40 protein-coding genes and 3 pseudogenes (1 of these 43 cut by a window edge) are annotated in these 41,049 nt (G+C 41.3%); 22 read left to right on the forward strand and 21 right to left on the reverse strand.

Translation table 11 applies throughout. From position 1 onward, the window contains the following. A protein-coding gene (locus V7K45_RS18060; protein ID WP_335005727.1) for a CBS domain-containing protein crosses the window boundary here: on the forward strand, positions 1-822 show its 3' portion. 1,887 nt of this gene lie to the left of the window's left edge; only the last 822 of its 2,709 coding nucleotides appear in the window; its start codon lies beyond the left edge, outside the window; the stop codon is at positions 820-822. A 12-nt stretch (positions 823-834) separates the two neighbouring features. On the opposite strand, the gene V7K45_RS18065 is transcribed toward V7K45_RS18060, so the two are convergent. Next, positions 835-1,578: a Uma2 family endonuclease gene (locus V7K45_RS18065; RefSeq protein WP_335005729.1), complete on the reverse strand. Its 744-nt coding sequence runs from the start codon at positions 1,576-1,578 to the stop codon at positions 835-837. A 31-nt stretch (positions 1,579-1,609) separates the two neighbouring features. Continuing rightward, on the reverse strand, positions 1,610-1,756 hold the full coding sequence (locus tag V7K45_RS18070; protein WP_335005731.1) for a hypothetical protein: 147 nt from the start codon (positions 1,754-1,756) through the stop codon (positions 1,610-1,612). 255 nt (positions 1,757-2,011) lie between these two features. Here V7K45_RS18070 and abc-f point away from each other — a divergent pair, with 255 nt between their 5' ends. The 5 genes from abc-f to V7K45_RS18095 all read left to right on the forward strand — a co-directional run bounded on the left by abc-f (position 2,012) and on the right by V7K45_RS18095 (position 7,572). Next, positions 2,012-3,625 carry a ribosomal protection-like ABC-F family protein gene (abc-f, locus tag V7K45_RS18075; RefSeq protein WP_335005734.1) on the forward strand — a complete coding sequence of 538 codons (1,614 nt, stop codon included), beginning with the start codon at positions 2,012-2,014 and terminating at the stop codon, positions 3,623-3,625. Between the two features lie 96 nt (positions 3,626-3,721). Beyond that, the gene (locus V7K45_RS18080; protein WP_335005736.1) at positions 3,722-4,045 is read left to right on the forward strand and encodes a DUF6825 family protein; all 324 of its coding nucleotides are present in this window, start codon (positions 3,722-3,724) and stop codon (positions 4,043-4,045) included. Positions 4,046-4,195: 150 nt separating this feature from the next. Continuing rightward, on the forward strand, positions 4,196-5,881 hold the full coding sequence (locus tag V7K45_RS18085; RefSeq protein ID WP_335005791.1) for an ABC1 kinase family protein: 1,686 nt from the start codon (positions 4,196-4,198) through the stop codon (positions 5,879-5,881). A gap of 16 nt (positions 5,882-5,897) precedes the next feature. Next, positions 5,898-6,635 (forward strand): Stp1/IreP family PP2C-type Ser/Thr phosphatase, encoded by a 738-nt coding sequence (locus tag V7K45_RS18090; protein WP_335005738.1) that lies wholly within the window; start codon positions 5,898-5,900, stop codon positions 6,633-6,635. Positions 6,636-7,374: 739 nt separating this feature from the next. Next, positions 7,375-7,572, forward strand: a complete 198-nt coding sequence (locus V7K45_RS18095; RefSeq protein ID WP_041565841.1) for an NblA/ycf18 family protein — start codon at positions 7,375-7,377, stop codon at positions 7,570-7,572. A 458-nt stretch (positions 7,573-8,030) separates the two neighbouring features. Here the strand turns inward: V7K45_RS18095 and V7K45_RS18100 are convergent, their stop codons facing one another. The 4 genes from V7K45_RS18100 to V7K45_RS18115 form a co-directional block, all read right to left on the reverse strand. After that, the gene (locus V7K45_RS18100; RefSeq protein WP_335005741.1) at positions 8,031-9,584 is read right to left on the reverse strand and encodes a serine/threonine-protein kinase; all 1,554 of its coding nucleotides are present in this window, start codon (positions 9,582-9,584) and stop codon (positions 8,031-8,033) included. A 374-nt stretch (positions 9,585-9,958) separates the two neighbouring features. Continuing rightward, positions 9,959-10,972, reverse strand: coding sequence for a glycosyltransferase family 2 protein (locus V7K45_RS18105; protein ID WP_335005743.1), 1,014 nt, complete (start codon positions 10,970-10,972; stop codon positions 9,959-9,961). A gap of 376 nt (positions 10,973-11,348) precedes the next feature. Continuing rightward, positions 11,349-11,795: a hypothetical protein gene (locus V7K45_RS18110; RefSeq protein WP_194046678.1), complete on the reverse strand. Its 447-nt coding sequence runs from the start codon at positions 11,793-11,795 to the stop codon at positions 11,349-11,351. A 120-nt stretch (positions 11,796-11,915) separates the two neighbouring features. After that, a complete protein-coding gene (locus tag V7K45_RS18115) occupies positions 11,916-13,169 on the reverse strand; it encodes an anhydro-N-acetylmuramic acid kinase (RefSeq protein WP_335005745.1) in 1,254 nt (417 codons plus the stop codon). 495 nt (positions 13,170-13,664) lie between these two features. On the opposite strand from V7K45_RS18115, the gene V7K45_RS18120 reads away from it, so the two are divergent. Together V7K45_RS18120 and V7K45_RS18125 are read left to right on the forward strand one after the other, a co-directional pair. Beyond that, positions 13,665-14,426 (forward strand): Npun_F0296 family exosortase-dependent surface protein, encoded by a 762-nt coding sequence (locus V7K45_RS18120; protein WP_335005747.1) that lies wholly within the window; start codon positions 13,665-13,667, stop codon positions 14,424-14,426. 407 nt (positions 14,427-14,833) lie between these two features. Continuing rightward, complete coding sequence (locus V7K45_RS18125; RefSeq protein ID WP_335005749.1) at positions 14,834-16,036, forward strand: argininosuccinate synthase; 1,203 nt, start codon at positions 14,834-14,836, stop codon at positions 16,034-16,036. A 115-nt stretch (positions 16,037-16,151) separates the two neighbouring features. Here the strand turns inward: V7K45_RS18125 and V7K45_RS18130 are convergent, their stop codons facing one another. After that, complete coding sequence (locus tag V7K45_RS18130) at positions 16,152-16,781, reverse strand: DedA family protein (RefSeq protein ID WP_335005751.1); 630 nt, start codon at positions 16,779-16,781, stop codon at positions 16,152-16,154. A 474-nt stretch (positions 16,782-17,255) separates the two neighbouring features. On the opposite strand from V7K45_RS18130, the gene V7K45_RS18135 reads away from it, so the two are divergent. Further along, entirely contained in the window at positions 17,256-17,609 is a 354-nt protein-coding gene (locus tag V7K45_RS18135) for an STAS domain-containing protein (protein WP_335005754.1), read from the forward strand. A 481-nt stretch (positions 17,610-18,090) separates the two neighbouring features. Here the strand turns inward: V7K45_RS18135 and V7K45_RS18140 are convergent, their stop codons facing one another. Together V7K45_RS18140 and rpsF are read right to left on the reverse strand one after the other, a co-directional pair. Next, a complete protein-coding gene (locus V7K45_RS18140; protein WP_094348024.1) occupies positions 18,091-18,651 on the reverse strand; it encodes an Npun_F5560 family protein in 561 nt (186 codons plus the stop codon). 204 nt (positions 18,652-18,855) lie between these two features. Next, complete coding sequence (gene rpsF / locus V7K45_RS18145; protein ID WP_322664201.1) at positions 18,856-19,215, reverse strand: 30S ribosomal protein S6; 360 nt, start codon at positions 19,213-19,215, stop codon at positions 18,856-18,858. Positions 19,216-19,594: 379 nt separating this feature from the next. Between rpsF and V7K45_RS18150 the strand changes: the two genes are divergently transcribed. Beyond that, on the forward strand, positions 19,595-20,368 hold the full coding sequence (locus tag V7K45_RS18150; RefSeq protein WP_335005758.1) for a fumarylacetoacetate hydrolase family protein: 774 nt from the start codon (positions 19,595-19,597) through the stop codon (positions 20,366-20,368). A gap of 3 nt (positions 20,369-20,371) precedes the next feature. Here V7K45_RS18150 and V7K45_RS18155 read toward each other — a convergent pair whose 3' ends face one another. Both V7K45_RS18155 and V7K45_RS18160 read right to left on the reverse strand, forming a co-directional pair. Beyond that, on the reverse strand, positions 20,372-20,848 hold the full coding sequence (locus V7K45_RS18155) for a Tic20 family protein (protein ID WP_335005760.1): 477 nt from the start codon (positions 20,846-20,848) through the stop codon (positions 20,372-20,374). A gap of 82 nt (positions 20,849-20,930) precedes the next feature. Beyond that, the gene (locus V7K45_RS18160) at positions 20,931-21,128 is read right to left on the reverse strand and encodes a hypothetical protein (protein ID WP_094348028.1); all 198 of its coding nucleotides are present in this window, start codon (positions 21,126-21,128) and stop codon (positions 20,931-20,933) included. A gap of 602 nt (positions 21,129-21,730) precedes the next feature. Here V7K45_RS18160 and V7K45_RS18165 point away from each other — a divergent pair. The 3 genes and pseudogenes from V7K45_RS18165 to V7K45_RS18175 all read left to right on the forward strand — a co-directional run. Then, positions 21,731-22,075 (forward strand): annotated as a pseudogene (locus tag V7K45_RS18165) (hypothetical protein); the annotation flags it as partial. Next, complete coding sequence (locus V7K45_RS18170; protein WP_335005793.1) at positions 22,061-25,198, forward strand: hypothetical protein; 3,138 nt, start codon at positions 22,061-22,063, stop codon at positions 25,196-25,198. The pseudogene V7K45_RS18165 and the gene V7K45_RS18170, both read left to right, overlap by 15 nt. Before the next feature lie 224 nt (positions 25,199-25,422). After that, positions 25,423-25,572 (forward strand): photosystem I reaction center subunit VIII, encoded by a 150-nt coding sequence (locus V7K45_RS18175; protein WP_335005763.1) that lies wholly within the window; start codon positions 25,423-25,425, stop codon positions 25,570-25,572. Between the two features lie 194 nt (positions 25,573-25,766). On the opposite strand, the gene V7K45_RS18180 is transcribed toward V7K45_RS18175, so the two are convergent. The 6 genes from V7K45_RS18180 to V7K45_RS18205 all read right to left on the reverse strand — a co-directional run bounded on the left by V7K45_RS18180 (position 25,767) and on the right by V7K45_RS18205 (position 28,272). Then, positions 25,767-25,886 carry a photosystem II reaction center protein J gene (locus tag V7K45_RS18180; protein ID WP_012411803.1) on the reverse strand — a complete coding sequence of 40 codons (120 nt, stop codon included), beginning with the start codon at positions 25,884-25,886 and terminating at the stop codon, positions 25,767-25,769. A gap of 69 nt (positions 25,887-25,955) precedes the next feature. Then, entirely contained in the window at positions 25,956-26,078 is a 123-nt protein-coding gene (locus tag V7K45_RS18185; RefSeq protein WP_015127970.1) for a photosystem II reaction center protein L, read from the reverse strand. Positions 26,079-26,086: 8 nt separating this feature from the next. Continuing rightward, positions 26,087-26,224, reverse strand: a complete 138-nt coding sequence (gene psbF / locus V7K45_RS18190) for a cytochrome b559 subunit beta (RefSeq protein ID WP_015115279.1) — start codon at positions 26,222-26,224, stop codon at positions 26,087-26,089. A 9-nt stretch (positions 26,225-26,233) separates the two neighbouring features. Then, the gene (gene psbE / locus V7K45_RS18195; RefSeq protein WP_094348030.1) at positions 26,234-26,482 is read right to left on the reverse strand and encodes a cytochrome b559 subunit alpha; all 249 of its coding nucleotides are present in this window, start codon (positions 26,480-26,482) and stop codon (positions 26,234-26,236) included. Between the two features lie 293 nt (positions 26,483-26,775). Continuing rightward, entirely contained in the window at positions 26,776-27,795 is a 1,020-nt protein-coding gene (locus V7K45_RS18200; RefSeq protein WP_335005765.1) for a photosynthesis system II assembly factor Ycf48, read from the reverse strand. 141 nt (positions 27,796-27,936) lie between these two features. Next, on the reverse strand, positions 27,937-28,272 hold the full coding sequence (locus tag V7K45_RS18205; protein WP_094348032.1) for a rubredoxin: 336 nt from the start codon (positions 28,270-28,272) through the stop codon (positions 27,937-27,939). A gap of 324 nt (positions 28,273-28,596) precedes the next feature. Between V7K45_RS18205 and ndhC the strand changes: the two genes are divergently transcribed. Genes ndhC through V7K45_RS18220 form a run of 3 tightly spaced genes read left to right on the forward strand, consistent with a single transcriptional unit; the run spans position 28,597 to position 30,210 of the window. Next, positions 28,597-28,959 carry a photosynthetic/respiratory NAD(P)H-quinone oxidoreductase subunit C gene (gene ndhC / locus V7K45_RS18210; protein WP_012411797.1) on the forward strand — a complete coding sequence of 121 codons (363 nt, stop codon included), beginning with the start codon at positions 28,597-28,599 and terminating at the stop codon, positions 28,957-28,959. Beyond that, complete coding sequence (gene ndhK / locus V7K45_RS18215; RefSeq protein WP_292779064.1) at positions 28,950-29,687, forward strand: photosynthetic/respiratory NAD(P)H-quinone oxidoreductase subunit K; 738 nt, start codon at positions 28,950-28,952, stop codon at positions 29,685-29,687. The genes ndhC and ndhK overlap by 10 nt, the downstream gene beginning before the upstream one ends. Next, the gene (locus V7K45_RS18220) at positions 29,680-30,210 is read left to right on the forward strand and encodes an NAD(P)H-quinone oxidoreductase subunit J (RefSeq protein WP_322664189.1); all 531 of its coding nucleotides are present in this window, start codon (positions 29,680-29,682) and stop codon (positions 30,208-30,210) included. The genes ndhK and V7K45_RS18220 overlap by 8 nt, the downstream gene beginning before the upstream one ends. Positions 30,211-30,315: 105 nt before the next feature. Here V7K45_RS18220 and V7K45_RS18225 read toward each other — a convergent pair. Beyond that, a pseudogene (locus V7K45_RS18225) lies at positions 30,316-31,175 on the reverse strand (Rpn family recombination-promoting nuclease/putative transposase). Positions 31,176-31,445: 270 nt separating this feature from the next. Here V7K45_RS18225 and V7K45_RS18230 point away from each other — a divergent pair. Beyond that, complete coding sequence (locus V7K45_RS18230; RefSeq protein ID WP_335005768.1) at positions 31,446-31,841, forward strand: Pepco domain-containing protein; 396 nt, start codon at positions 31,446-31,448, stop codon at positions 31,839-31,841. A 1-nt stretch (position 31,842) separates the two neighbouring features. Continuing rightward, positions 31,843-33,645, forward strand: coding sequence for an SUMF1/EgtB/PvdO family nonheme iron enzyme (locus tag V7K45_RS18235; protein WP_335005770.1), 1,803 nt, complete (start codon positions 31,843-31,845; stop codon positions 33,643-33,645). 283 nt (positions 33,646-33,928) lie between these two features. Here the strand turns inward: V7K45_RS18235 and V7K45_RS33015 are convergent. Both V7K45_RS33015 and V7K45_RS18245 read right to left on the reverse strand, forming a co-directional pair. Then, positions 33,929-34,498 (reverse strand): annotated as a pseudogene (locus V7K45_RS33015) (REP-associated tyrosine transposase). 347 nt (positions 34,499-34,845) lie between these two features. Further along, positions 34,846-35,211, reverse strand: coding sequence for a hypothetical protein (locus tag V7K45_RS18245; protein ID WP_335005774.1), 366 nt, complete (start codon positions 35,209-35,211; stop codon positions 34,846-34,848). A gap of 177 nt (positions 35,212-35,388) precedes the next feature. Between V7K45_RS18245 and V7K45_RS18250 the strand changes: the two genes are divergently transcribed. The 3 genes from V7K45_RS18250 (at position 35,389) to V7K45_RS18260 (ending at position 39,147) form a co-directional block, all read left to right on the forward strand. After that, positions 35,389-35,601, forward strand: a complete 213-nt coding sequence (locus tag V7K45_RS18250; RefSeq protein ID WP_335005776.1) for a hypothetical protein — start codon at positions 35,389-35,391, stop codon at positions 35,599-35,601. 500 nt (positions 35,602-36,101) lie between these two features. Continuing rightward, the gene (locus tag V7K45_RS18255) at positions 36,102-37,394 is read left to right on the forward strand and encodes an ATP-binding protein (protein WP_335005781.1); all 1,293 of its coding nucleotides are present in this window, start codon (positions 36,102-36,104) and stop codon (positions 37,392-37,394) included. Then, positions 37,384-39,147: a tetratricopeptide repeat protein gene (locus V7K45_RS18260; RefSeq protein WP_335005783.1), complete on the forward strand. Its 1,764-nt coding sequence runs from the start codon at positions 37,384-37,386 to the stop codon at positions 39,145-39,147. The genes V7K45_RS18255 and V7K45_RS18260 overlap by 11 nt, the downstream gene beginning before the upstream one ends. A gap of 284 nt (positions 39,148-39,431) precedes the next feature. On the opposite strand, the gene V7K45_RS18265 is transcribed toward V7K45_RS18260, so the two are convergent. Next, positions 39,432-39,710, reverse strand: coding sequence for a hypothetical protein (locus V7K45_RS18265; RefSeq protein WP_335005795.1), 279 nt, complete (start codon positions 39,708-39,710; stop codon positions 39,432-39,434). 446 nt (positions 39,711-40,156) lie between these two features. Here V7K45_RS18265 and V7K45_RS18270 point away from each other — a divergent pair, with 446 nt between their 5' ends. Beyond that, complete coding sequence (locus V7K45_RS18270) at positions 40,157-40,975, forward strand: P-loop NTPase fold protein (RefSeq protein ID WP_335005785.1); 819 nt, start codon at positions 40,157-40,159, stop codon at positions 40,973-40,975. Positions 40,976-41,049: the final 74 nt, after the last annotated feature.

A 41,049-nucleotide genomic window follows, 5' to 3' on the forward strand; every position in this document is an offset into this window, starting at 1 on the left:
AAACAAATTCGGGTTTTACACGCCAATAGCTTTATCGAAGACCCCACCCGCATTTTTCGTGGCGTGCGCTTTGCCGTGCGCTTCGGATTTGAGATAGAACCGCAAACTGAAGAGTTTATCCGCTATGCAATCAACAGTGGTGTTTACGATCGCACTGCTCAAGAGAATAGCAAAACTCCAGCCCTGCAAACTCGGCTGAAAACAGAATTAAAACACATCCTAGAAGCCCCCTACTGGAAATCAGCTTTGCAGTTACTAGATAACTTAGGGGCATTGCAATGCATCCATCCTACCCTAAAGCTAGACGCAGAACTCCTGCGAAAATTACGTTTGTTAGAAAGCTGTTTGCGGCGATTTGACTCGCACCCAACCCTGATTAATTGGGAAATGCGTTTAGAAGCGTTAATTGCCCATCTAGCACCACAATATCGGGCGAAAGTAGCAAAAAATCTACAATTGCAAGAAGATGGTATTAAACGCTTACAAAACTTGGCTTCTGACCAAACTGAAGTAATAGAATCTTTGCCTAAGTGTCAAAGTCCTAGTCAAGTAGTACAGTTGTTGCGACAGTATGATTTACCAATGCTGATTTTAATTGCTGTGCAAAGTCCGCGATCGCTTAGACATCAGATTTGGGAATATTTAACTGTTTGGGCTAATGTGCAGCCACTATTGAATGGTAATGATTTAAAGAGATTTGGTTACAAACCAGGGCCTCAATATCGGCAGATATTAGATGATATGCTTGCTGCTACCTTGGATGGAGTAATTAAAGACAAGACTGAAGCTGAGGAATTTTTAGCGCAACACTATCCTAAATGAAACAGCTCTGGTCTAAATTGTATCTGGATTGATATTTAACTCCCGCAGTTTTGCTGCTAAACGTTCAGCCTTTTGTTCAGCTTGTTTAGCTTTTTGTTCGGCTTGTTCAGCTTTGTGTTCGGCTTGTTCAGCTTGTTGTTGTATCTGATCTGCCGTTTCTTCCGGTGTTGGTACTAGTTGCCCATCTCGTGTAAAAAACCGCAATAAACCTTCATAAACTCCCAAATATAAACCTAACTGATGACTCCACAAATATCCTTGTTCACTCACTTGTAGAGGTTGATATTCTCCATCTACTAAATGAAATCCCGCAAATTCTTGTGTGTAAGGGTCAAACCAAAAATAATCAGGCGTGCGGAAGGTGTCTTGATAAATTGTTTTCTTTAAACCTTTATCAGTATTAGCTGTTGAGTTAGACAAAATTTCTAGAATTACATTCGGATATTTGCCATCTTCTTCCCAGACTACCCAGCTTTTACGGGTTTTACGTTCAGTTCCTAGTACAACAAAAAAGTCTGGCCCTCGGAAGTATTCTGATTTGCGTTGGTGCGGACTGTAGTAGATAGTCAGATTTCCCGCCGCATAGAAATCATTTCTATCTCGCCATAACCATTCCAGACAGGTTAAAAGTAGGATTATTTGCCGTAAATGCAGTTCGCTTTCCAAGGGAGGTTCGTCACTATATAAATCACCAGGGGGAAATATAACATCTTGGCAGATGCCTTCTTGAGAATCTAATTCTTGAGCAATGGTCATAGAATGAATAGGGCATCAAGTAGTTATTAATTTATTTTACCACTGTGGTAGTTAGCGATCGGTCTGATGGTATAGCTATCGCTTGCCGCGCTATATTAGCGCTTGGCAAAAACAGGCGATCGCATCCTCCCTTTCCGAAATACCTTAGTGCTACACTGTAGTCAATATCAAACCTCATCACAACTCCAATGAGATAGCACAAATGAAGTAGTACCAAACACCTGTTGCACTAAAGCAACAAATGTCAACGAAGAATAAACGCAACTAGTTTGACAGGGTTACTTCACATAGTCATGTACTAAAAATATTGTCATTAATCATATCTATATAGAACCGTTTAACAAGTCTCTACGGCTGAGTTTTTTTGTGTCTAATCTACCCGTAACTTTAGGAAAAACACGGGTGGAATTTTGCGGATTGAGGTTTGAGAAGAATGCCGAAAAAATCAATATTGTTAGCTGGGAATTTAGCATATAAACTCAGCATAGATAGAACTTTGTTTCAAGGAGTTCATCTGAATATCGACGCAGGCGATCGCATTGCTTTAGTCGGCCGCAACGGGGTAGGGAAATCAACCCTTTTCAAGATACTTGCAGGTCAAATTAACCCATGTACAGGTTCAGTTTGGTGTAATGGGATGGTCTATTATTTACCACAAATCAGTACTATCAGACAAGAAATTACGGTAGATACAATACTTGATTTTTTGATTTCTATCTCTGATGATTGGTGGAAGATTGAGGATATTTTGCAAACACAATTCAATACCAAAGTCGACTTGTATTTACCAATTGCTAACTTGAGTGGTGGAGAACTTACTAAATTGTTTTTAGCAATCGGTTTAGCTCAAGAGCCAAACTTGTTATTGCTCGATGAGCCAACTAATCACATGGATTTGCAAGCATTAGAAAGCTTAAGACACTTTCTTTTGAATTTCACAGGTGCGTATGTAATTGTCTCTCATAAACCTTTTTTCTTAGACCAAGTAACAGAAGTTACCTGGGAATTTACACCTGTTGGCTTGAAAATATATGGCGGTAATTTCTCGTACTATCGAGAACAGAAAGAAATAGAGTTAGAAGCAGCATTGCGATCGCACGAAACCGCCAGAAAAGAACTCAAACGTACTCAAGCCACAGCGATGCAAGAACAGCAACGCGCAGCCCAATCTAGTCGCAACGGTCGCGCCAAGTTTCTCAATGGTAGTATTGATAGAATGGCAGCGGGACTGATGAAAACTAAAGCTGAGGTGTCTAGCGGAACTGCGAAAAAGAAACATGAAGCAGCAGTAGCAAAGGCTAATCAAAAGGTTGCAGAGACGAAGGTCAAAACTACCAAAGTAACCAGTATTCAGCTAGAAGAAAAAAATCACAAGCGCCGAAATTTAATCAATATCCAGGGTGCAAATCTGAGGATATCAGAGCGTCTATTGATTCAAAATATTCAACTGCATATATCATCTGGCGATCGCATAGCTATTATCGGCGCAAACGGTTCTGGTAAATCGAGTCTGGTAAAGGCAATTTTGGGAAGGGAAAACCAAACAGCGTTTTTAGAATCAGGTGAGGTTTTGCTCACACCAGCCATGAAAGCTGTATATCTCGATCAAACCTACGAATTGGTAAATCGCCAATACACAATTCTGGAAAATATGCAAGCTGCCAATCCCGATCTCAGCTATCAGCTTTTGCGTCAACAGTTGGGACACTTTCTCTTTAAATATGATGACGTTCACAAAAGCGCTTCTGTATTGAGTGGAGGTGAATTAGCAAGATTAGCGATCGCAATGATCAGTATCTCAGAAATCGATCTACTGATTCTCGATGAGCCAACTAATAACCTGGATATTGAAACTGTTGAAAAAATGGTAGTAGGTATCAATAATTACCAAGGAGCGCTTTGGGTAATATCCCACGATATCGATTTCCTCAGCCGGATTAACATTACCCAAGGTTTCAAGTTGAGGGAACAAACTTTGCAAATGACAACTTATTTACCAAGTACACCAGAGCAATATTATCGAGAGTTGCTGGAATGCGATCGATAAAGCGATCGCCTCATGTAAATTTCTACCTCAACAACAGAAGCCGCAAAGCATACAGGCAAGTTATAATTCTCTTGCGGTGCAACGTAACAAAAATTTATGAGTAATCCCCTTGTGCAAGCCTTTTTCGTAGGCAGAGCGGTAGCAGAAGTAGTTAATGAGCGTTTAGAGGTCGCCTTGACCGATGCTTTGAGCGATCTGGGCAAATTTGATGCAGAAGCTAGAGAGCAGCTGCGCCAGTTTACAGAAGAAGTCCTAGAGCGGGCACGGGCAGCAGAATCAGCTAATGCAGGTCAAGCTACTGCAAGTACTGGGCAACCCAGTTCTGATTCCGGTGACTTGCAAGCAGATATTGACGAATTACGAGCAGAAATTGCCCTGTTACGAACAGAATTGCAACATTATCGTAGAACTTCTGCATAAATTTTAGTCATTAGTCATTAGTCATTGGTCATTGGTCAAAAATTATGCACAAATGACAAATGACAAAGGACACTTAAGAAAAACAGTTTAGGAATCAGAGTGTCTTTTCTTCCAAGTGATTCGGTTGCAAACCAACGGTACACAAAGTATATGGAACAAGGTTATTCAGAGAAGGCATACCGTTGGAATCGGGAAAAATACTCTAGCAAACGGCGTTTTGTGGACATTTGGTCTTTTGTCTTGACCTTATTGTTCAAACTTTGGCTATACAACAAATCTTGGAGTTATCCGGGTGGTGTCACTGATGTAAAGCAAGCTACAAGACGCAAAACCCAAGCAGTGTGGATTCGCAATACCCTACTGGATTTAGGACCAACCTTTATTAAAGTTGGGCAATTGTTTTCTACCCGTGCTGATATATTCCCTAGTGAATATGTAGAAGAACTAGCCAAGTTACAAGACAAAGTGCCGGCATTTAGCTATGAGCAAGTAGAAGCGATCGTTGAGAAAGAACTAGGCAAGAAAATTCCTGAACTCTTCCATAATTTTGAACCTATTCCCTTAGCTGCTGCGAGCTTAGGGCAAGTACACAAAGCTGTACTACATACTGGAGAATCAGTTGTTGTCAAGGTGCAACGTCCTGGACTAAAGAAGTTATTTGAAATAGATTTACAGATTCTCAAAGGAATTACCCGCTACTTTCAAAGCCATCCCAAATGGGGACGGGGAAGAGATTGGTTGGGTATTTATGAAGAATGTTGTCGCATTCTTTGGGAAGAAATTGATTATCTTAACGAAGGTCGTAACGCCGATACTTTTCGCCGGAACTTTCGCGGCTACGATTGGGTGAATGTCCCCAGAATATACTGGCGTTACGCCACTTCTAGAGTGCTGACTTTAGAATATCTCCCTGGAATTAAAATTAGTCAATACGAAGCTTTAGAAGCAGCAGGTTTAGATCGAAAGGCGATCGCTCGTCAAGGCGCTCAAGCCTACTTACTACAATTACTCAATAATGGCTTTTTCCACGCCGATCCTCACCCAGGCAATATTGCCGTTAGTGCGAATGGTGCTTTGATATTCTACGATTTCGGCATGATGGGGCAGATTAAGTCCAACATCCGCGAAGGATTGATGCAAACACTATTTGGTATTGCCCAAAAAGATGGCGATCGCGTTGTGCAATCTCTGATCGATTTAGGTGCGATCGCCCCAACCGACGATATGGGCCCAGTGCGGCGTTCCGTCCAGTATATGCTGGATCATTTTATGGACAAGCCCTTTGAAAATCAATCAGTCGCGGCAATCAGTGACGACCTTTACGAAATAGCTTATAATCAGCCATTTAGATTTCCAGCAACTTTCACTTTCGTGATGCGAGCCTTTTCTACCCTAGAAGGGGTAGGCAAAGGCTTAGATCCAGAGTTTAACTTTATGGAAGTTGCCAAACCGTATGCAATGCAACTTATGACCGATATGAATGGTTCAGAGGGGAATAGCTTTCTTAACGAATTAAGTCGCCAAGCAGCTCAGGTAAGTAGTACCGCCTTTGGTCTACCACGTAGATTAGAGGATACATTAGAGAAGCTAGAGCAGGGAGATATGCGCTTGCGCGTTCGGTCTATAGAAACCGAACGCCTGCTGCGGCGACAGAGCAGTATTCAGCTCTCAATAAGCTATGCTCTGTTAATCAGCGGTTTCACGCTTTCAGCTACTATTTTAGTGGTTAAGGATTATGTATGGTTGGCACTGCTGCCTGGTTTAATTGCAGCGGCACTTTCAGCGATCATGATCCGATTACTTTTACGCCTCGACCGTTACGATCGCACGTATTAATTGTTGCAAAAAAATTATGAAACTTAATTTCACGGGTTTTAGCGATCCGGGACTTATTCGTTCTAATAATCAGGATGCTTACTATATGGACCCAGAAGGACGATTTTTCGTTGTTGCTGATGGTATGGGTGGTCATGCCGGCGGTGAAGAGGCAAGTCGGATTGCCACTGGAGAAATTCAGGCGTATTTGGTAGCCAATTGGGAAAGTTCTAAATCTTCTCAAGAGTTGCTAGAGCAAGCTTTGTGGGTTGCTAATGAAGCAATTTTGCAAGATCAGCAAAATCATCCCGAACGCGCCGACATGGGGACAACTGTTGTAGCAGTGATTTTTCGCTCTCCAGAGTCGCCTTGGTGCGCTCATGTTGGCGATTCACGGCTGTATCGCTTCCGCGAGTCGCACTTAGAACAGGTGACGGAAGACCACACTTGGGTAGCACGAGCTATCAAAATTGGTGACATCACCTTAGATGAAGCACGATTACATCCTTTTCGCCATGTATTATCGCGCTGTTTGGGGCGCGAAGACTTGCATCAAATTGATGTGCAACCACTAGATGTAAAAGTTGGCGATCGCTTGCTGTTATGTAGTGATGGTCTTACAGAAGAACTTGTCGAGCAGAAGATTGCTAACTGCCTCCAAGATAGTCCTTGGCTTGATAAAGCCGCCATCTCTCTTGTTGAGGCTGCCAAAGAGCATGGAGGGCACGATAACATCACAGTTGTCATCGTCTCGCTTGAAGAAAATAGTCATTAATCATTAGTCATTAGTCGATGCTTAGTAACTTTAAACAAATGACTAAGGACATAGACCCGCCAGCGGCTACTCTATGAGTTCTCCGTTCGCGCTAGCGTCTCCCCTTGGGAGAAGGAGTACCCGCAGGGTAGGACAAAGGACAGATTTGGTAAATATACTCAGTAATTTGTTCAGCGTGAGCATTTTTCCTTTTTACAATTTGATACAAATATTTTTAGCCTCTAAAATGACCCAAAGAGGCTAAATTTGTATAAATTGGTAAATTGACATCTTGCACGTAATAAGGTAAAGCGATTATAATTCACGCTTATTACCATTAATTCCCCAACCTCCTTAAAATTTCCGTCCTCCGAAGCTTCTTCCACGCTTAGGGAGACAACATCTTAGGCTTTTTAAACACAAAGACTAAGACGGGTTTTGCATAGCACCAAATATTCTCTTTAAAGAAGATTTGTGCAAAGCATAAAGGAATTAGGGAGGTAGTTATACCTATCTAAGACCAAATAGGGCTTATTTTCCGGAATATGGTTCAGCTAACTTGGGTGGTATATCAGTAGGATTAGGTGCAAGATATCAGAGCAGAAAAAGTCCACTCTTTGGATGTGGGCAATCTGTCAAACAATTGTTATCTTTCGTAATACGGAGGAACAAATGTTGGACAGATATGAGTCCAAATATTATCCCATTTGGACTTCTGTGAGCGATATCACCTTTACGCGTTGTTTTTTCGGAGTAATTTATGAATCAACCAATGAAACTATCCTTGGAACAGCAATTTAGCATCTGCTCATTTGCTACTCAAGTGCAGAATATGAGCCACGATCAAGCTAAAGATTTTTTAGTCAAGCTCTATGAGCAAATGGTCGTGCGCGAGGCAACTTATCAAGAGCTTCTTAAGCATCAGTGGGGCTTAGATTCCGGTTCCACTATGGCATAGAGTCGTTCTAATGTCGCAGTGGGCGACCTCCTTCTCTTGCTTGGTTCCAAGGAGGAAAAGAGCTGGGGATGCCGGGGCGTCAACTTCGATAAGTAATTCCACAAGATGGCCCAAAAGTTCAATTCACGAAATTAACTAAGAATGAGTAAACATTGTCTACGGCATATCTGATGGAGTCTAGACTAACTTTAGCATTGCAGGCTAAATCCGTTGTTTGCTTTAGCCAAACTTTTTGTTGTTTTGTCTAGTGAGGGAATCACACCTGCATAAATTGACAATCCACTGCAATATTTGCACAGGAAGATTCAGAGATAATTTAGATACCACTGCTTTAGCAGCTAGTGATTTCACTCTTTATACATATAACTAGAAGTTACATCTTTATATATATTTTGTTTATAAAACGTTACATTCTGAGAGCGACCACCTATGAAACACGTAACATTAAGAAATTATGCCTAGCTGGAAAGATCGTATGGAGAATCTGTATCTATACTTTCCAGTTTTGTTATAATCTGAGGCTTAATCTTTTCGTACTCGTTTTTGAGCAAACTTTTACTAATTTGCGGGTCGGCAGAGGACATTAACGTATTGCTCATTGCGATCCACTCTTGCAGTCGTTGCCGCTGGGCAGAAGCGACGCTGGAAAGTAAGATGTGGGTACAGGGATTTGGTGCTTCTCGTGCAAAGAATAAGAGGCGATAGTAACCTGTGTGCTGTAGTAACCGAGCAATTTCTTGACCAAGGCTGGTTTTGAGATCGAGATAATAAGGCAACCATTTAGCGCCATGCTTGCGATTGTAGATGACAGTAATCCATAGGAGCATGGGATGGGGGATAGAAATGAACAGAAATTGGTTATAGCGTGTACAGAGTAAGCGTTTTTGAATTTCCTCTTGCGGTAGCATCACCCACAAAGCTGGTAAAACCTCCCCATTGATATGAATGGGCTGGGGAAAGACGATATCAGCAATTGGTTTATTTTTGGGCCAGGAAATGGCACGAGTGATTTCATCGTTTGACCAGGATACCCGCAAATCGGCTTTGGTCTTTTGTTCAAGGTCAGTGCTAGCTGTAGTAGTAGGAACGAGGGAATGGCTGGCTTGCTGACTTTTGCGTGAATGCTCAGGCTTTTCTAAAGATGCTAAAACTCTGAGGATTTCAGTAATACTTTGGGGGCGATCGCATGCTCTTTTAGCTAGGCAACTCATCACCAAATTTTCAATTTCTTTTGGTAACTCTAATCCAGGCGCAGCCTCAGCAAAAGAACGCGGTTTTTGATAGTGATGTGTTTTATACCACGCACCAAAAGAGTGAGTTGGTGCCACCAGTGGCATTTTGCCTGTGAGCATCTCAAACATCATGACGCCCAAACTATAAATATCAGCACGGTTGTCTAATTCCTTACCCTCCATCTGTTCGGGAGAAGAATAAGCCAATGTACCCAAATAAAATTTTGTATGGTCGCCATCTGACTGTAATAACTTAGCAATACCAAAATCTAGAACTTTGACCAATTCTCCAAAACTGGGATCTTGAATCACCAGCATATTGCTTGGCTTAACATCGCGATGGATAATTGGGCAAATAGTGCCATCAACCGGGATGCCATCATGGGCGCATTGTAACCCCAGGCTGAGTTGACGTGCCATACTGAGGAATCTTGGTAAAGGTAATCGTTGCTTGCGAATAATATTGTTCAGGCTTTGTCCTTGTAAATATTCCATAACGTAGAACGGGGTGTTATTGTCATCTACGCCATAGTCCATAACTCGGACAATATGGATACTTTTTTGCCCTAGTAAAGCACAGGTTTTGGCTTCTCGCTCAAAGCGGTCTTGCAATCGCATCTTTTCATTTTGGATTGAGAGAGCCAGAAACTTAACCGCAACAGGTACACCTCCCAACAATGTATCTTTAGCACGATAAACCCGACCCATTGCTCCAGTACCGATTAACTCTTGGAGTTGGTAGCGTTTGCTGAGTAAGCGACCAATGTTGGGGTCTGACATAGAAAATTCGACTCCAAAAGCAGGTTGTAAATGTTTGGGAGGACAAGTGCATTCAAAAATTGTGGTGTAGTTTTAGTTTGCCCAATTTTGACTAATGCGCTATCACTATTGGCATCTCCTCTTCTCTACAAGACGTTGCTTTGTATTGGCAGAAGACAGCACTAGTTTGGCTACACTAAACCTTACCTGCCTTTGTAGGTTAACAAACCCTTAAATTCGCATTAGTCCACGGAGGTAAGCTTTGTTTGTGTAATAGCTAATTATATTCGCCCAATACTTTTAAAACATTTTCTTATTACCTAACAATCTTTTTCACATTCAAGCTAATTATTACTATGTAAGGATGCATTGTTTATTGATAAAACTGTAAGATCCTAAATGTTAATTTTTCGCTTTTTCTGTTGATTAGGATATATATCAAAACTTGATTTATTATTCATCACATAGTATTGAATTCGACGTTCGACAATACTATTAAATCGGGACATAAAATCATAAAAGAAACCCGGATATTTCCTAAATTCTGTGAATGCCGTTAACCATTTTCCTTGTTTTATAGGTTCTACAACTTGAAGATAAGCTAGATTTTTCTTATAGACTGAAAGATTGTAAGATAGAGCACGCATTAGAGCAGGATTCTTTTTCACAATGTCTTGTTGCATGAAAGAATTAGTAGCTTTGCAGTATTGATGTAGACGTAGTAATTGGCTTTGATATACAAGAGAACCAGGGCGGGAACGGTAGAAATAATAGGGTTTTGGTTCAATAAAAAATTTAGCTCCTTTAATTAAGCATTTCATATCAAGCCAAAAATCTTGACCCATCCTGATTTCATCATCGTACTCAATGCCGTGCTTAACTAGGAATTCTCGTTTGAATAGAGGCTTGCTTAAACCAAGATGCAACCCTGGTTTACCATAGACATCAGTTTCTACAAAATCAACGATATCAATTTGAAAGATTTTATCTATACGTTCTCCACTTTCTTGAATCAATGTACTCCAAGGAGATGTTGTACCGTCTTCGATCAAATAAACATCATCAGCAATCATGTCTGCATTTGTTTTATTTGCCAGAGACACAAGCTTCTCTAATCTTTCGGGAGCATACCAATCATCTGAATCAAGTACAGCAATCCATTCTCCTTGGGCTGCTCTGAAGGCGCGATTACGTGCCGCCGCCGCTCCAACATTTTGCTGATTAACTATCACTTTGAGACGTAGATCGGTGAAACTTTTAGCGACTTCTACAGTTTTATCACTTGAGCCATCATCGACCATGATAACTTCAATGTCAGTGAGTGTTTGCTTTAAGGCTGACTCTATTGCCTTCTCAATATAAGTTTCAGTATTGTAAGCAGGGATAATAACAGAGACTTTAGGATTCACGCAACTGAACTCCTGACTACATGGTTAGGTAAAATGCTAAAACCCTGACCATAATTTGGTCGTTTCTTTTTTACTATACAACTCAGTAGGTCGGTAAGAATAAACGATGAGTGGTTAAAGTTGGGCAGGAAATATTATACCAATTCTCTAAAATGAGGCAACAGATGTAAATCAGAAAAGTCTTGCTGTATCTAAGTTTCTGAATTGCGAATGGGCGAAAAAGTGAACTTGTACTGAGCGACTTGCCTTGAGCGAAGTCGAAAGGAGCCGAAGTATTGCGAATTGGTATTAGGCGTTGGTAAACCAGTACGTTGCTAGAGTTCTTTGAACGGCAGTTTTGGCTGAGAAGAACAGCAAACGGTGAGGCGTGCTGCCTTTAAGTTGACTGACGCTCTAGGCTAGCTTCCATTGTGTTAGTTAAAAAATGACCAGCCAAGATACCACTACTGAGGTAATATGTATCTTGCGAAATCCGGTGTAGGGTTTCAAAGCCACTACGACGCTGACGATCGCCTAGTACCCAGTAACGCTGTACGATAGTATCCAGACCAATCCAGCCTTCGCCTTCAACCTGCCCCAAAATATTATGTTGTAGTAAAAAAGTATACTGACGCTCTCCATCATGCAACCGTCCCTTATATTGCAGAGAGATTTCAGAGCGATCGCTACCTGGGAAAATCAGTTTTGTGGCCATAGTGAACCAGTTATCTCGATTCCAAGCGACCAAGGTCATACCCTTGACGCTAATTGGCATACCATTACGTTCCAGCCAATTTCCTTCCATTGCCCAGCGTCCTGGTTCCAATAAAAAAGTATGAGCCACCTTTTATTCCCTGTCTTGTTCGAGTGCCGCCAAAACTACAGTTATAGCAGTGCTAAGTTGCCAGTGATGAGTTGCGAGAAAAGAATGAAGAAATTTTTTATCTTGTTTATTGTTCTTGACTCAGGACTGACCTTGGTGAATTTCTCCCAAAAGTACTTCTTGAGGTGCACCTGTGGCTGTAGGTAAGTTGCCAGGAATACCCAAATGTCGCCAGTAGGCTAAAACTGCGAAAGCGATCGCTTCTTTAAAATCTGCACTCAAGCCGACTTCATCTGTCGTCGAGACTGGTATCGATCCCAACAACAACTGTAACCTTTGTTTCAAATAAAGATTGCGACTACCACCACCACATAATAGTACTCGTTGTGACATTTCTGGCAAAAAAGTGCGGTAACTATGAAAAATTGAAGCAGCTGTCAGTTCTGTGAGAGTTGCCAGTACGTCAGCAGGATTGAGTTGGTATGCTTGAGCATCTTTTAAGCACTGATGCAAGTAAGTCACACCAAATAATTCGCGTCCAGTGGATTTGGGTGGCGGTAGATGAAAGTAATCTTGGTTGAGCCATTGTTCTACTAATTGATGGCAAGGAGTACCACTTGCCGCCCAATTGCCATCTTCATCATAAGTTTTAGCACCACCGCTTAAATGCTCCACCGCTAGATCCAACAGACTATTTCCTGGGCCAGTATCCCAACCACGAATTTTTGAGAGCCAGTCTCCATACCGAGGCGGAATATAAGCAACATTGCCAATACCACCAATATTTTGAATACAACGCCCCTCCTGAGGATGACTGAGTAAATAAGCATCGACTCTGGGAACAAGAGGCGCACCATGACCACCAATAGCAATATCTGCAACGCGGAAGTTGCTCACAGTCGCAATGTTCGTAAGATAGGCAATTAATGCACCTCGCCCTAGTTGAAGACTGTAACCCAAGGGACTGCCCAGTGCTGTTAGCGGATAGCTAGATTTTAGCCCGTGGGTAGCAATCATTTCTCTCCCCCTGCTCCCCTGCTCCTCTGCTCCCCCTTTAGGTGGTCGATGATAAACCGTTTGACCGTGGGAACCAATGAGAGTGGCGCGCTGATGGCCAATTTGAATATTTTGGGCGGCTTGGGCAAAGACCTGGGCGATCGCATCATCTATTTCTGCTAATTCTGCCATTGAGATGGCAGCGCCTGCACCAACTGCTAATATTCTTTCTCTGAGTTGGGCTGGATAAGGATATGTTGCCCCGGCTAGCAACTCAACTTTGAGATCCAATTCTGTGCCGGAAATCTCTACCAACGCAGCGTCTATGCCATCTACGGATGTGCCACTAATTAAACCAATAACGCGAGTAGGGACAATAGCTTTTTCAGTTGGATGCATCGATCGAGATTCTTTTGTTGATTGCAAGAGTTTAGTTTAATTCATGTTAATAACTATGTCAAAACACTCAGGTTGCATAGTTGACTACAGAAGAAAAAGTAAATAGAGCGCAGGAAGAATCTCAAAAGCAATAGCAATGACCACGAATCTATTTATATTTACCAACAAACAAAGAATTTAAAACAATTTTGTTTGTTATCTTGATTTATCCTTAATCAGGACAACATCCGAAGATACATATTCTTAATATATGCAGGCTAACTTTACAGTTTTTTTACCTTCAGATAAATAACAGATATACTATCCACTTTTTCGGCAAGTGAAACTACTGATTTCTGTTCAAAAATCGGGCAAATTCTTGGCTAAATCTAGGAATTTTTCAATAAATACAAATCCAGTAGTTTCATCCTATTGTTTCTTCTAGAAGACCCTACATAATAAATCCAAGTTGCACAACGAACTTTTCAACAATTAAAAATACAGAACTTCAAGATTATGTCTCTTACAAAAATTGCTTGTATCGCTGCTCTATCTTTATCTGCAATCTCCTCATTTATCTATGCAGGTTCTGCCCAGGCTATTTCCTTCCAAATAACCACTGGCATTGCAGGCCCTAATGGAGAAACTGACCAAGGTGCTTTTTCTGAGTTTACTCAACTTCCTGGTACGACAACTGTTAACTTCAATAATGGTCAAGCACCAACCACTGGTTTTGCTAAATACTCATTTGAGAATAACAGTGGAACCAGCAGTGTAAGGTCAGATGTATGGGCACCTGCTGGGGCAAATGGTGAGGTCAATAATGGGAAGTATTTGGCAGTTTTCAACGGCGATAAAGTCACAATTAACCTTGCAAGTTCCCTCAATTATTTCGGTATTGACTGGGGAGCTATTAGTTCTGGTAACGTTTTTTCCTTCTACAATGGCGATAATCTAATCAAATCATTTTCAACTGAGGATGTGAATCCAGTTGCTCCAATTCGTGCATCACAGCATGGCGGTGAAGGAAATGGCTACCTTCACTTCTACTCAGATAGTAGCAACGATATTTTCAACAAGATTGTCATTACCCAAACAGGTGGTGGTGGATTTGAAAGCGACAACCATTCTTTCCATCTAGGAACTGACAAATTTACAGGTTTTGACCCTAAATCTGTTCCTGAGCCTAGTATTACATTAGGTATGCTGGCTGTCGGTGGTATGTTTCTACGCAAGCGCAAGAACGAAAAGTTGCAAACTGTAAGACAATCTCATTAAATATACCAATCTGAGCTAAGTAAGATTTTCTCTATAATCTAACCTTAGCCTGTACAAGCATTTCAAGACTTAGTTAATATTAAATACCAATCAGGGTGAGTTTACTTAGTTAAACTCGCCCTAATCCTTTTACCATTTATAATCGAGGCTTCTTCTACGCTCAATGCTACAATTTTGGCTCCTAGTAGTCTGCCAACCCAAAATTATTAGGTGAGGGCTGGGGAAAGGGGACTGGGTTTGGGATTTAAAACCTTTCCCCCTTACCCCTTACCCTTTACCCCGCCAAGTTACGAAAGCGAACTACTAGCTTCTAAATCCTCCCATAGGTTATTGCATGAATAAAATATACGTGGATTAGTTTAGATATAATAATGACTCATTCTTTGTTGTCCTAACTGGAGAAATTAATGGGTCGCGCCAAAAAGGTTGTCCTGGCATATTCTGGTGGAGTGGATACCTCTGTTTGCATCCCCTACCTCAAGCAGGAGTGGGGTGTGGAAGAGGTGATTACCCTAGCAGCAGATTTAGGTCAGGGAGATGAATTAGAGCCAATCAGAGAAAAAGCTCTGAAATCGGGTGCAAGTGAATCCCTAGTGGCGGATGTCAAAGACAGCTTCGTTAAAGATTACGCCTTTGGAGCGATTCAAGCCAATGCCCTTTATGAAAATCGTTATCCTCTAGGAACCGCTCTTGCTCGTCCACTGATTGCCAAAGTATTAGTAGAAACAGCCGAAAAATATGGTGCTGATGCGATCGCTCACGGTTGCACTGGCAAAGGCAACGATCAGGTGCGCTTTGATGTCTCTGTCACTGCCTTAAACCCCAACCTGAAGATCCTCGCACCAGCCAGAGAATGGGGGATGAGTCGTGAGGAAACGATCGCTTATGGGGAAAAGTTTGGTATTCCCTCACCAGTTAAAAAATCTTCTCCCTATAGTATTGACAAGAATTTGCTTGGTCGTAGTATTGAAGCTGGTTTACTCGAAGATCCTTCATTTGAGCCACCAGAAGAAATTTATGAAATGACCAAAGCGATCGCTCACACTCCCAACGAGCCAGAGTACATCGAAATTGGTTTCCACGGTGGTATTCCCACAACCCTCAACGGCATACCCAAAAAGCCAGTTGAGCTAATTGAAGAACTCAATCAGGCGGTAGGAAATCACGGCATCGGACGAATCGATATGATTGAAAACCGTCTGGTGGGGATCAAATCGCGGGAAATCTACGAATCACCCGCGATGTTGGTGCTAATTCAAGCACATAGGGATTTAGAAAGCTTGACTCTAACGGCAGACGTTACCCATTACAAGCGTGGGATTGAAGAAACTTACAGCCAAATTGTTTATAACGGTTTGTGGTACAGTCCACTCAAAGTTGCACTCGATGCCTTTATTCAAAAGACACAAGAGCGAGTCTCTGGAACTGTGCGAGTGAAGTTGTTCAAGGGCAACTCTAGGATAGTTGGGCGTTCGAGTGATAATTCCCTCTATACTCCCGATTTGGCAACCTACGGAGCCGAAGACAAATTTGACCACAAAGCCGCTGAAGGCTTTATCTACGTTTGGGGACTACCGACTCGCATTTGGTCAAAGCAGATTAGGGGTTAAGAGTTAGGAGTTAGGAGTTAGAAGTTAAAAAAGCAAAATACAAAAGTAAAAATTAAAAAAATTCACTTTTTACTTTACTCTTCACTCCTCACTCCTTACTTAGTTTATGCTTGACTTACTCTTCTGCTGCACCTTTAACCTGGCGAGATTCCAGCCACAGGGGCACAACAATTAAGGCAACAAGGATTAGTAACGCTGCGATCGCAAATTGACCCACCCAAGCAACCAATTGTTCTAAAGAAACTATTTTGCCAGCAAAAAAAGCTAATGTCACCATCAAACTAGCCCAAGCAACTGCTCCTAAAAAGTTGTATAAAAAGAATTTTCCAAAGGGCATTTCAGCTATACCAGCTAGTGGTGCAGCAAAAACTCGTAATAATGCCAAAAAACGTCCAAAAAACACTGCTTTAGCAGCATTTTGACTAAATTGTTCTTTAATACTCAGCAGCCGCACTTCAGAAATCCGAAATATGCTGCCAACTTTTACCAGAAAACCCCAACCGCTAACTCTACCAATCCAATAGCCACAAGTGCCACCAATGGCAGCACCCATGATTGCGTCACCGAGAACCAGCCAGAAATTTAGTTCATCGCTGCCAGCTAAAAACCCGCCCACTAAGGTCACGGTTTCACCAGGAAGGGGAATGCCTAAATTTTCTAGCAAAATTCCGAAAAAAATTGCCCAATACCCGTAATTATGAGCAACTTCCTGGATATTTTCTAGTGAAATAAACTCTAAAGACATTCCGCACCGCCGTCTTTACAAATTTTTACTTTTATTATATCTTTGCTTGTTTTTGGGCGGGGTGTCAATCAAACTAATACATAGAGTCATTAAGTCATTAGTTTTATACCGAATAATCCATAGATTATAGTCTATGGTAACTTTTGATTTTTGAATATTTTTGGAATCGCTACCACATGTTTATAATTTATTAACAAAATATTAAAAACTTTATACAAAATTTATAACTAGCTGTTTAAATTGTGAAAATCTTGTAAAAGATACGGTTGATACCGAAATTGTTAGGCGCTTATGCCTATATTGATGAAAGTTATCACAAATTATACGACATGAATACTGAAACAATCTCCCTCAACTGTAGGACTGCAATTGCCCAAATATCTGGGTAAGACAGTTATTTCGCCGTTGAAAGAGAAGAAGTATTGATGTCTTTTTCAATTTTTTATCAAGTGTCCCAATTACCCTGTTAAATTTATGGCTCTCACACAAGAACTTCAAGTAATTTTGTTTAAACCCCAAGGAAGCATAGATTTGGAAGGCGGTAAGGCTTTGAGCGAACAGATGGCTGGAGTAGTCCCTCAAGCTTATCAACTCTGGGTTATCGACCTAGCAGAAGTTAACTTCATGGACAGCTCTGGGTTAGTTCCTTTAGTAAAAGGATTAAAAGCTGCACGTCAGAGTGGTTGCCGCTTGGTTCTATGTAACGTACAAGCTCCTGTACGGTTGATTTTGGAACTTACCCAACTCGATACAGTGTTTGAAATTTTTCACACTTACCAAGATATTTTTACCACCATCAAAGATAACAGTCTGGTGCTAGCAGACTAACTAATAAATCTACCTATAGAAGGATGGCGGAGTCAAGCAATATTTGCATTTTTTCACATTCTCTTAAGATCACAGTCTGGTGCTAGCAGGCTGATTTTCTTTCTTGTCTAGAGAAGAGTGTTGCCGGAAACTCATGTCTTTGAGCTAGGCAGTATAAATTACAGATAAATGAATCTGCTTATTGGAACTCCTCTATCTAAAGCAGTAAAGTCAGAAATGGCCAAAATTGCTCAAAGCAAATGCAACTGTTTGTGACACTCCCCAGCCTTTTAAGTATAGGGTTGTACAAATTACTCTAAGCTAATTGCTTTATATGGGATGTAACTAGAAAGGAAGCAGGAGGTAAGAATGGTTAAAATATCAGCGTTTACGTTACTTTCTAACTCTATAGTTATGTTTGCCTCAATCTACTACTTGGATGCCTCCAAGACGCTTTGATGCAACACTTTCTTACCTCTTAGATTCGACCATAATGGTAATTTTAGGCATTCTGGGGAGTCGAAATATTAGTTTGTTCAGATGCTGGGCGGGGAAAATTTGGTAAATCAATACCGCTGTGACTAGCATTGCGAGTTTTGAGCGCTAAACGGTAGCTCACACTTTGCAGTTCTGCTTGCAGTTGGCGATTTTCCCGTTGTAGCGTTGCTACCTTTTCTCTCACTGGCGTCATCCGCTCCTCAAACTTCCGACGGTAAATTTGAGGTAACTCTTGTACTACTTGCTCCAACATCCGAGTGCGATCGGTAAGTTCTTGAACTGACTGTCGCAATTGGTAAATTTCGGAGTCACGAGTTGTAATTTGCTCTTGGTAGAACGCCACCTGCTGTTCTACAGCTTGGAGTTGTTCTTGTAAAGCGTGTAACTGGGTCAGATCGCGCTCAAATTCCGGCTGCTGAGGCATAAAACTAGTGTTACCCTTTACCAGCCGGAAGAGTTCTTGAGAAAGTTGTTGCACTAGTTGATCGCGAAGTTGCAACTCCTGGCGTAGCTGCGATACTTCCGTCGAGAGAACTTGAATATTAGGTGTATCAGATTGGCTCACAGTAGCTTAAAGCTCCCATTCAGAATCTTGTCCACTCTTAGGTATAACTGCGGGAGTACTACCTTTGGCAAGTATTTGTTAATTTAGCATTCCCAAACAAGTCACGAAAAAAGAAAAAGACAAAATTTTATTGAATGGGAGTGGGGATTGGACATTTAGTTTTATTTCCTAGCTACTAGTCCCCAGTCCTCAGTCCCTAGCCCCTTAAACTGTTGCAGGTGTTGCAGCTACTTTAGTGGGCTTTTCTTTTTCCTCTTTAGGGGGTTTTTCTTCTTCAATGTCCTGCTTAATTGTTAAATAGCGAATCACTTCTTCACTCAAACGCATGGCGCGTTCAAAGGGAGCGATCGCAGTTGCAGGCGCACTGTAGTTTAACTGGATGTAGATGCCATCCCGGTGTTTTTTGATTTCGTAAGCCAGACGACGCTTACCACGATTTTGAATTTGGATCTCTTGGGCGCCTTGATCGCGAAGCAAATTCTGATATTTTGTAACTGCTTGCTCTACCTGTTCCTCTCCAAGGTCAGGACGGAGAATGTACATTGTTTCGTAATTTGTAGTCATATTTTTCAGTTTCCTCATGGACAAAAGTGGCTGCTGATGTTAATTTATACCTAATTTTTATTGAAAATGCCAGTATTAATCAACATCTGAAGCAACAAGGAACTATAATCTTACCAGTTTTCAATTTGAATCATTAGCCAAATCGCCGAAGTTTAGATTTTTTGGATGTCCCTAATGAAAACTAGGTTGGGAGGCAACCCTGATATTTCTTTCACAAGATCGATCGAGCTATCAGCTTCGCTAAGGGGTATCTTTCTTTAAGGGCATCTTATAGCGATCGCTTTTTTGCTCATGGCTCAATCGGTTTGCTAAACAGCTAACTGACGATTGCTACCTGCTCACAGCTTCTAATCGCAGAAAAAAGGTATTTATCAAGGTTATGGCGCAGCGCTACGTGCGAATTCAAAATCCAGAAGGACAGATTTACTATGGGTTACTACAGCTATCCCTGAATGTACAGGTGCTAGATGCTCCACCCTGGTTACAAGGACAACCCACTGATTTAACTTTGACACCAGAAAATTACCAAATTCTGGCTCCCTGCGCTCCCTCAAAAATTGTGGCGGTGGGTAAGAATTATGCAGATCATGCAGCCGAAATGGGAACTCCAGTACCATCTGAGCCATTAATCTTTCTTAAGCCACCTACGTCGATTATTCCATCTGAGAGGGAAATTAAGTATCCTCCCCAGTCACATAGAGTTGACTATGAAGGAGAGTTAGCTTTAGTGATTGGCGATTATGCTTTTGAATGTACGCCAGAGGTAGCCCAAACCAAAATTTGGGGCTACACCATTGCCAATGACGTAACAGCGCGGGATTTACAAAAACAGGATGGTCAATGGACGCGAGCTAAAGGTTTTGATACTTTCTGTCCCTTGGGGCCTTGGATTGTCCGAGAATTAAATCCAGGAGCAAGATTGCAGACTTTTGTAAATGACGACGCTAATCCAGTCCAATCTACCTGTATCGATCGGATGGTGTTTTCCCCCGATGTTTTAGTTTCCTATATCAGTCAGGTGATGACGCTACTCCCTGGTGATTTAGTGCTTACAGGTACGCCAGAGGGTGTAAGTGCTTTGCATCCAGGCGATCGCGTCCGCGTAGAAATTGAAGGTATCGGTCGCCTGGAAAACACCGTAGCGGCCCGTTAACTTCTAACGCACTTGCATATACACTGCATCGGAAATCGCCGGAATTTCTGCATAACGTCCGCTCACAGACTGGATGACTGAATATGCGACTGCTCCCACTATGCCAATAAAAATGGTTGTGGATAGGGTTTGGATGGCAAAACCACCAGAGGGAACTAGTCCTACAACATCAGTTAGGATGCTAAACAAAAAGATAATGATGTCCAAAAGGATTGCTTGCATGGTGTTGAAACGAATAAAGTGACTAATTTTTTCGTTTCTTACTACCAGCAAAAATAAAGCAAAGAAAATAATCATTCCTGCATAACGCACGCCGTAGTAAATTCTCAACAATGGCAGAAGGGGCAGAAACAGTAGTTGTAATGGTGGAAACTCTGTGAGCAAATATCTACCAAATACAAAAACTTCAATTAGAGGAAGCAAATAAGGCAAGGAAGCAAAAATCCGATCTGAAACTGTTGTAGACCCGCGCCAAGACATTATGCGTTCTCCTGTGGTTAAATTTTTAATAGTTACTTGAGCTTAGGATAACGCAGTTGCTAGGTCTTGCTGAGAAATTCAACTATTCTATATGGGCGATGCGAAAGCCCATCATGCACTCATACTGGTCTGGCTGCTGTTGAGTAAGTTTGCGAATCGCTTGACCACAGCGCAGTTGACCCCCACGCCAGCGGGGTTGACCGCTCCCGTCAGCGAGTAAACAAGACTGGCAAACTTGCTCAGGGGCAAGGATTTGCTCGTCCATTAAAATGACTAGCATCGAATCCCTCCTGTAAATCTTCATTGTCAACCCACATTTCACTTAGGGGAAGACGTGTTTTGTAGCGCTTCAAAGAGCCACTTCAGATAGATTGGATGCGTTTTGCGTGGTTAAGTGTTGTGATTTGCGATAAGCTTTGCGCCTAACTTGGGCGATCGCAGAGGACACTTAAGAACCACATCCTACCTCTTTGCAGCAAAAATGTGGGCAATTACAATTCAATAACAATTCTCAAGTGAATTTAAATTTATTGTACGTTGTGTCTATTGGAAAGTGGAAATTCTAGTAAAAAATAATACAAAAGTTTTTGCATTAAGTTGAGCAAAGACAACTAACAGTATCCATTGCATCCCTGTTAATTTAGCACTAGGATATGTCAAACTTAATATTCAGAAAGCAACAAAAGCTTTACGCACAAGCAACACGGCGACTTATTGAAATTCCCTTGAGGTGAGTAGTTAAAGTGTGTGAAGTCAAGCCAGTAAAACTGAGTTAACTTGATAAGCATTTAAGTGAGGCATTTCTAAAATACTGAGGTAAACTTGCAAGCAAGTTAATACACAATATTACTCAGCGGCTCGTCGGTCTGGGCATCACTTACAATGGAACACTGGCAATTTCTGATACAGAAACAAGGCGCTCGCTCGTGGCATATCCTAGAATCGCCAAATTTGGAAATTTTGGAAGGACAGTATAGAGTTTTGGCTCGTTCTAACCTTCTTAATACAGACGTGGAAGTGCGGGTAACTCACTCTTCAACTGAGGAAGTTCAACCAACGCGGCGAATTTTCAAGCGATCGCGTCGCACTAATTCAGAAGGCATAATGGCGGTAATTCCTTTTACCTACTTCCAACCGGGAGTTTGGGAGTTGCGGTGTTCCGGCGATTTGATGTCGGATTTGCTCGGTAAATCTTGGCAATACAGCGTGCAAGTGCAAGTCTTCTCGCTGTTAGCAGAGAGAGAACCGAGGAAAAACTTAGGATCGAGTTCACCCGACGATCGCCCAGATACTTTTTCTGAAAACTTGGAATCTCATGCCCCAGCAGAAACTGCAATTACGTTATTTACGTTTGAGAAAGCGATCGCAGTTTCTGAAGAACCGGCAATTACTACAAATGGCAACCTCACTGTTGCGCCAGATGAAGAGAACTTGGAATCTAATGCCCCAGCAGAAACTGCAATTGAGCTAGATAAAGCGATCGCAGTTTCTGAAGAATTGACAATTACTACAGATGGCAACCTTGCTACTACTGTTGCCTCAGATGAAGAGAACTTGGAATCTAATACCCCAGCAGAAACTGCAATTGAACTAGATAAAGCGATCGCAGTTTCTGAAGAATTGGCAATTACTTCAGATGGCAACCTTGTTACCACTGTTGCGTCAGATGAAGAGAACTTGGAATCTAATGTCCCAGCAGAAACTGCAATTGAGCTAGATAAAGCGATCGCAGTTTCTGAAGGACTGGCAATTACTACAAATGGCAACCTTGTTACCACTGTTGCGTCAGATGAAGAGAACTTGGAATCTAATGCCCCAGCAGAAACTGCAATTGAGCTAGATCGAGCGATCGCAGTTTCTGAAGGATTGGCAATTACTTCAGATGGCAACCTCACTGTTGCGCCAGATGCAGAGAACTTGGAATCTAATGCTCCAGCAGAAACTGCAATTGAGCTAGATAAAGCGATCGCAGTTTCTGAAGGATTGGCAATTACTTCAGATGGCAACCTCACTGTTGCGCCAGATGAAACGGAAGAAGATGAAGATATAGTTATCGATCAGCCTGTGAGTCCTGTGTGGCTCAAAGGAGAGACGGCAGAGCAGATTTTACAAAATTTAATAGATTTAGCTTTACCCGCCTCTGAACTGTTGCCCAAAGATGAAAAGGTTACAGACTCTTCGGCAACACAACTACCGCCACCATTACTGCTAACTTTAAGTCAGGATAATTATATTGCTCGTTGGGGACAAGCTCTTATAATCAACGGGTACATAGAATTCCAAGAAAAGACAAATCTAGATTGGGATGAAACATCATCTTCAAAAAGCTTGCGGGCGCTTGAAGTAGAAATTGAACTGCGATCGCCCAAAAACCTGAAAATCTTGACTAAAGTACGGCAACCCTTATCAGATAAGGAGTTGCCCTTTACCATCAATACCTCAATTGATATTCCTGCTGATTGTGAATCTAAGCTAATTTTGGCAGATATCAGTTTGTATGGTAAATTCGCCGATGCTGGTGAAGTCATGCCGTTAGCCACCCAGTCCTTCACGATTACAGCAGATGTAACAGAATTACTGGCAATCACAGCCGCAGCAAAATCTAGTACATCTTTAAATGACCTCATAGGAACATCAGACTCATCTGCTGCTTTCACAGAAACAGAGACACCTGTTAGGCTTGATTTGAAACTATTAAATCTAGTCAAAACTCCAAAAACAGACCAGTCTCAGATAGTTAATCCATCCCCAAGCACACCTTTACCACCGCAAATTAACCTGCAAGTTCTGCGAGAAGCTAACCTGCGGACATCTAAGCTCAAGAATTCAAGTATTTCTTTGCCTCAATTACCGAAACTGCCTCCTATTCAAAGTGATGCCAACATTCCCTCAGATGTTGTTGCAGAACCACAGACACCGGAGGAGCTTGTAGAAAAGGATGCTAATATAGCCACCATCAATTTAGAGCAGTTGGTCATCAAGCAACGTCGAATGCCAATAATCGAGACTACTTTGCCATACTTGAAACGGCTACAAGCTTCACCAGATGATGCCGAAGAAAAAGTAGAAAATAATGTTTCTCCAGATGCATTGGAAGTTAAAGCGGCTGAAGACTTACCAAAATTGGACGCAACTGTGGCTGAAGATGAAAATATACCTGAATTAGTAGTAGGTGACGCACAATTCCAGGAAGAATCTGTTTCTGAAGTCGAAGCCCCGCAAAACGCACAATTCCAGGAAGAATCTGTTGCTGAAGTCGAAGCCCCGCAAAATTCGCAATTCCAGGAAGAATCTGTTGCTGAAGTGATAGCTCCGCAAAACGCACAATTCCAGGAAGAATCTATTGCTGAAGTAGTAGCTCCGCAAAATGCACAATTAATTACAACCGGAAACCTTTATTCATCTCCCCTGCTCAGGAAGTGGATGCAGAGCCAAGGATACTCTTTGCCTGAATCTATCAACGATCTGCAACCTCAAGATTACAATAACTATGTTCCACCGCAGCAGATACCCCTTCCTCCTAGTGCAGAAAATGCGAATTTTGATGTTAATTTGCCGTTAGACCTAGATGCTAACACTGGGAATAATCTGAGCGAAGGTTGGAGTAGTTCACAACTTCTGTTGGCTGAAATGCGCAAGGGACAAGAGACATGGGAAGAAGTCGAAGGATTGGCTCCTGAACTGGAGAACTTTGGGGAAGATATAGACACAGCGCAGGAAATGGAACTAGGGATTGGAGAAAATACGGAAATAGAAAAATTACTAGAAGAACCAACAATCTCATCAGCTCTGTTAACACAAGTACCGCCCCCTCCTCCTCCGATAAAAATGAATATAGCGTCAGCTTGGTTGGCGCAAGAAATCGTTGTAGATGATACAGATACCGAACTGGAAGGCGATGCAAAGGAGAGTGACACCTTTGAAGAAAAGGAGCAACCACTTTTATATTCATCTTCTTCTTTACCTCTAATTGCGGCAGCCACTGAGCCTTTGCCAACTCCACATTTGTATGTGCCAGAAGGTGAATTAATTGCTGGCAAGTCGGTCATAGTGCGCGTAGTACTGCCGGAAGTACCTATGCAAGTTGTTGTCAAGTTATGGCTTGAAGATTATCAAACTCGCTACTTACTAGATGGTCCCCATTTATTGACAAATTTACTTCCTAATGCATCGGGAGCTTTGGAAGTGATGACACAATTAAACATTCCCTTCGGCTGTTTGGAAATTCGCTTAGGAGCGATCGCACTCGATCTAACAACCCAACAGGAGAGTCATAAAGTCACAATAGTAAGAACCGTCATTCCTCCAGACTTGCCAAGCTTGCAGCTAGATGAACTCCTGGGTATGTAACTCAGGTATGAGGGGCATTGGGCATTGGGTATGGAGAAGAGACAAGGTAGACAAGGAAGAGGGGGGAGACAAGGGAGAGACTTGTTCAATAATTTCCCCTTGTCTCCTTGTCCCCCATCTCCCAATTTCCCCTGTGTTAAAAATATGAAAGAATTTCAAAAATTTGGCAGAATTTGCAGTAAGCTCATCTTGAATTGTAGTGTGATTTCATAGGAACCTTTACTATGGCAGCATCTTTTTTGCCTACTGTCTTGGCTAGTACTTCGTACTTGTCTGCGATCTTCGTGCCCATAATTGGTTGGGTTTTGCCAGGAGCGATCTTCGCGTTTCTGTTTTTATACATTGAAAGCGATGATATTAGCGATATCAACTGATACCGATGTAGTCATTAGTCATTAGTCATTAGTCATTTGCAATAAAAAACAAAGGACAAATGACAAAGGACAAAGTACAAATGACCAAAATTAATACCGCCCATCTCATAGAGACAGGCGGTTTTTTTAACGTTGATTTCTCAACAAATGCTAGAAAATTCTAACTTATAGTGTTCGGTTCAAACTAACTAATGTTAAATCGAAGAACCGAGTCCGGCGTAGGCACCATAAAAGAAAATGCCCAAGACTGTAATTATACCTAAACCTGCGATCGTAGCGACGACCCACAGGGGAATTCTCCCACTTCCAGACACAGCTTCTCTCCTCCCTTAACAACAAATCAACACACGTTCATAAACCAAGATTAACAACAGTACTTCTAATTAGTTAAAGAAGTAACTGGAAAACAGAATACCCAGAACGAAAATTAGTAGTAATCCCAGGTATAACGAAGTCCGGTTTAGTTCAACCGGTTGATTATTGGGATTGGGCGATCTTTCTACCATAGTTGCTCCTAACGTTGAATAAATTGCATTGCGGCGATCGCGCCCAAAAAGAATACAGTTGGTACACCTAAAGTGTGTACTGCCAGCCATCTAACGGTAAAAATTGGATAGGTAACTGGTTGATTGATGTTGTTTCCGCTAGTCATGATCTCAAACTACTTTCCAATAAATTCTTCAACTTGTTTTTTAGCTTCAAAACGGTTCTTCACAATGGGCACTTCTTGCCGCGCTGGTGTGAAATACTCGTTGGGACGGGGTGTACCAAAAGCATCATAAGCCAATCCGGTGCTGACAAATAGCCAACCAGCAATAAACAATGCTGGGATGGTGATGCTGTGAATTACCCAGTAACGAACGCTGGTAATGATGTCCGAAAACGGACGTTCTCCAGTGGTACCTGACATTTAGATCCCTACCTTATACATAGAGTGTTATTGAGTTTATTATCCTACAAAGTTAAGAAAGAGTTACAAGTTGCAACGTTCTTCTCAGAAATTGTACGTTGGGAATGGGGCATTGGAAGAGGCAGAGGGGCAAAGGGGAAATAACCGACTGCAACTTCTTCTCTGCTCAATACTTGTCGGGTTTTGGGGGAAAGGGACTCATGTTAAAGGGGAAAAACCTTATATATCGAGCCTTCCAATCCTTTTACCTTTACCCTTTTCCCTTTAACCGAGCAGTATTGCTCCCCTGCTCACTAAGCCGCCTCTGGGGAAGTTGCTTCAGGATTTGGTAGGTATTTGAGCAAAACGCCGCGATCGCCAATTATAAATCCCCGTTCTGGTTCTAAGAACACAATCTTGTACAAATTAGCCGCAACTTCTTCTATGTCACGGTCTTTTTCCCAAGTTTTGCCACCGTCGGCACTGCGTAGCAAATTACCGCTACCGCCACCTACCCAAATTTCATTGGGTGTGCGATATGCCAAATCTAATAAACCCCAACTGGTGGATAATTCTGGATATTTTGCCTCTTGCCATTCTTCTGGTTTAGTTGGGTCGCTAAACTGAACTTGACCTCCTCTAGCTAGCAACCACAATTGCCCATTGTCACCAAAGCCCATGTTTTCTACTCGCCGAGAACTATTGCGGTTATGGGGAACCCAAGCATTTTGGCCTGGTTCCCAAGTCGAGTAGAAGCTACCCTTGGCAGAAACAGCAATATATTTCCCATCAGGAGAACGTTCCAAATTACGCACCACACCCACTGCCGATTCCACCTGGGCTTTCCAGTTTTTGCCGCCGTCTGTGGTCTTATATATGGCTCCAACATTAGTAGCCATTTCCGCTGTATTGTCTGCTAGCGCCTTAACTGCGATCGGGCTACCTGGTAGCTTTTCGCTCAGGGGGATACGCGACCAAGAAGCACCTTCATCGGTAGTGTGTAGTAAAAGTCCAGGCTCTCCCGCAATCCAGCCTTCTTTACCTGCAAAACTTACTGAGTCAAAGCGATACTTCTGCTCATCTAGTTGCAGTGTTATTGGTTTCCAGGTATTACCACCGTCATTGGTTTCCAATAGGGTGGCATTGCTACCAACTAAGTAGCCATGTTCAAGGTTATCAGTAAAAGCAATATCCAATAAATTTGAGTCTGTTGGCACAGAAATGACTTTCCAAGGGTTGTAGCTAACAGAGGGAACTTGGCTACAACCTATGCACATCACGACTACTATTAACAAGGCAAATATTCGTTGCCAACCTTTCACAATTGAATGCATCAGTATTTCTTAGTTATTTCTAAATTTTTGTAGGAGTTGGCAGCCAGGATGCTGGAAAATCCTGGCTTTTTCATTTTGAATTTTGTTAGCCCAGTGTAAAGCCTCTGGTAAAGAGCGTTATTTGGAATTGTTTAAAGGCTGTCATTGTAAGCCGTAAAGACTGATAAAAAACAAGAAGCCAAGAGCCAAAGCACCAAAAATTAGGATATTCTTTTGGGTTGGCGTTAGGTTATTAACACCCAAACCATAACCGAGATTTTCTTTAAAGCCGGATGCAGTACCGGCAGGGCCGATGTTGGCAAAAGCGGTCTTTTTAGCAGAACAAACTGGACAGCGCCAATTTATGGGCAGTTCTGCAAAGCTTGTCCCTGAAGCAATATCATCCTTGTCGTCTCCCTTTTCGGGTTCGTAAACATAACCGCAGGCGCGACACTCGTAGCGGTCTAACACCGTAGTCTCAACAGCTGGTTCGCTCATGGCTAAGGCCTCGCAAAGGAGAAATCTTAAATATACGTTAAAAATTATGACATAATTGTTAGACTTTTCTATCACTAGCAAAAGTGAATCAAATACCTGAAGTCCGTCTGTTTCCCAGATTTCAGAAAAACCAAACAGATATAATGTAAAAGAAAGTTACGCAGTTAAGGGATTGGGCGTTGGGTAAAACAGTTCCGAGTTCCGAAAGTGCTAAGTAAAGAAGTGAGATTCCCTACTCAGCACTCAGCACTCAGCACTCAGCACTCAGCACTCAGCACTCAAAACTCACTACTTAAAATACTCCATAAGCGGTAGATACTCATTGTGTTTGTCCTCAGCGGTTACGAGTACCTTCTAGGCTTCTTCATCATCTGTAGCCTAGTACCTGCCTTAGCGCTCTCAGCTTCCAAGCTCCTACGACCCAGTGGTTACGCTCCAGAACGTCGCACCACTTATGAATCTGGCATGGAACCCATCGGGGGAGCCTGGATTCAGTTCAACATCCGCTACTACATGTTTGCTCTGGTCTTCGTCGTCTTTGATGTGGAGACTGTTTTCTTGTATCCTTGGGCGGTAGCTTTCCACCGTTTGGGGCTATTGGCTTTTATTGAAGCGCTAGTCTTTATTGCAATTCTTGTAGTCGCTTTAGTTTACGCATGGCGTAAAGGAGCTTTGGAATGGTCTTGAATTCTAACTTAACAACCCAGGGTAAAGAACGAATCATCAACCCCATTGAGCGTACCAATGTCACTCAAGACCTTTCAGAAAACGTCATTTTGACGACGGTTGATGACCTCTACGACTGGGCGCGGCTTTCTAGTCTGTGGCCGTTGTTATTTGGTACTGCTTGCTGCTTTATTGAGTTTGCAGCCTTAATTGGTTCCCGATTTGACTTTGACCGTTTTGGGCTAATTCCCCGTTCTAGCCCCCGCCAAGCCGATTTAATTATTACGGCAGGGACTATTACGATGAAGATGGCTCCGCAACTGGTGCGTCTTTACGAACAAATGCCAGAGCCAAAGTATGTAATTGCGATGGGTGCTTGCACAATTACTGGCGGGATGTTCAGCGTTGATTCCCCCACAGCAGTGCGCGGAGTCGATAAACTGATTCCTGTGGATGTGTACTTACCTGGTTGTCCTCCGCGTCCAGAAGCAATTATCGACGCAATCATTAAGCTGCGGAAGAAAATCTCCAATGAGTCGATGCAAGAGCGGGATAAAATTAAGCAAACTCACCGCTATTACAGCACAACTCATAACCTGAAGCCAGTAGAGGAAATCTTAACTGGTAAGTATTTGCAGTCAGCAACTCGCTCTGCACCACCGAAGGAATTGGCGGAAGCAATCGGTATGCCAATACCACCTGCACTGCTGACAGAAAAGGCGCAAAAGGAGGAACAAACCCGTGGCTGAAGAAGAATCTAAACCAGTACCAGCAGCGAAAGAAGAGTCATTGGTACAAGCGGGTAAAGTTTCCCAATGGTTGACGGAAAATGGTTTTGACCATGAATTTTTAGCACCAGACAAAAATGGTGTAGAGATAATTAAGGTAGCGGCAGATTTCTTGCTTCCTACCGCTACAGCCCTTTATGCTTATGGGTTTAATTATCTCCAGTGTCAAGGTGGTATTGACCTTGGCCCAGGACAAGAATTGGTGAGTATGTATCACTTGATTAAAGTCGGTGATAATAGCGATCGCCCCGAAGAAGTTCGAGTTAAAGTGTTCTTACCACGGGAAAATCCTGTAGTCCCTTCTGTGTACTGGATTTGGAAGACCGCAGATTGGCAAGAGCGCGAGTCTTACGATATGTTCGGCATTATCTATGAAGGGCATCCAAATCTCAAACGGCTTTTGATGCCGGAAGATTGGGTAGGTTGGCCCTTGCGGAAGGATTACATCTCGCCTGATTTCTACGAGTTGCAGGACGCTTATTAGAGATTGCTGAATCGAGACGCGATGAATCGCGTCTGTACAAGACAGTGGTTTCGGCAGTGATTAACCCCTTTCCGGTGGCGGAGAGGGGTTATGTTTTTGGTGTTTTTATATAAAGTTGGTTGACAAAATTTGCTGTAATTCATTGACTGTATTTACAGTTTTAATTGCCTGCTGAATTGTTTTTAATTTCTGCAAATCTGTGATTTGAGAGATTATCGACATCAATTCTGAACTTTGATTGCCAAACTTAATTTCTAATGCTAATTCAATCCCTGAATATAACTCCTCTTTTCTTCCTCGTTCTTCCCCTTTGCTAAAAATTTCTTGATACCAAGGCGATTGCTCTAAAAGTGCCATATCCCACCTCAAAATTTGCTGAACTATTGCACTATCTAATACAAACGTAGCAAAAAATCCTAATACTGTTTCTAGTTGATTCAATTGTTCATCTGCACGTAAGATTCGCAATGCATCTCGAATTGTAGACTCGTTATCACCATCTTTGAGAATAGGCACAAATGTAAGTAGTGATGGTAATGGTTGTGCAAAAGCAATGTTTACATCAACTTCCCACAGGTTAATGACACGATAATCTTGAATAGCCCGTAAACCAGCAATATTTAATTCATAACTTGTCGGTATTTAGCGTCACTTGCCTTGAGGATATTAATTAGTACTGGATACGTTGGCAAATTATATTTTTCTTCTGCAAGTGCTGCATAAGCGCGCATCCTTCGCGGCATTTCTGGTTGATAGCGCAGTTGTAATTCGTTAAGAACGAGAAATTTTCCATGCTGGGGACTTTCAACACGGATTAAAACATCACTTTCTCGACTTATCCACTAAAATTCTGAGTTGAGAATTTCACCAGCAACAATATCAGGAATTTGCGTTACCCATTTTACCCAGTTATCAGGTGCAAGGCTGATTAAGCGTTTGGTGCTGACATCGGCGGGTTTAATCATGGGGTTGTAAACGCACTGAAAGTTATCAAATAATTGTACTTAAGACTGGATTACAAATATTCAGATTTTTGATTGGACTACTTAGAGAAAGCGTAGGCAAAGCCCGCACTTCGGCTGCGCTCAGTGACCGTCGTAGACATCGCACCCAATCTGAGATAATTTGAGTGCAATGTCTAAAATGCTCAGTAAGATTTCTTAGTAATCGGAATCGCTATCTCTACCGTTGTATTTATATTTGTGGGATAATTTAATCTAAATATTTAAAGTAATATGTCAGAAATACCCCAAAACGACGGCATTTGGATTGTTACCGATGAAGTGTCGCAAATATCTATTCCTGACGGTGCTAAAGGCGGGAGTATTAATAGAGGCAGTTGGGGAGACGAAACTATCAGGGAAAGTATTGGTAGCAAAGGGGTAGGAGATGCCGTTAAGGTTAGCGCTCAAACATTAGAGCAAAATATGACTCACTTTCTCAAACTCGTGGGAAGTTTGTTTAGTCAAGCTGAACAGCAAGCAAAAGTCAACTCCAAAATGCAGCTAGATGAAATTGAGCTATCGGTAGAAATTAGTGCAGATGGGGAAGTTAAATTAATTGGCAGTGGTGTCAAAGCTGGGAGTAAAGGAGCAATTAAGCTGAAGTTCAAGCGCCAAGAAGTACAGTGAGATGGCAAAAAATTGGGCGATCGCGATCGGAATTAACCAGTATGATTATCTGCAACCGCTAAACTATGCCAAGCGGGATGCACTGTTAATGCAAGAGTTTTTGGGCAATGAAGCCGGATTTGAGCGGATATTCTTCTTCTCCGATGACTCTCCTGAACTTGCTGGAAAATCGACTCGCCCAACTCGCACTAACTTGTTGCGAGTCTTGCGGCAGTTATTTGACAATCCCTTTATGGGAGCAGGGGATAATTTCTGGTTTTTCTTCAGTGGGCATGGGATAAGATACGCTGATCGTGATTATCTCATGCCCTGTGATGGCGATCCAGAGGATATTGAAAACACGGCAATTGCGATTAACTTTGTGAGTGAACGCCTGCGTCGCTGCGGCGCTGATAATGTTGTCTTGATTCTGGATGCTTGTCGCAATGAAGGCAAAAAAACAGGTGAAGGAATTGGGCGACAAACCGCAGAAGAAGCACGTCAACAAGGAGTTATCAGCATTTTTTCTTGTATTCCCCAAGAGTTTTCTTATGAAATTGAAGCTTTACAACAAGGTGCTTTTACCACTGCGTTACTAGAAGGATTAGGAATTCAAGGTAAATGCGCTACTGTTGAACGCTTGGAGCAATATCTCAAGTTTCGTGTGCCTGAACTGGTTCGCCAGCATAAGAATACAAGGCAAACACCTTATCTTATTGCTGAACCTGTGAATAAATCCCACCTAATACTTGTGCCACGATATGCAACTCTAGCAGATATCGCCACATTGAAAAATGATGCTTACCAAGCAGAAGTAAACAGGAATTTAGATTTAGCAGAGCAATTATGGATTCGGGTATTAGCTGCGGCTTCAGGGCAAGATATGGATGCAATCAAAGCAATTCAAAGAATTGAAAGGTTGCGGTGGAAACCTCAAGAATCATCTTCACTACGACCTCATCTTAGTATTGAAAATTCCACTAAGGGAATATTTACAGTTGAAAAACATCCCTTAAAAACCTTTCAATTTGAAGTGGTTACGGTAAATGCAAAAGGAAATATCACCAACCGCCATAATGAGGAAGCGAAATATTTTGAAGAAAATTTAGGTAATGGTGTCATTTTGGAAATGGTGCAGATACCAGGAGGAATCTTTATGATGGGTTCACCACCAGAGGAAGCGGAACGACAAGATGATGAAAGTCCACTGCATCAAGTAACAGTTCCTAAGTTATTCATGGGGAAATATGCAGTTACCCAGGCACAGTATCAAGCAATTATGGTCAGTAATCCTTCTAAATTCAAAGGTGAGAAACGACCTGTAGAAAAAGTTAGTTGGGATGAAGCGGTAGAGTTTTGTAAAAAGTTGAGTCAGAAGACAGAACACACTTACAGGCTACCCAGTGAAGCCGAATGGGAATATGCTTGTCGTGCAAGAACAACTACACCGTTTTATTTTGGTGAAACGATTACCACAGATTTAGTTAACTACCACGGTAATTATCCTTACGGCTCTGCATCAAAGGGCGAATATCATGAACAAACAATTGATGGAGGAAAATTTCCGCCTAACCCTTTCGGCTTATACGATATGCATGGTAATACATTCGAGTGGTGTTTAGATGTATATAATAGTAATTATCAGGATGCGCCAAAAGATAGTAGTGCGTGGCTAACTGGTAAAGATAATGAAATAAAGCTGCTGCGTGGCGGTAGTTGGTTCATCGATGCCAGGTATTGCCGTTCTGCCAATCGCGATAGTCACGCACGCGCGATTCGTCATAGCAGTATTGGTTTTCGCGTGGTGGCGGTGGCTGTGGCGTGAGTACTCCCCAAAGTCAGAGTTGGTAAGTGGGAATTTATCGAGCGTACACCAGGGAGTCCAGACCTGAACCAGCGAGGAAGGCGACAACCTCCGAATATAAAACCGAGTCGGATAGCTTGGTAGATTGCGAAACCGAACAGTTGTTCGACTCTATTAATTTTGCGACATTTAAAAGAAATTCGTAGGTTGGGTTGAGGAACGAAACCCAACATTACCCATCACGACACCCAACGCTGATGTTGGGTTTCACTTCGTTTAACCCAACCTACAATTTAGGTGATACCTACTCTTTAGCGATATCAGAGTCAAATACAATTTCTTGCCCAGCACCCCACGTAATATCATACGTACCCTGACGAACAGAACGATGAAAGCTGGAATATTCCCAATCTTTTGGAGCTTTCACTAAACCATGTTTGACAGGATTGTAGTGAATATATTCAAGGTGATTTTTAAAATCTACCTCGTCTCTAATCAAGTGTTCCCAAAAACGACGCTGCCAAATACCTCGCTCTTTTTTATTTTGCCTAGAAGTAGATAGGTTTTCCTGTGATAAAGTAATGCACTGGCGACTAAAATAGCTTTTAATCAAACGCCAACGAGTAGAAAAATTGCGTAGACGCGAAGCGGCTTGTCGTCAGACATCGCCCTGTGGTAATGTCCAAATACAGTGCAGATGATCGGGTAATAAAACAAAGGCATCAATTATAAATGGGTGTTGTTGCATTACATACTGAAAAATATTTCTCAATAAAGATACGTTAGTCGGTAAGCATAATAGTCTTTGTCTTTTATGAGTTACGAGTGTAAAAAAATAAGTGCCACCTTCTATTGTGGCTCGGCGATATTGCATTGAGTTAATTTTATGATGGTTATATTTCGGGCTTTATACCAAAGTATTGGTTATAAAACATACCGTCAACTTATTGTTTTTGAGATGTGAGTTAAGAAATGAGTGAAGGGCAATCTAATAAACTAAAGTAGATGTTGGGTTTCGTTCCTCAACCCAACCTACGATTAAGTCTGATTTAAAGTTTGACGATACCCTTAGTCTATTTGCCATCGTACTCAGCATTCGATTTTGGAATGTCAAAAGTCTCTGGAGACGCTTCAGAAGTTAAGCGGTAAAGTAATAGGCTCGTGGTGCGTTGTAAGAAAGGTCAACGCACCCTTATCTAAAGAAGCGGCGAGTCCAAACAATTACTTTACAGATGTGACTGTTTGGTTTACTACTGGGCGTGGTTTCTTGCGGTCTGACCTGCGCGTTCCACCAGCCATTCCATATTCATCACTATTTTTGCCATAGCGAGATGCAACATTCAATAGCATTTGCTCAGAATAAGTATTCAACTCTCGTTCTGCTTCTATTAATGCATTGTGTGTCTTATCTACTATTATTTGTGCTTGATTATAAGCGGCTAACTTTTCTCGTAACTCAATTACTTTAGTGTTGTAAGTAGCAATTGAAAACCCATTACTAAAGTCTAACTCAGGGTTAATTGTCTGCATTCCTTCAATCCGTCGTTCAGCTTTAGTCAGTGAGATGGAGTTTCGTTTCCGTTGCATATAGTTTTCCTATTTGGATTTATTTATAAATAACCCTGACTTTATACACTGAGTTATTTATATATCATCACAATACGCAATAGGCAGATGCACCAGCCACAGTGAAGTTACAGAATTATAAAAGCATTGGATGGCATTAGCCAACTAGATAGATGCGGGTATATTTGCTGAAATTCGTTGAGAAAAGCTAGTTTTGGAGTCACAAAAGCTAGTTTTGATGTCGCAAAAGCTAGTTTTGATGTCGCAAAAGCTGGTTTTGATGTCGCAAAAGCTGGTTTTGATGTCGCAAAAGCTAGTTTTGATGTCGCAAAAGCTGGTTTTGATGTTGCAAAAGCTAGTTTTGATGTTGCAAAAGCTGGTTTTGATGTCGCAGAGCTTTATCTCATGTAGAGACGCGATAAATCGCGTCTAAAAAATTGACGCGTTAGAGAGACGCTATAAATCGCCGTCTCTACAAAGAATGTACTCGTCAATTATTCTTTGACAGACTACTAACTAATAGTAACAACAGCTACCATTGCATCGGCTAGAAGGGGATGAGACAAAGCACATTAAAAATTTATTTTTATAACTAAAAATTTTATTTTATTTATGTGTTAGGTAGCTTTCAGGATGTTGTCTGTATAATCTATTATTCAGTTTAAATTCTCGAATGTATAATCTATCATTCAGTCTTATTGATTATTGACCTCTGTTACTTATTGATAGGTTGAAGTTTGGGAATTAGAGTATCTTTTTTTAAGACATAACATACCACTCACCTAGTAGTTATTTATTAACGAAATTTAAGAATTTATGTAAGCATACTCTATCCTAGACATGACCTAAACTTGTGCTTCAAAAATCATGAGCCATTATATGAATAGTTAGCACGTTAACAGCACTATCCAATGTCTCAAGACTTATTAAACTCCTTTCAAGAAGCATACAGTAATCTCGAACTGTTTCCGTTGATGGAACGGAATGAAATGGAAAGATTTCGAGTCGAATATGGTGATGATTTGATTGCAGACCTGAACCAATTAGTCGAAGATAGTCCTAATGGAGATGGCAAAATTGTCTTTACAGGACATCGGGGATGTGGTAAGTCTACTTTGTTAGCTGAGTTTAGCCGACAAATTCAAGATAAATATTTTGTAGTTCTCTTTTCTATTGCTGACAAAATTGAAATGTCGGCTGTTAATCATATTAATATACTGTTTGCGATCGCAGTTAATTTAATGACCGAGGCAGAAGCACGCAAAGTTGATATTCCACAATCTACTAAAGAAGCTCTTTATAAGTGGTTTGCTACCCGTACTCGCACTGAAGAATCCAATTTGCAAGCAGAAGTAAGTATAGGTTTTGACCTCTTAAAGTTGATTAGTTCTAAATTAAAAGCTGATGCTAGCGTTCGGGATGAAATTAAGCAAGAGTTTGAACGCAAGTTATCAGATTTAGTTGCCAGAATTAACGAAATAGCTGCTTTAATTCAAGCTGCCACTAAACAAAATGTTTTAGTAATTATTGATGATTTAGATAAACTGGATTTAGGCAGAGTTAACGAAATTTATCGAGATAACATTAAAGCTCTCTGCCAACCTAACTTTCAAATTATTTACACTATCCCGATCGCAGTCCTTCGAGAAACATTTATTAGCACAATAATTGCTACTGAAACCAACGACCAAGTTGTAGCAATGCCTGTCTTAAAAATATTTGATAAAGGTAAAAATCGCATCCCAAATGCCCAACCTCGCCCGGAAGCAACAAAGATTCTTGGTGAAGTTTTACAAAAGCGGATTCCCAGTGAATTAATCGCAGCAGAAACGGCTGATAAAATTGTGATTTACAGTGGTGGCGTATTGCGAGAATTAATTCGGATTTCTAAGGAATGTTGCCGGATATGTTTGCGAACTATCCGGCGAAATCCTTCAGCCCAAGTTATTATTGATGATAAAATTCTCCTGCAAGCAATCAATAAAATTCGCAATGATTTTTCGATACGCTTAGGAAAAACTGATATCGATATTTTGCAGAGTGTGTACGAACAATTTATGCCCAACGACCCCAAACAAGCAGAGTTTTTAGATTTGTTACACGGGCTGTATGTTCTAGAATATCGCACTGATGAAACTTGGTATGATGTTCATCCAATTATTATCGAAAGCTTGAGAAGACAGGGAGCCATTAATGTTAAATGAGGAATTATTAGATGATGAAGGAGAAAATCAAGATGCGTATGATGATTTAATTGTTTCTATTGAAGCTCAAAAGCGAGGATTAAATTTACTGATTGCAGTTTGCGATGATGCTAGCTTTCGCGATGAGATTATTGCTCAATATGAAGCTGAACTACAACCAGCCTTCGGTACATATCGAGTAACTTTAGCACGTCAAGAACCAAGCCTCAAAGCTGCTCTTAACCAACTAGTACAACAAGAAGAATATCTCCGTCAACACAACCCGGCGGTAATCACTGTGACGGGTGCTGAACAATTGTATTTTCTTCGGTTGGGAAATGAGCAATCGGAACAGGAAAAGTTTTTTGGTTACTTACAGTGGACTAGGGAAGGATTGCGCGAATTTCCGTTTGCGATCGTGCTTTGGGTAACTAACCAAATTTTAGTCAACCTAATTAAAAAAGCTCCTGATTTTTGGAGTTGGCGCAACGGTGTATTTCGGTTTGAATCTCAAAAGACAAATGCTATTCCTGGTAAAGAACTAGAAAATATCCGCTTTGTTTTTCGAGATACAGAATTAGCCAGCACAGATACTAATGAAACTAATCGCTTTTTCTTACCCATTCAAGATTTACAAAGGTTAATCGAGAAAGTAGAACAAGAACGGGGAACTAAAGACCCCACCTTGGCTACGTTATACTCAAGATTGGGCGATATTTACCACAGCAGATTAGATCGGGGTGAATCTCAAAATTATCAAGAAGAACAGGAATTAGCAATTAAATATTGGCGTCAAGCGAGTGAGTTACAAAATGAATTGGGTTTGCAGATAGAGTTAGCTAATAGCCTCGACAATTTAGCAGGAATATATCGTGCAACAGGACACTACAACGAAGCCGAACCCTTATATAAACAAGCTTTAGAACTGAGAAAACGCCTATTAGGAGAAAATCATCCTGCTTTTGCTACTAGCCTGAATAATTTGGCAGGACTTTACAAATCTACTGGACAATATAGTAAAGCAGAACTCCTATATCAACAAGCTTTAGAACTGAGAAAAGGATTGTTAGGAGAAAACCATGCCGATGTCGCTGCCAGTTTGAATAATTTGGCATTACTATATGATGAACAAGGACGTTATGACGAAGCAGAACCTCTGTATTTGCAATCATTAGAACTCGAAAAACGTCTGCTGGGTGAAAATCATCTTTCTTTTGCTCTGATACTGAATAATTTAGCGCTACTTTATTATCATCAAGGACGCTACAGTGAAGCTGAACCTTTATCGCAACAAGCAATAGAATTAGATAAGCGATTTTTGGGAGAAGAAAATCCTGATGTTGCCACAGATTTGCATAATTTAGGTTTAATATACCGCGCTCAAGGACGCTACAGTGAAGCGGAATCTTTGTTTTTGGAATCATTAGAACTCAAAGAGCGTGTATTACAAAAAGCGCATCCGCTATTAGCAGATACGATCTATGCTCTTGGTTATATGTACAGGGAACAGGGACGTTACAATGAAGCGGAACCCTTATGTATAAAAGCTTTAGAACTTGATAAGCACCTATTGGGAGAAAATCATCCCAATGTTGCCGAAAGTCTCAATAATCTGGCAGAAATTTATCGTGCAACTGGACGTTACGGTGAAGCAGAACCGCTGTATTTGCAAGCTTTAAATATTTGTGAACGAGTCTGGGGTGTAAATCATCACCGTAGTGTTACTGTTCGTCAAAATTTAGAGAAGCTTGCGGTGGCGACGCAGGAGAATTAAGGTCAGAAAATCTCACGCAGAGGTACAGAGAGAAGGATTAAGTTTTAAGACAGTCGCTATAATTATTTGATTTTTAGTTGGGTAGCGATCGCCTGTTAACTAGTCATGCAAAATTAAATATATAGCAATTCTAAATCTTTCGTGAAGACTTAGATCCCCGACTTCTTAAAGAAGTCGGGGATCTGGACACTGATCATTAATGCTCTAAATTACTTAATTTTTAGGTTTTTTAATAGAAATCAACAATTTTAGAGACGTTGCATTGCAACGTCTCTACATTTGGGTTATTGCATGAGAATTTGACGGATTAAAATGCTCATAACCTCATCTGGGTTATCGGTTGGTTGCAGTGGACTCCAGTCGCCAACACTGGCGTAGCCAATTACCTGTAAATAGTGGATTGTGCTAGTAACGGCTTTGGCAGAACCAATGAGTAGATGCTTTATCGGTTCTCTCTTGCGAAATGAACTCTCAGGCGATTGATTGCCGATGGGTGGACTGGAATCGTCGCCACGCAGATATTGTTCTAATTTTGACTGGGCGGAATTTTTGAATTGTGCCATTATTGTATTCATACTCCGATTTTGGGGTTTAGATAAGGGCGATCGCACACTTCTTTCCGGGATGAGGCGATCGCCTTTATCGATCTTGGGGTTTAGATAAGAGCGATCGCTGTCTTCTTTACAGAATTTGGCGATCAGCTTTATCATTTTTTATTTTAAAGTATAAAATTATACTTGTCAATTACTAATTGCAGAATTTTTATTAATAATTCTCAAGTTTTAACGACAATAAATTATGCATAATTTGAGTAAAATTAATTATGTAAAATTAATTATTTATGTGGTGTTAAATATCAGAAATTTCTTAATTGTTTAGTTTTTATTTGAGTAGCGATCGCCTTTTACCAAGCTAAGTTTTTACTATCTGAAATTACTTATTTTTGACTTTTGACTTTCCCAAGGGGGTCGCCTTTTTCTCAAGCCAGGTTTGAGAATCGTGCAAGGTCTTGGTTTTCTGGTTGATGTATGGTAAGTTTAACTACAATCCAGCAGGTAGTCTGTTGTTAAGCTGGCTCAAAAGTTTTATGGCGGACAGCAGTACAGGTAATCCCGATTCTCGACAAGAGTCTATTCTGAATGCTAATGTCAGCGATCAAGCAGCAGAGTTAGACGCTCTTGGTTTTGAACCTTATGTTAGTGCGATCGCAGAGTTTTTAACTAATCCTGTAACTCAACCTCCACTGACTATTTCTATCGAAGGTGCATGGGGTAGTGGTAAGTCTTCTTTTATGAAGCAACTCCAGAAAGCTATTGAAGAAAGCCAACATAAAAAGTTTGAGGATAAGTTACAAAACGATCTGGGAAAGTTTGAAATCAATGCAAGGAAAAAGATTAGAAAGTTTACCGAGCAACTGCCAGGGTTGCTTGGTAAGACTCTTGAATTTATTTCTGTTCAAAGTTTATCTATTTTAATTACTATATATAAATCTTTACGTTTAAATCTTAACAAGCTACAACCTAAGCCAAAAACAGTTTGGTTTAATGCTTGGAGACATGATAAAGCAGAAGCTTTATGGGCAGCCTTTGCACTGGAATTTTTGCGAAAAATCTCTACACCTCGCTCTACTTCTGATTACTTACCTACTGGGATTGGTCACATTAAACTATTATTCTTTCGCGTCAATTTGAAAGAAGGCTGGCTAGATTTTCTTCGGACACTTGCCCAATTATTGATTGGTATCTCTGCTATTGTAATTATTGGTATTTTTTCTTTTTTAAAAGGACCGGCATGGGTTGAACAATTGTCTAATACCAATTTAATATGAAGCTGCATAAAATAAAGCTTCCAGGATAAAGTTGTAAGAAGAGACAGAAATTACCTGCTCAAGTGTAAGTTGAT

It is taken from the genome of Nostoc sp. (assembly GCF_036917375.1).
Classification (GTDB): domain Bacteria; phylum Cyanobacteriota; class Cyanobacteriia; order Cyanobacteriales; family Nostocaceae; genus Nostoc.

Coding starts and splice junctions, on each gene's coding strand:
- V7K45_RS18205 (WP_094348032.1), bottom strand. CDS start 28,272: ATGAGCGAACCAGCTGTTGAGACTACGGTGTTAGACCGCTACGAGTGT.
- V7K45_RS18120 (WP_335005747.1), top strand. CDS start 13,665: ATGTCTCTTACAAAAATTGCTTGTATCGCTGCTCTATCTTTATCTGCA.
- V7K45_RS18090 (WP_335005738.1), top strand. CDS start 5,898: ATGAAACTTAATTTCACGGGTTTTAGCGATCCGGGACTTATTCGTTCT.
- V7K45_RS18185 (WP_015127970.1), bottom strand. CDS start 26,078: ATGGTAGAAAGATCGCCCAATCCCAATAATCAACCGGTTGAACTAAAC.
- V7K45_RS18230 (WP_335005768.1), top strand. CDS start 31,446: ATGTCAGAAATACCCCAAAACGACGGCATTTGGATTGTTACCGATGAA.
- psbE (WP_094348030.1), bottom strand. CDS start 26,482: ATGTCAGGTACCACTGGAGAACGTCCGTTTTCGGACATCATTACCAGC.
- V7K45_RS18130 (WP_335005751.1), bottom strand. CDS start 16,781: ATGTCTTTAGAGTTTATTTCACTAGAAAATATCCAGGAAGTTGCTCAT.
- V7K45_RS18235 (WP_335005770.1), top strand. CDS start 31,843: ATGGCAAAAAATTGGGCGATCGCGATCGGAATTAACCAGTATGATTAT.
- V7K45_RS18265 (WP_335005795.1), bottom strand. CDS start 39,710: ATGGCACAATTCAAAAATTCCGCCCAGTCAAAATTAGAACAATATCTG.
- V7K45_RS18175 (WP_335005763.1), top strand. CDS start 25,423: ATGGCAGCATCTTTTTTGCCTACTGTCTTGGCTAGTACTTCGTACTTG.
- psbF (WP_015115279.1), bottom strand. CDS start 26,224: ATGACTAGCGGAAACAACATCAATCAACCAGTTACCTATCCAATTTTT.
- V7K45_RS18155 (WP_335005760.1), bottom strand. CDS start 20,848: ATGTCTTGGCGCGGGTCTACAACAGTTTCAGATCGGATTTTTGCTTCC.
- V7K45_RS18135 (WP_335005754.1), top strand. CDS start 17,256: ATGGCTCTCACACAAGAACTTCAAGTAATTTTGTTTAAACCCCAAGGA.
- V7K45_RS18160 (WP_094348028.1), bottom strand. CDS start 21,128: ATGCTAGTCATTTTAATGGACGAGCAAATCCTTGCCCCTGAGCAAGTT.
- V7K45_RS18200 (WP_335005765.1), bottom strand. CDS start 27,795: ATGCATTCAATTGTGAAAGGTTGGCAACGAATATTTGCCTTGTTAATA.
- V7K45_RS18245 (WP_335005774.1), bottom strand. CDS start 35,211: ATGCAACGGAAACGAAACTCCATCTCACTGACTAAAGCTGAACGACGG.
- ndhK (WP_292779064.1), top strand. CDS start 28,950: ATGGTCTTGAATTCTAACTTAACAACCCAGGGTAAAGAACGAATCATC.
- V7K45_RS18100 (WP_335005741.1), bottom strand. CDS start 9,584: ATGTCAGACCCCAACATTGGTCGCTTACTCAGCAAACGCTACCAACTC.
- V7K45_RS18115 (WP_335005745.1), bottom strand. CDS start 13,169: ATGCATCCAACTGAAAAAGCTATTGTCCCTACTCGCGTTATTGGTTTA.
- V7K45_RS18065 (WP_335005729.1), bottom strand. CDS start 1,578: ATGACCATTGCTCAAGAATTAGATTCTCAAGAAGGCATCTGCCAAGAT.
- V7K45_RS18095 (WP_041565841.1), top strand. CDS start 7,375: ATGAATCAACCAATGAAACTATCCTTGGAACAGCAATTTAGCATCTGC.
- V7K45_RS18070 (WP_335005731.1), bottom strand. CDS start 1,756: ATGAGGTTTGATATTGACTACAGTGTAGCACTAAGGTATTTCGGAAAG.
- rpsF (WP_322664201.1), bottom strand. CDS start 19,215: ATGACTACAAATTACGAAACAATGTACATTCTCCGTCCTGACCTTGGA.
- V7K45_RS18085 (WP_335005791.1), top strand. CDS start 4,196: ATGGAACAAGGTTATTCAGAGAAGGCATACCGTTGGAATCGGGAAAAA.
- V7K45_RS18260 (WP_335005783.1), top strand. CDS start 37,384: ATGTTAAATGAGGAATTATTAGATGATGAAGGAGAAAATCAAGATGCG.
- V7K45_RS18125 (WP_335005749.1), top strand. CDS start 14,834: ATGGGTCGCGCCAAAAAGGTTGTCCTGGCATATTCTGGTGGAGTGGAT.
- V7K45_RS18080 (WP_335005736.1), top strand. CDS start 3,722: ATGAGTAATCCCCTTGTGCAAGCCTTTTTCGTAGGCAGAGCGGTAGCA.
- V7K45_RS18255 (WP_335005781.1), top strand. CDS start 36,102: ATGTCTCAAGACTTATTAAACTCCTTTCAAGAAGCATACAGTAATCTC.
- abc-f (WP_335005734.1), top strand. CDS start 2,012: ATGCCGAAAAAATCAATATTGTTAGCTGGGAATTTAGCATATAAACTC.
- V7K45_RS18150 (WP_335005758.1), top strand. CDS start 19,595: ATGGCGCAGCGCTACGTGCGAATTCAAAATCCAGAAGGACAGATTTAC.